The organism is Mycobacterium sp. JS623, assembly GCF_000328565.1.
Classification (GTDB): Bacteria; Actinomycetota; Actinomycetes; order Mycobacteriales; family Mycobacteriaceae; genus Mycobacterium.
The window spans coordinates 4,884,289-4,941,412 of the sequence record NC_019966.1 but is presented as its reverse complement, the minus strand read 5'-3'; the positions used below and the strand labels follow the sequence as shown (position 1 = coordinate 4,941,412).

The window sequence follows — 57,124 nt, the reverse complement described above, 5'->3', positions numbered from 1 at the left end:
CTGAACGACTTTGTCGCTACCGACGACTTTGTCGCCAAGAGCTGGGCATTTTCGTAACCACTCACCCCGGGACGGCGCAGGCCCTAGCCCATCACGTCGCGGACCTTGACGGTCTCGAGTCCATCCAGCATGAGGCCGCGGGCGACGTCGAGATGCTTACGCCAGTGCGCCTCCGCGGCCGCCCCGTCGCCTGCACGCAACAACTTCATCAGGCGTGCATACGAGCGCATCAACTTGTCGTAGTCGGCCTTGGATACCGGCCGATTCTCCTTGAAGACGAACGCGGTGTGGCGCACGGTGATCTCGTGCAACATGCCTGCCATGATGGCGAGCGTCGCATTGCCGGAAAGCTCCACCATCCGGCGATGGAAATCGCCGGTCGTCTCGGCCAGCCGGCCCGACTGCCAGCCCGACGGAATCTGCTCGGCCACCATCTTGTCCAGTTCGTCGAACGCCTCAGCATTCCCGGATTCCGCGAGCAGTCGCGCCGCCATCGGCTCGATACCCGCCTGGGCCACCATGACATCGGCGATGGTGGCACCCGTCAGTTCGAGCAGCAGGCCCGCAGGCCGCGCCACGATCTCAGGGCCGGGCACGCGGACGCGGGCGCCGGTACGCGACCCCCGTCGCACCTCGACCAGCCGCTCGGACTCCAGCACGCGGACCGCCTCGCGCAACGTCGGCCGGCTGACACCGAAGTGGGCCATCAGCTCAGCCTCGTTCGGCAGGAAGTCTCCGTCCTTGAGCTGACCATCCACGACCATGCGACGCAGCGTGCCCGCTACCAGCTCAGCCGTCTTCGGCGAGCGGACCGCAGCGCCCGTTCCGCCGACGCCGTCAGGGCCGATCATCGGCGCCAGCGGTGTGCTTCGCGTCACAACTTCTCCCAAACAGTGTTTCCCCGAGCTATGCAACTCAGTAAACCATGTCGGAGAGGCTCGGACCGGCATGAACGTCCGGCCACAGCCTACCAACCAGTAGGTTGACCTAGTAAACCTTGTTGTTCTACCTTCGGGGAAACACACATTCAAAGGAGCAGTGTCATGGCTGAAGCCGTCATCGTCGAGGCCGTGCGGTCGCCCGTCGGCAAGCGCAACGGCGGGTTGTCGGGTGTGCATCCCGGCGAGCTGTCCGCGCAGGTGCTCAACGGCTTGGCCGAGCGCACCGGCATCGATCCAGCGATCGTCGACGACGTCATCTGGGGCTGCGTCATGCAGGCGGGCGAGCAGGCCCTGGACATCGCCCGCACCGCGGTGCTCGCGGCGGGTTGGCCCGAGAGCGTGCCCGGCGTGACCGTCGACCGGCAGTGCGGCTCGAGCCAGCAGTCCATCCACTTCGCCGCGGCCGGTGTGGTGGCCGGGCACTACGACGTCGTGGTGGCCGGCGGTGTCGAGGTGATGTCGCGGGTACCGATGGGCTCATCGCTGGCCAACGGCGGCCACCCGTACCCCGAGGCATTCCGCAACCGTTACAGCCAGACCCCGAACCAGGGCATCGGCGCCGAGATGATCGCGGAGCAGTGGGGCTTCGACCGCACCATGGTCGATCAGTTTTCGCTTGGCTCACACGAGAAGGCCGCTGCCGCACAGGATTCCGGTGCGTTCGACGACCAGATCGTGGCAATCAAGGACCAGGACGGCAACCCGGTACTCAAGGATGAGGGCATCCGCCGCGGTACCACCATCGAGAAGATGGCCGGACTGAAGCCGGCGTTCAAAGAGGACGGCGTGATCCACGCGGGCAACTCATCGCAGATCTCCGACGGGTCGGCTGCGCTCCTGTTCATGTCCGCCGAAAAGGCGAAGTCGTTGGGCCTCAAGCCGATTGCGAAGGTGCACACCGCGGTGCTGGCCGGCGCCGACCCGGTGATCATGCTGACGGCGCCGATCCCCGCCACCCAGAAAGCGCTGAAGAAGTCAGGCCTGTCGGTCGACGACATCGGCGTGTTCGAGGTCAACGAGGCGTTCGCGCCCGTGCCGCTGGCGTGGTTGAAGGACATCGGCGCCGACGAGAAGAAGCTCAACCCCAACGGTGGCGCGATCGCTCTTGGCCATCCGCTCGGCGGTTCCGGCGCCCGCATCATGACCACGATGCTGTACCACATGCGCGACAAGGGAATTCAGTACGGCCTGCAGACCATGTGCGAGGGTGGCGGCCAGGCCAACGCCACCATCATCGAGCTGCTGTGACCTCAGACGTGCAAGCCCCCGCCGCTCTCACCGAGCGGCGGGGCAACGTCCTGATCATCACGATCAACCGGCCCGAGGCCCGCAACGCGGTCAACAGTGCTGTGAGTACCGCCGTGGGGGATGCGCTGCAGGCTGCGCAGGACGATCCGGAAGTACGCGCAGTCGTCATCACCGGTGCTGGTGAATCATTCTGCGCCGGAGCCGATCTCAAGGCGATCTCCCGTCGCGAGAATCTGTTCCATCCCGACCACGGCGAGTGGGGCTTCGCGGGATACGTGCACCACTACATCGACAAGCCGACCATCGCCGCAGTCAACGGAACCGCGCTCGGCGGCGGCTCAGAGTTGGCGCTCGCCAGCGACCTCGTCGTGGCCGAGGAACGCGCGAAATTCGGTCTGCCGGAAGTGAAGCGCGGCCTGATCGCCGCTGCGGGCGGAGTGTTCCGCATCGTCGATCATCTGCCACGCAAGGTGGCAATGGAGCTGATTTTCACCGGCGAGCCGATGTCCTCCGCCGACGCGCTCAAGTGGGGGCTGATCAATCAGGTCGTGCCCGACGGCACCGCGGTCGAGGCGGCGCTTGCACTCGCCGAACGGATCACGTGCAATGCGCCGCTGGCGGTGTGGGCGAGCAAGCGCGTCGCGATGGGCGTCGATGAGGGCGTGATCACCGGCGACGAGGCCGGCTGGGAAAGGACCATGCACGAAATCGGGACGCTGATTCGTTCCGAGGACGCGAAAGAAGGACCGCTGGCGTTTGCGGAGAAGCGCCAGCCCGTATGGAAAGCCAAATAGTGATGAAACGCCTGGTATTCGAACCCGAACACGAGCAGCTGCGGGAGACGGCGCGCCAATTCTTGGAGAAGGAGTGCGCACCCCACGTCGAGAAATGGGAGAGCGAACGCCTCGTAGACCGTGAATCCTACGTGGCCGCAGGCAAATACGGCCTGATCGGGTTCAACATGCCCGAGGAGTACGGCGGCGGGGGCGTCGACGACTTCCGGTTCAACGCCGTTATCGTCGAAGAGTTCTCGAAGTTCGGCGCCGCAGCGCCTGGCCTGAGCCTGCAGAACGACATCGTCGGCCCGTACTTCGCATCGCTGGCCACCGACGAACAGAAGGAACGGTGGCTGCCCGGCTACATCACCGGTGAGCTCATCGGCGCGATCGCGATGACCGAACCCGGGGCAGGCAGCGACCTGGCCGGCATCAAGACGTCGGCAGTGCGCGACGGTCACGACTGGATCCTCAACGGCTCCAAGACATTCATCTCGGCGGGCATCAACAGCGATCTCGTCATCGTCGTCGCCCGGACCGATCCCGAGGCGGGTCACAAGGGCTTCTCGCTGCTGGTCGTCGAGCGCGGCATGGAGGGCTTCGAGCGCGGACGCAAGCTCGACAAGATGGGCCTGCACTCCGCCGACACCGCCGAACTGCACTTCGATAACGTGCGGGTACCCGGCACCAACCTTCTCGGCGAGGAGGGCAAGGGGTTCTACCACCTGATGCACAACTTGCCGTCCGAGCGGTTGTCCATCGCGATCGCCGCGGTTGCCGGTGCGCGTGAAACCTGGCGCGAGACACTGCAATACGTCAAGGACCGCAAGGCGTTCGGTCAGCCGATCGGCAGCTTCCAGCACAACCGGTTCCTGATGGCCGAGATGGACACCGAGCTCGAGATCGCCGAGCAGTTCATCGACCGCTGCCTGCGCGCCGCCGTCGACAAGGAGCTGACCGCGGTCGAGGCGTCAAAGGCCAAGTGGTGGTGCACCGAGCTCAACAAGCGCGTCGTGGACAACTGCGTGCAGCTGCACGGCGGGTACGGCTACATGAACGAGTACAAGGTCGCCCGCGACTACGTCGACGTCCGGATCCAGACGATCTTCGGCGGCACGACCGAGATCATGAAGGAGATCATCGGCCGCGACCTCGGCCTTTAACCGGCCCGGCCGGCGTGGCCGTTAACCGGCCCGGCCGGCGTGGCCTCTAGCCCGCCGGCGGCGGCGCTGCCGCCGAGGTCGTGGTCGTCGTGGTCGTCGTGGCGCTGGTGCCGGTCGGGGTGACCGGCTCCGGGGCCTGCGCTGGATCCAGCACCTTGTCGATGATGTAGATCCGAGCGTTGTTGGCCTGGATGCCACCGCAGACGACCTTGGCCGAGTCGTTGACCTTGATGTCGCCGCCCTTGCCGGTCACCTTGATGTCCGCACCCTGCTGCGTGGGCCGCTGACCCTTCAGATCGTCAGGGCCGAGCAGGCCGAGGAAGGCGTGGTAGTAGTCGAGCTTGTACAGCGCCGCCGGGTCGGCCTTGAGGGCATCGAGCTGGCCGGGCTCCATCGCGGCGAATGCGTCGTTGCTGGGTGCGAACACCACGTACGGGCCGCCGTCGAGCACCGAGAGGATGTTGACCGAAGGATTGGCCTGGCCGGAGATCAACGAGTTGAACGTCGTGATTTCCGGGATGCTGGCCAGCACCCGGCTGACGGGCTGCTTGGCAAAATCCTTCCACGCCGGCAGCTCTGCCTTGAACGCATCACAGCCAGAGCCCTGGGGGTCGGGGATCGGCGCAACAGGCGTCGAGACGTCCGTCGGCGGCGGGTCGGCGTACGCATTGCCGGTGAACGGCGCGTTGAGCGCGAACGGCACCGATGCGGCGATCGCGGCAATCCCGGCCGCGGCTCCCAGGCCCTTGCTGGTGCGAGTCTTCAATGTCGGCTCCTTCGTCAGGTCGCATCGCATGTTAAGGGCAGCGAAGGCCCAATTCCAAAGTCGTTCCGACGACCCGATTACGTTACAGCGGAGCTGACCTGCGATTTCCGGACTTGGCCACACAGCAGCGCCGCGACGAAACACAGACCTGCGGCGACGTAGAACGCCATGTCGTAGTTGCCCTGCACATCCCGTAGCCGGCCGGCCCCTGCCGCGGCGATCGCCGCGCCGAGCTGATGCGAGGCGAACACCCAACCGAACACGACGGGGGAGCGCGTACCGAAGTAGTTGCGGCACAGCACGATCGTCGGCGGGACCGTCGCGACCCAGTCCAGGCCGTAGAAGATGACGAACACCCACGTGCTGGGCTCGGCCTGCGGCGAGAGCAGCGCCGGAAGCAGCAGCAGGGAGACGCCGCGGCCGGTGTAGTAGACGACCAGCAGCAACCGCGGGTCGACGCGGTCGGTCAGCCAGCCGGAGAACACGGTGCCTGCGACGTCGAGGATGCCGATGGTGGCCAGCAGCCCGGCCGCGACTGTGGTGGGCATGCCGTGGTCGTTGGCGGCGGGGATGAAGTGCGTGCCGATCAATCCGTTCGTCGTCATCCCGCAGATTGCGAAGCTGCCCGCCAGTAGCCAGAAGGCGGGCACCCGCGCGCCGACCCTCAAGCCGTCGAAGGCGGCATTGAAACTCGACGCGGGCACAACTGCTGGCGCACTTACGGTCGCTCCGTAGGCCGTTAAACCCTTGTCCTGTGGGTAGTTTCGCATGAACACGAGCACTAGCGGGACCACGCTGAGCGCCGCAGCGGCGACGATCAACGACGCCCACCGCCAGCCGTGCTGTGCGGTCACCTCGGCGACGATCGGCAGGAAGATCAACTGTCCCGTCGCGCTGGCCGCCGTCAGCACACCGGTGACGAGGCCGCGGCGCGCCTCGAACCAGCGCGTCGCGACGGTTGCGACGAAGCCCATCGAGATCGAGCCTGTGCCGACGCCGACCAGCACACCCCACAGCAGCACCAGCTGCCAGCTCGCCGTCATCGTCACGCTGAGCGCTGACCCGGTCGCGATCAGCAGCAGCGCCACCGACAGCACAGGCCGCACACCGAACCGGTCCATCAAGGCCGCTGCGAACGGCGCGGTCAGTCCGAACAGCGTCATGTTGACCGACATCGCCAGCCCGACCACCCCGTGCGACCAGCCGAACTCGTGGTGCAGCGGGTTCATCATCACGCCGGGCACCGAGCGGAAGCCCGCGGCGCCGAGGATCGCGATGAAGCTGACGGCGGCCACCACCCAAGCCCAATGAATCCGGGCCAACGGCGTGCGTTTCTGTGCGGCGGTGAGCGTCACCGGATCACTGTCGCGGATCCGCTGGGCCGCGACTAGTGGCATGAATGACACCAATCATCAAAAACATGCCAAAATGGCCGCATGCATCGCATCACTGTCCTGTTGTTGGCCCCCGTGGTGGGCTTCGATGCGGCGATCCCGCCCTTGCTGTTCTCGAACGCGATAGACCTCAACGGCAACGGGCTCTACGAGGTCGTCACGTGCGGGCTCACGCTGGGACCCGTGACGGCGACGACGGGCTTCGCGGTGCTGCCGGCCGCGGGCGCCGAGGCGCTGGAGACCGCCGACACGGTCGTCATCCCCGGCACGCGGTTCCCGCCTGCCCGGACCGAGGGAGTGCTGACGCGTGAGGTGGCCGATGCGTTGGCGCGGATTCGGCCGGGCACCCGGTTGGTGTCGATCTGCACCGGTGCGTTCATTCTTGCCGCGGCTGGATTGCTCGACGGACGCCGCGCGACGACGCACTGGAAGTTCGCCGGCGACATGCGACGACTGCATCCGCGGGTGCTTGTCGACGAGAACGTGTTGTTCGTCGACGACGGCGACGTGCTCACCTCGGCCGGCCTCGCTGCGGGAATCGACTTGTGCCTGCACATCATTCGATCCGATCACGGTGCACAGGTGGCCAACGCGGTGGCCAAGTACTGTGTCGTGCCGCCGTGGCGAGAAGGCGGGCAGGCGCAGTTCATTGATCGGCAAGTGCCTGCGCCGGACCACTTTTCGACGGCGCCGACGCGGGAGTGGGCGCTGCAACGCCTCGACGAAGAGCTCACGGTGCAGCGGCTGGCACGGCACGCGAAGATGAGCGCCCGCACGTTCAACCGTCGGTTCCGCGAGGAGACGGGACAGTCGCCGGGGGTGTGGATTCGCCAGCGTCGGATCGACCGTGCGCGCGAACTGTTGGAGTCGCGCGATCTACCCGTCGACGAGGTCGCGCGGCTGTCTGGTCTCGGAACGGGCGGCAACCTACGTCACCACTTGCGCCGCGGCGTGGGCATGTCGCCGTCAAGCTATCGCAAGGTGTACCAAGGCGCTTAGTCGTCGGGCAGCACGGCCGCTACCACACTCGCCAGGTCCTCCGCTGTTTGGCGGAACGTGTCCGTCCCGCAACTGGCGTGTACCAACGCTCCGATCAACCCGAACTCCAAAATCTCGGCGACCTCCGGCCAAGCCCCGGATCGCAGCGCGGTCCGCACCCGCCGCTGCAGCTCTCCGTGGATACGCTGCCTGCTCGTGCGCACGGAGGGTTCGTCGCTGATCAACGCACTGGAACAGGCTGCCGCGAGCCCCGGCTCGTCCGCCAGCAGCATGACAAGCTGTGAGAACTGTGTGGCGATCCGAGCCCGTGCGGGCTCGGATGCGTCGACGTTCAATGGCGCGGCACGCAACCTCGCGAGGTAGATCTCGGCGAGAATTGCGTCGGTCGACCGGAAGTGCGCGCGGATCTCTGCGTGAGAAACACTCGCCCGCCTGGCGATCGCCCGCATCGTGATCTTCGAATGCGGTGCGTCCCGCAGCAGCTCGACAGTCGCATCCCTAACTCGGCGTGCGGTTTCGTCGTCCGCACGTGTGCGGTCGTCGTATGCCCGCAGGTAAATGACGTCAGCCATTCGAGTCAGTCCTCAACAGATCGGCCAGCGCGACAGCGAGGTCGTGGAAGCCCGACTCGATCGAATACGTCTTGTCCACAGTCCAATTGACGATGCCGCCCGTCAGCGCGCCCGCAATGATGTCGGCAAGCGTCTGGGCATCGTGCCGGACGCTCACCTCACCGCGTGCCACGCCTTCCTTGACGAGCCCGAGAAAAGTCTCGTGCAGGGCGAAACCACGCTGAATGCCGTACCCCGCCGCGGCCAGCAGTTCGGCGATCAACTCGCGGTAGGTATCACCTGACTTGCCCAGAGTCGCCGCGATGTCGTCGAACAGGCCGATCACCCGATCGGGGATCGGCTCGTTCGCGCGGTCGAAGACGACGTCGCGCAGGTTGAGAAGGCGCACCTCGGCGAGCGCGCGCATCATGTCGTGCCGCGTGGAGAAGTGGTTGAAGAATGTTCGATTCGCGACGTCTGCGCGCTCGCAGATCTCCTCGATGGTGGTTGCCGACACGCCCTGATCGAGAAACAGGTCGAATGCCGCGCCGAGGATCCGGTCGCGCACCTCCTGCTTGCGGCGGTCCATCCTGTTCATGCGCAGAGCCTCTCCGACAAATTCCGCAGCTCGACCGCCCGCGCCTCGTCCACCGCGTACGGGGCGACATCGTCGCGAATCCCGCAGTCCGCCAGGTAGACCGACCCTGTTTCGGCAAGCTTCGGGCTGACTGCCGCCCACACTTGGGTGGCCGCACCATGCTCTGGCGTGGTGAAGTCGCGAAGGACGTCGACGCGCTTGGTGTCGGGCACCGCCGGCGTGAAGGTGGTCAAGCTGGCGAAGTCGTCACGCCTCATGTGGCGAGCCAGTGACGTCGCGACGACGCCGGGATGCACCGCGTAAGCCCGCACCCCGCGGCCACGCAGCCGCCGGTCCAGGTCGACCATGTGTAGGACATTCGCGGTCTTCGACGCGCCGTAGGCGGCGAACTTGTCATACTCACGCCGCTCCCAGTTGGGGTCATCGAGGTCGATGTCGCTCATCCTGTGCCCGTCTGACGACAGGATCACGATGCGGGCCCCCTCTGTAAGCAGCGGTGTCAGCAGCCGGGTCAGCGCGAAGTGCCCGAGATAGTTTGTACCGAGCTGGATTTCGAAGCCGTCGGAGGTTCGGCTGAATGGGGTGAACATCACCCCGGCGTTGTTCATCAGTACGTGAATCCGCGGAGCGAGGTCCCGTATCGCCGCCGCCGCGGTCCGCACACTGGGAAGGCTGGTGAGGTCCAATTCGACCGTCGATGTCACCGCGTCGGGGACCTCGGCGTGAATCCACGTCTGCGCGTCGCGCAGGGCGGCCGCATTGCGGGCGGCGAGGATGACGTGCGCGCCTGTCGTGGCGAGGGCGCGGGCGGACTCACGACCAAGGCCGGCCGAGGCGCCGGTGATGACGCACGCCTCGCCCGTCATGTCGACGCCGTCGACGATCTGAAGTGCTGTAGCTGTTGCCGTCACGCCTGTGCCGCCGCTTCGCCCAGCCGCCATAGTGGTGTCACCACGTCAGGATCGCACGCCTCCTCGACGATCCACTTGCACATCCGTCGCATCGGCTCGATGGCGTCCTGCGGCGCGGCGATCGGAACGCTGCACGCGTAGCCGAGAGTTGTCAGCCGCTGCGCTCCGAACAGCGGAAGCGTGTCGCGCAGTTGGTGTTTCAGGGATTCTGGATAGATCCCAATCGTTTGCGTGTACGCGGTCACCGCCTCGGTGACCTTGTCGATGCTGTCGACCGGCACGATGTTGGCGACCCGACCGGACAGCATGGCCGAGTAGTCCACGGGGGAGTCGAACTGCGACACGATGATCGCGCCTTCGCGATGGTCGCCGCCGATTACCCGATACCAGTCGTCGGTCAGCCGTGACGCCTCGACGTGGTCGTAGAGCTCCCGGCTCGGGTACAGCGGCGGCGTGCTGATGAACGACGGCAGGTGGGTCAGCTCCTCGTAGATCATCTCGCCGAGCTTGTTGGCGTTGGCGATGCCTGCGGCGTCAGTGCCGCTCATCACATAGATGACGCGAGCGTTGGCGCAGCCTTCCTGATTGGCCACGCCGATGTCGACGGCGGCGCAGCGCGCCACCTCGCGCATGGTTTCGTCATCGCTGAACGCCTGGTGCCCGATGATCGTCGCGCTGCGTTTGGGATCGAGGGCGATCATCTCCAGCCCTGGTTGAATGTAGCGCGTGACGTGCTTGACCGAGGCGAAACCACCCCAGGCGACGATCTTTTCGATGTGTTCCGGCCGATACAGCGGTTCCTCGACGGCGACATCGCCACCCTTCCAGTACCCAACCGCGAGGTGTTTGGTGATCGGGTGGTCCGGAGCCAAGTCGGCGAGCGTGCGCGCGATAGCGATCGCTGTCAGCGGGTCGTTGGACGGCGCCTTGATGATCGCATCGCAGCGGGTGATCACCGAGCGCAGGATCGTCACCGCCGACACCAGGCCACCGTTGCCCGCGGGGATGTGCAGCACCCGCGACCCGAAAGCGCGCACCCGCAATTGCCGTCCGTCGCTGAGGGTTTGGCCGACCCAGCTGTTGAGGTAGTCGAGCCCGACCTGGTTGTCGGCGATTTCGAGCACGTTCGCGCGTGAGAAGAGCGGCGGCAGGATCTGGTAGCTGTTCTTCAGCATCTCCGGCGGCAGAGCGTTCGCGACCAGAGCGGCCTCGTAGGCTTCGTGAAGATGCGTGTTGCTCTCGAAGTCGAGCGCCCTGCCCAAAGCCTCTAGGAAATCCAGGATTTCGTCGAAGGGCAGCTCGTTGAGATCGGACATCGCCAGCGGACTCGGTAGTGGCAGGCGGTGGACGTGCCGCGCCATATCGGGCGCCTCGAACTGGGTGCCGCCGCCGCGGGTGCCGAACGACACCAGGTCGTCGGTGATGACCTCACCGCGCAGGAAGAGCGGAACGGTGAATGAGCTGCTCATGATTCGAATGCCTTCATGAAGTTGACGGCCTCGTTGTGCACCTCGTGGGTGGCCGCACAGGTGATTCGGTCGTCGTCGACGCCCCGTTTCTCGCTGTATCGGATGATGTCGTGTTCGAACGCGATGCTGCTCTGGCCGCACGGGCACTTCAGATCCCAATCGATGGTCACCTCGTCGCCGGAGATCACTCCGCCCCAATGTGCCTTGAGCAGAAGGTCGTACACCGCGGCGCGGCCGGTCTGTCTGCCGGTGCGGGGCAGCGGTTCGCTGGTGTCGGGGTCCAGCACGAAGGGAATCACCCACGGCTGCACGTGGTAGCGACCCTCGCTGCAGCCCCAGTGGAATGCGCTCTGCTCGGAGAACCCGTAGCCTTCCTGGATCCGCTCGACGCCGAGAAACTCACCGATGACGTCCATGTAGTTGTCGGGAAGAACGAATCCCTTTGTCCCACCACCCGTCAGGATCGCCGAGTCCTTGGCGAACACGTCTTTGATGCAGCGCTCGAGGCCGGCCTTGGCCACGTCGTACATCAGGTTGTATGTCCCGATCATGAAAACCCGCTTGCCGCGCAGCTTCTCGGTGATGGTAGTGAAGAACCTGTCGAGATCCTCCGGCTGACGGGCCTGCATCGCGATGAACTCTTCCTTGCGGGCGGCCAGTGCCGGGTCGATCACCAGCCGGTCCAGTTCGCCACGCGAGGCGGCGGCGCGCATCTTCGACGCCAGGAACATCAGGTCGGTGTCGATGGCGTCCGGGTACAGCGCATGGAACTTGCTCTCGTCGCCACCGGTGAAGCCGTGCTTGATCATGTTGGCGATGCGCAGATGGCCGAGCTTGCCCTTGGCGTAATTGGGCCAGATGACGTCGACGGCCGGGTTGAGCTCGTCGTAGGTCGGTTCGTTGCCGAACGTCTGGAACAGGCAGATCTTCCACAACACCATGCCTTCGCGCGCTCCGTGCTTATCCTTCGGGATGATCGACAGGGTCCCGGTGGTGCCGCTGGACGTGATGACTTCCAGCGGCGTCTGCTCGTCGAGGCGATCGATCCACTCGTCGATGCTGTTGCAGCCGTCGGTGTCAACCGCGGACAAGTCATGGCTGGTCAGCTTGTCGAGCCATTTCGTCATCAGGTCGAAGCGCTTGTTGTCGATCAGCGCGGCCGGATAAGACTTGAACGCCGTATGCGAAAACATCAGCGGTACAACGTCGTTGAACGCACATACGTCTCTGACGCCCAACCGGTCGGCCAACTTGCGCACCATCTCGATGCTCTGGGCGTGCTGCTGGAATCGGATAGCCATCGCCTGACGTTGCAGGTCCTCCAACTCGTCACGAGCGATGCTGTGCATCTGGGTCAACGACTCGCCGAAAAACGTGATCGGGTCGTCCATGAAGTGTTCAACCGTGCGGGTGGACTGCGTTGTCGCCATGGTTGGGCACACTACGAGGGTTTGCAGTCAACTGCAATAGTGTATTAGACTGCAATATCAGCAATGAACATCGGGTGAATACGATGTCCGGCATGCCTCAGCCACTGATCCTGCCCATCCGCGGGCGCGCACCCCAGCTACACGACGAGTCGTGGGTTGCGCCGACCGCGAGTGTGATCGGCCAGGTCACGCTGGCCGCGGGGGCGAGCGTCTGGTACGGCGCGACCCTGCGGGCGGAGGCCGAACCAATCGAGATCGGCTTCGGCGCGAACGTCCAGGACGGCGCGACAATCCACGTCGACCCGGGGTTTCCGGCCCGGATCGGCGCCAATGTGAGCGTCGGGCACAACGCCGTTCTGCACGGCTGCGATATCGAGGATGGCTGCCTCATCGGGATGGGAGCGGTGATCCTCAACGGCGCCAAGATCGGCGCGGGGTCGCTGATCGCCGCGAGCGCATTGGTGCTGCAGGGGGTGGTGATCCCGCCACGATCGCTGGTGGCAGGTGTGCCGGGCAAGGTCCGTCGTGAACTGTCAGAGGCCGAGGTCGCGCACAACAGGAACAACGCGCAGGTCTACCAGGCAATGACCGAGCTGCACCGCGAGGCCATCGGCTAATTCCTCACTGGCGCAAGCCCTCTGGCGATGCTGTGAGTTCGCCGTCGAAAATTGGATTTCGATTCGGCGGCTGCGGGTACCTCCGTACGGTGACTTCCGTGCGAATTCTGGTTACCGGCGCGACCGGCTACGTCGGCTCACGGCTCGTCAGTGCCCTGCTCGACGAGGGCCATGACGTCATCGCCGCCACGCGAAACCCTGATCGGCTGTCGGACTTCGGCTGGCATGACCAGGTCACAGGCGTCGCACTCGATGCGCACGACGAGGCGTCGGCCAAGCAGGCGTTCGCCGACGCCGGCACCGTTGATGTCCTCTACTACCTGGTGCACGGCATCGGCCAGCCCGACTTCCGCGATGCCGACAACCGCGCCGCGGCTAACGTCGCCAACGCTGCCAAGGACGCCGGAGTGCGGCGCATCGTGTATCTGGGCGGCTTCGTCCCAGACGACGACGAACTCTCCGAACACCTGACCAGCCGTGCCGAGGTGGCGCACGCACTGGGCGTCGACGGTGGCCCCGACGTGGTGTGGCTCGGCGCCGCGATGATCATCGGGTCTGGATCGACGTCGTTCGAGATGCTGCGCTATGTCGGCGACCGGTTCGTGCTGATCCCGATGCCCGCGTGGTCGGCGAACCCGATGGACCCGATCTCGATTCGCGATGTCCTCTACTACCTCGTCGCTGCAGCCGACTCTGACCGGGTACCCGCCGGTGCGTATGACATCTTCGGCCCCGAGACGACGTCCTACAGTGAGCTGCTGCGGACCTATGCGCGGATTTCCGGTTTGTGGCGCGCGGAGTTGCCTGTGCCGATGGTCGATACCAGCGTGGTGTCGTGGATGACCGCCGCGGTGCTGCCGGTCCCTGGCGGGCTGGCCGCCGATCTCGTTGAGTCCCTTGACTATCCGATGATGGCTTCGGAGGCTCGGCTGCGCGACGTCGTGCCGGACCCGCCAGGCGGACTGTTGAGTATCGACGACGCGATAACCCGTGCGCTGTCGAGTGATCAGCCGCGGCCGGTCAACGAGCTTGCCGATCCGCATCATCTTGCCGACACCGACCCGACGTGGGCCGGCGGCGACACGGCGCGCATTCGGCAACTGGCCCAGGCGATTACGCCGTCGATCGTGTGGCCTGCGCTCGGGCTGCTCGGGCTTGTGCCGGGACCGGTCGCGGGCGCAGTGCGCACCGGGCTCGACACGGTGATCAACCTCGTGCCGAAGGCGGGTTGAGCATGACCCAATCCACCGCGACTCGGCCCGGTTGGCTCGCCGAGGCGAAGGAGATTGTGGGTGCCTGTCCTGTCCCGCACCACGAACCGCCTGCAGTCGTGCGGCAGCGCCGGATCGTCGTCGCGATCGTCCTCGTCATCGGTGCTGCGCTGCTTGGATATTCGCTCACACGGCGGCCGGGTGACGAGTCGTTCTACTGGTTGACGCTCGCCCTGGCGGCAGTTTGGGCGGTGGGCGCGCTACTTTCGGGACCCCTGCACCTCGGCTGTATCCGATTCCGCGGGCGCAACCAACGTCCGCTGGTCACCGGCACAGCGGTGGGCTTGCTGTTGGGCGGAGCTTTCCTTGTCGGCGGCCTGATCGCGCGTGAGATTCCGGGCGTACGCGAATACATCACGCAGGTACTGGAATTCGCCCGCTATGGCCCGCTGGCGTTGGTCGTGTTCATCACCGTGATCAACGGAATCACGGAAGAGATGTTCTTCCGTGGTGCCCTGTACACCGCGTTGGGCAAGGCCTATCCGGTGGTGATCTCGACGGTCATCTACGTGATCACGACGGCGACCACCAGTAATCCGATGCTCGGCTTCGCCGCTGTGATACTTGGTGCGGTGTGCGCATGCGCCCGCCGCATCACCGGCGGTGTACTCGCTCCCATGCTGATCCACTTCTTCTGGGGTCTGGTCATGGTGCTCGCACTGCCGCCGGTATTCGGCGTCTAGCGCAGTGGGTGGGCCAGCTCGTCGCGGCGCATGCGAGCTGCATACATGGCGACCGCCGCCAGCGCCACCGGCACGACCCCTGCAACCAGGAAAATCGTTTGCATGGAAACGACTTTCGACAGCGGACCGACGATCGCGAACGACACCGGCATGAACGCCAGCGACACGAAGAAGTCCAGGCTCGACACCCGGCCCAGCATCTCGGTCGGAACCCGTCGCTGCAGCAGCGTGCCCCAGATGACCATGCCTGCGCCGTCGGTGACGCCGATGACGAACGTCGCCGCGGCCATCAACGGGAACGAGGACGTGAACCCGACGATCACAAGCGGTATCGAGCCGACGCTCCACATCGTCATCATCACCGTGAGGTAGCGACGTGGCAGTCGTCCTGACGACACGGCCAGCGCGCCCGATGCGCTGCCGACGCCGAAGAACGCCAAGATGAAGCCGAACGTTTGTGCGCCGTCCTCGAATCGTTGCTTGGCGATGAACGGCAGCAGCACTTCGATGGGTCCGAGCAGCACGAGCACGAACATGCTCGCGAATAGCAGGGTCCACAACAGCCACGGTGTGCGGACCATGAACACGAAGCCTTCGCGAAGATCCCGCCGCAGCTGCGGTCGATCCATCTGGTGCACAGGCGTTTTCATCGCCGGTCGGCTGGTCACCAGCAGTGCCAGGCCGATCGCGAACAATGCTGCGACCACGACGGCGCCCAACGAGGGGAACGTCGCGCCGACGACAACACCCGCGATCGCGGGGCCGATGGCGCGCTGAAACACCGGTCGCACGACACCTTCGACACCGTTGGCGGCGAGCAACTGATCGGCGGGCAGTATCCTCGGCAGGATCGCGCTGTAGGCGGGAAAGAAGAACGCGGCCGCAATGCCGAGAGCGGCAGCCGCCACTGCCATGTGCCAGATCTTCAGCACACCGGTGAGTCCGAGGACCGCGATGGTAGACACCGCGATCACGTTGACAGTCTCGACGGCGATGATGATGGCGCGCTGGCTGATTCGGTCTGCGGCCAGCCCACCGACCAACACGAACGTGACCAGGCCGGCGCCGAGACAGGTGGCGACGAGCGACAGCGAGGTCGGGTCGTTGGAGAGCTCGATGACCTGAAGCGCCATCACGACGGCCCACATGCCTTCGGCGAAGATCGATAAGGAGACCGCGGCGATCAGCAGCCGGTACTCGCGGAATTTGAACGGTGCGAGCACACGCCAGCCGCCGGCGTCGACCACCGGCTGCTCAATCTCGAATTGCGTACTCACCATTAGATGGTGGCGGACGTCTTATGGTCGCGTCCAACGATTTTCCGCCCACACGTGAGTTTGGGCGGAAGGACGTGCAACGTTAGGAGTCGGTGAAGGTCGCCGGCCGGCGCTGTTGGAAAGCGCGCGTGCCCTCACGGAAGTCGGCCGACTCGAGCAGCACCAGCTGGCCCTGCTTCTCACGCTCCAGCGCCGCCTCCAACTCGACCAGCGTCGCTGCGTTGATCGCGTCCTTGGTCTTGCGCAGCGCCACCGCGGGTCCCGACACCAGCGTCGAGACCACCTTGGCGACCTCGGCGTCGAACTCGTCGGCCGGATACACCGCCGTCACCAGGCCCCAGTCGAACGCCTCCGCCGCTGAAATCCGCTCAGCCAGCAGCGCCATCCGCATCGCCCTGATGCGGCCGACAGCCGCGGCAATCAACGCTGACGCGCCACCGTCGGGCATCAGCCCGATCTTCGTGAACGCGAGCATAAAAAAGGCCTTCTCCGAAGCCAATACGACATCCGATGCCAACGCCAACGAGGCGCCGACCCCGGCACAAGGTCCCTGCACGACCGCGACGACCGGTTGCGGCGACGCAACGATCGACCGGACCGCACGGTTGGCCGCGTCGAGCACATCCGCAGGAGTGCCCGCAGCGCCCGGGTTCGCGTGGTCCTCTTCACTGATCCCGGCGCCGGAGGAGAAGCCACGGCCCGCACCGCCGAGCCGCACCACCTTGACCTGCGGATCGTCCGCGGCTTGCTCCAACGCATCGCCGATGCCCTTGAGCATCGCCGCGGTCAACGAGTTCAGGCTGTCCGGACGATTCAGCGTCACCGACAGCACCCCGTCGGCGAGTTCGACGAACAGGTCGTCGATGCTCGTGTACGCGGCCGGGCGGGAGTCCGTTGTCGTCATAGAAGGCACCCTAGGTCGGCCCACATGGTTATACAAGTAAGATATGTCGGCGGTCACCCTGAGCGCTTCAACGGAGAGGTCTGTTTGGACATGGCTGGACCACTGCACGGACTGCGAGTCGTCGAACTGGCCGGCATCGGCCCAGGCCCGCACGCCGCGATGCTGCTTGGCGACCTAGGCGCCGACGTCGTCCGCGTCGAACGTCCCGGCAAGGACCCCGGCCCTGCGACCGAACCCGGCCGCGATTACTTGCTGCGCAACCGTCGCTCGGTCACGGCCGACCTCAAGAGCGATGAGGGTCGCGAGTTCGTGCTGCAGCTGGTCGCTAAGGCCGACGTCCTCATCGAGGGCTTCCGGCCCGGCGTCACCGAGCGGCTCGGTCTCGGCCCGCAGGACTGCGCAAAGGTCAACGAGAAGTTGATCTACGGCCGCATGACCGGCTGGGGCCAGACCGGCCCGCGCAGTCAGCAGGCCGGCCATGACATCAACTACATCTCGCTCAACGGCGTGCTGCACGCGGTTGGCCGCGCCGGCGAACGTCCCGTCCCGCCACTGAACCTGGTCGGCGATTTCGGCGGTGGCTCAATGTTTCTCGTCGTCGGCATCCTGTCTGCGCTGTGGGAGCGCGAGCGCTCCGGGCACGGCCAGATCATCGACGCGGCGATGGTCGACGGCTCGAGCGTGCTCTCGACGATGATGTGGGCGTTCCGCGGGATGGGCATGTGGAGCGACGAGCGCGGCGTCAACATGCTCGACACCGGCGCGCCGTACTACGACACCTACACCTGCGCCGACGGCCGCTACGTCTCGGTCGGAAGCATCGAGCCGCAGTTCTTCGCCGAATTGCTCGACAAGCTGGGCTTGGACGCGAAAGACCTGCCCGACCAGAACGACGTCAGCCGCTGGCCCGAGCTGCGCGCCAAGCTGACGGAAATGTTCGCCTCGCAGGACCGCGACCACTGGGCCAAGGTGTTCGCCGACAGCGACGCCTGCGTCGCGCCGGTGTTGTCGTTCGCCGAAGTCGAGACCGAACCACACAACACCGAGCGCGACACGTTCTACCGCGAGAACGACTACCTGTATCCCTCACCGGCGCCGCGGTTTTCGCGCACGGTGCCGGGTAAACCGAAACCGCCGGGCGTGCCCGGCGCCGACACCGAAGCCGTCCTTGGCGACTGGGTTTAGAGAAAGGAACGCAATCAGTGGAGATCAAAGACGCCGTAGCAGTTGTCACGGGTGGTGCATCCGGACTGGGATTGGCGACAACGAAGCGGCTGCTTGACCGGGGCGCGTCCGTGGTGGTCGTCGACCTGCGGGGTGAGGACGCCGTCAAGGAACTTGGCGATCGCGCTCAGTTCGTGGAGACGAACGTGACCGACCCCGATGCCGTGACCGCAGCGCTCGACGCCGCCGAGAAGATCGGCCCGCTGCGCATCAACGTCAACTGTGCGGGTATCGGCAACGCGGCCAAGACGCTGTCCAAGGACGGGCCCTTCCCGCTCGACGCCTTCAAGAAGGTCGTCGAGGTCAACCTGATCGGCACCTTCAACGTGCTTCGGCTGTCCGCCGAGCGCATTGCCAAAAACGAACCGATCGACGGTGAGCGCGGCGTCATCATCAACACCGCCTCCGTCGCGGCGTTCGAGGGACAGATCGGCCAGGCCGCCTACTCCGCATCGAAGGGTGGCGTGGTCGGCATGACCCTGCCGATCGCCCGCGACCTGTCGCGTGAGTTGATCCGCGTCGTGACCATCGCGCCCGGCCTTTTCAAGACCCCGCTGCTGGGCTCGCTGCCCGAAGAGGCGCAGCAGTCGTTGGGCAAGCAGGTGCCGCATCCGGCCCGCCTTGGTGATCCCGACGAGTACGGCGCGCTGGCCGTGCACATCGTCGAGAACCCGATGCTCAACGGTGAGGTGATCCGCCTTGACGGTGCGATCCGGATGGCGCCGCGATGAGCGCTTGCGCGAAGAGTGGGGAGCACAAATGACGATCACCACGAAGTTCACCGAGACCTTCGGCATCGAGCACCCGATCGTCCAGGGTGGTATGCAGTGGGTCGGTCGCGCGGAACTTGTTGCCGCGGTGGCTAATTCGGGTGCGCTCGGGTTCATCACCGCGCTGACACAGCCGACGCCGGCGGATCTGGCCAAGGAGATCGCCAAGTGCCGCGACCTGACGGACAAGCCGTTCGGGGTGAACCTGACGATTCTGCCGACGATCAATCCACCGCCCTACGACGAATACCGGCAGGTGATCGTCGACGCCGGCATCAAGATCGTGGAGACCGCAGGCTCGAATCCCGCGCCGCATCTGCCGATGTTCCACGACAACGGGATCAAGGTGTTGCACAAGTGCACTTCGGTGCGGCACGCGGTCAAGGCGCAGAGCCTCGGCGTGGACGGCATCAGCATCGACGGATTCGAGTGTGCCGGGCATCCGGGCGAGGACGACATTCCGGGTCTGGTGTTGATCCCCGCGGCGTCGGCCAAGATCGACATACCGATGATCGCCTCCGGCGGCTTCGCCGACGCGCGCGGCTTGGTCGCCGCGCTGGCGCTGGGTGCCGACGGCATCAACATGGGCTCGCGGTTCATGTGCACCGTGGAGTCGGCGATTCATCAGAACGTCAAGGAAGCCATCGTGGCGGGCAGCGAGCTCGACACCGAGCTGATCTTCCGTCCGCTGCGGAACACGGCGCGGGTGGCGAGCAATACGGTGTCGCGTGAGGTCGTCGAGATCCTCAACGGCGGCGGGCAGTTCGAGGACGTCAAGGATCTGGTCGCAGGCAAGCGCGGCGTCAAGGTCTACGAGGTCGGCGACCTGGATGCCGGCATTTGGTCGGTGGGCACCTCGATGGGCCTGATCAACGACATCCCGACGTGCGGCGAGCTGGTGGCGCGGATTGTGGAGGAAGCCGAGGAGCTGATCACCGGCCGGCTGGCCGACATGGTCGAGCTCGAGGCGGAAGAGAACGTGGCTTAGCAGTCTCAGAAAACAGAAAATCGACGAAGCGCCCGTACTGGGCAAACTGTCATGGGTGAACGCGCGCCCTGCGGCGCGCGCTTACTCAGACTGCGGTGGGCAGGGTCTGCTCGTCGGCGAGCTGCTCCGAGGTGTCGCCCTCAACCAGGACATCGCCGTGGTAGAGAGCCTCGAAGTCAACCTTGATGACATCGGCACTGGTGTCGTCGATCCACATGTACTGAACAGTAACCATCACCATTAAGGAATCTTTGAGTCTCGATTCGGAAAATGGTGGCAATTCTTACCGCTGGGTAGGTTCCGGGGTCGCTAAGCCGTCGGCGGCGCGGTGAGGTGAATCGGGTTAGTCCCGTTCAGCAAAATCCAGGTCAGCAGCGAAACGCCAGCCGCCGGATTCCATGAAACTGACGGCGGAATTGAAGTCGAACGCCTTCCCTTAGGGCCGCCTGAAGCGTCGTCGCGCCGAGGCCGATTCGCAGGATCGCCAGGCCTACATCCTCTAATGACGTCGTGGCCGGGGTACTCAGCTCGGTAGTCGTCGTCGCCGTGTCGGGAGCCTCGGCGACTGTGACAACGCTGTGAGTTCTTGCGGGGTGAACACCAGACGGTCCCGCAACGTAGCTATTGAGAGAGACTTGTTGACCCCGATAAGTTACCACTGATAAGTTATCGGGGGCATCCAACGGGAAGGACGCTACGTGCTGCAACGAATCGCACTGCTGGCCATTGCCGCGCCGCGACGAATCATTGCGATTGCGCTCCTGGTGATGGTGGCCTGTGGCATCTTCGGCATCCCCGTCGCCAAGCACCTCTCCGCGGGTGGTTTCCAGGACCCGACGTCGGAGTCCGCTCAGGCGACGAAACTGCTCGTCGACAAATTCGGCCAGGGCGACATGGAGCTGTTGATCAGCGTGACGTCGGACGTAGGCGCGCAGGGCGCAGCGGCCCGCGCTGTCGGCACCAACATCGCCGACCAGCTGAAGGCCTCGCCCTTCGTCGCAAATGTGACCTCCGCTTGGACGGCCCCGACGTCCGCTGCGCCGGCCCTGATCAGCAGGGACGGCAAGAGCGGTTTGATCGTCGCAGGCATCACGGGCGGTGAGAGCGGCGCACAGCAGCATGCCAAGGAGCTGACCGAGCGCCTCGTCCATGACCGCGATGGCGTCACGGTGCGCGCGGGCGGCGAGGCGATGACCTACGTGCAGATCAACGCCCAGAGCGAAAAAGACCTGCTGACAATGGAATCGATCGCAATTCCGCTCAGCTTCATCGTGCTGGTCTGGGTGTTCGGCGGGCTGATCTCCGCGGCGCTGCCGCTGGCGGTCGGCGGGTTCGCGATCCTCGGGTCGATGGCGGTGCTGCGAGCCATCACGCTGATCACCGACGTGTCGATCTTCGCGCTGAACCTGACCGTTGCGATGGGCCTGGCGCTGGCCATCGACTACACGCTGCTGATCATCAGCAGATACCGCGATGAACTTGCCGACGGCGCCGACCGCGACCGCGCGCTGGTGCGCACCATGCTGACCGCGGGGCGCACGGTGCTGTTCTCGGCAATGACGGTCGCCTTGTCGATGGTCGCGATGGTGCTGTTCCCGATGTACTTCCTGAAGTCGTTTGCGTACGCGGGCATCGCGGTGGTGGTGTTCGCGGCCGTCGCGGCCGTGGTGGTGGCGCCGGCGGCTATCGCCCTGCTCGGCGACCGCTTGGATGCCCTTGACGCGCGCAGGCTGGCCCGCTGGGTGTTTCGTCGGCCCGATCCGGTGCGCAATCCGATCGAGCAGACCTTCTGGTATCGGTCGACGAAACGCGTTATCCGCCAGGCAGTTCCGATCGGCGTGGCGATCGTCGCGCTGCTGCTGGTGCTCGGCGCGCCGTTCCTCGGCATCAAGTGGGGTTTCCCGGACGAGCGTGTGCTGCCGCAGTCGCTGTCGGCCCGTCAGGTCGGCGACGACTTGCGCGCCAACTTCACAGTGGATTCGGCACGTAACGTCACCGTCGTCGTACCGAACACCACCGGCGTGACGCCTGCTGACATGGACAGCTACGCCTCGGCGCTGTCACAGGTGTCCGACGTCTCATCGGTGTCCGCGCCTGGCGGCACGTTCGCAGACGGTCGATCAGTCGGACCGCCCTCTGCCGCAACGGGTTTCAAGGACGGCAGGGCTTTCCTGACGGTGGGTAGCACCGCGCCGTTGTTCAGCGACGCGTCCGAAAACCAGCTCGACCAGTTGCGCGCGGTGCCGCCACCGGCAGGCCAGCACGTCGAGCTGACCGGCGTCGCGCAGGTCAACCGCGACAGCTCCGATGCGATCACGTCGCGGCTGCCGATGGTGCTCGGCATCATCGCGGTGATCACGTTCGTGCTGCTGTTCCTGCTCACCGGCAGCGTGATACTGCCGCTGAAGGCGTTGGTACTCAACGTCTTATCGCTGACCGCTGCGTTCGGCGCACTGGTGTGGATCTTCCAGGAAGGCCACCTCGGCGCGCTGGGCACCACACCGACCGGAACGCTCGTCGCCAACATGCCGGTGCTGTTGTTCTGCATCGCGTTCGGGCTGTCGATGGACTACGAAGTCTTCCTGGTGTCGCGGATCCGCGAATACTGGCTCAAGTCTGGGAAGACCCGGGCTGACAACGACGAAAGCGTGGCTTTGGGCTTGGCGCGGACGGGCCGCGTCGTCACCGCTGCTGCGATGTTGATGGCGATTTCGTTCGCCGCGCTGATCGCCGCTCAGGTGGCGTTCATGCGGATGTTCGGGGTGGGCCTGACGCTGGCAGTGATCGCCGATGCGACGCTGGTCCGGATGCTGCTGTTGCCTGCTTTCATGCACGTGCTCGGGCGGTGGAATTGGTGGGCGCCTAAGCCGTTGGCCAGGTTGCACGAGCGCATCGGGATCAGCGAGTCCCACGACGACGACGCGCCCGTTGAGAAACGCGACCGCATCGCGGCTGCCGTGGCGGACACTGGTTAACGTGGCGCTCCAACCGTTGCGTCGCCGCCGCGCCCCGCGCGGTTCCGGCGACCAGTTGCGTGACGAGATCCTTGACGCGGCCACCGAACTGCTGCTGGAAACCGGACACGCGAAGGCGGTATCCATTCGGTCGGTGGCTCAGCGGGTCGGCGTGACGCCGCCGTCGATCTATCTGCACTTCGCGGACAAGGACGCGCTGCTCGACGCCGTCTGCGCGAGGTACTTCGAGAAGCTCGACGAGGAGATGCAGCGGGTTGCGGCCGACCAGCAGTCGACCATCGACGTGCTGCGCGCGCAGGGCCTGGCGTATGTGCGCTTCGCGTTGAAAACTCCTGAGCTGTACCGGATCGCGACCATGGCCGAAAGCCGACCCGGCAGCGATGTTGATGTCGCGCTGAACAGTTCGGCCTTCGTCCACATGCGCGCGTCGGTGGAATCGTTGATGGCGGAGGGGATCTACCCGCCCGGCGATCCTGTCGACAAGGCGCTGGAGCTGTGGACCGCTGCACACGGGGTCGCGGCGCTGCTGATTTCGCGGCCGTACCTGCCGTGGGGCGATGCCGAAGAGTTCGCCGACCGAGTGTTGAAATCGGTGTGCGTCGGGCAGATCGTGTCTGGTGCGATCGATCCTGATCTGCCGCCCGCCGAGGCCATCGCCCAGCTGAAGGGAATGTTCGATGCGCACTAGCGAAGTGGATAACCCGTTCTTCGCCAGGGTGTGGCCATGGCTGGCGAGCCACGAGCCCGAGTCGGTGAAGCAGCTACGCCGCGAGAACCTCGCGGGCCTATCTGGACGGGTGCTCGAGGTCGGCGCTGGCACCGGGACGAACTTCGAGTTGTATCCCGACACCGTGACCGAGGTGGTCGCCGTCGAGCCCGAGCACCGGTTGGCGGTGCAGGCCCGGCAGGCGGCGGCCACGGCGTCGGTGCCCGTCACCGTCCGCACGGACACTGTGGAGCAGTTTGCGGATGCGGAGCCATTCGACGCGGTGGTGTGCTCGCTGGTGCTGTGTTCTGTCGACGACCCCGACCAGGTTGTGCGTCAACTGCTTTCGCTGCTGAAGCCCGGTGGTGAACTGCGCTACTTGGAGCACGTCGCGAGCAGTGGGTGGCGAAGTCGACTGCAGAAGGTCGCGGACGTGACGCTGTGGCCGCGGATGGCGGGCAACTGCCACGCGCACCGGCACACCGAGCGGACGATCGTCGACGCCGGCTTCAACGTGTCGGGCGCCCGCCGCGAGTGGGTGGTGCCGGCGTGGGTGCCGGTGCCAACGTCCGAAGTCGCGATCGGCCGCGCAGTCAAGCCGTGAGCTGCACACAACCCGCTAGGGAAGCAGGGCGGGCAGGCGCTGCAGCAAGCTGGGGAGCGCGGTGGCTGCAGACTCGCGAACCACGGCCGTCGCTGCGTCGGACAGCGGCGTGCGTTCCGGGTTCACCTCGATGACGACGGTCCCGTTGGCCAGCGCCAACTCGGGCAGACCTGCTGCGGGGTAGACGATCGACGAGGTGCCCACCACGATGACCAGGTCGGCCGTGGTCACCGCGTCCAGCGACCGCTGCCATGCTTCGTCGGGCAACGCTTCGCCGAACCAAACCACATTCGGACGGATCAATCCCCCGCATGCACATCGCGGCGGGTCGACCGATTCCACGGGCTCGGGCATCGTCGGCAATTCGTCGAGATACTCGCGGCCACAACGGTCGCAACGGAATTCGAACAAGCTGCCATGAAGGTGATAGACGCGCTTGCTGCCCGCCCGCTCATGGAGATTGTCGACGTTCTGGGTGACTACGTGCACGTCGGCGTAGTCCTGCCAGGCCGCGACCGCAAGGTGGCCGTCGTTCGGCTGCACCGAACCCATCATCTGGTGGCGCCACAGGTACCACGCCCACACCTTGTCGGGGTGGTCGTGCCAACCCTCGGCGCTGGAGATTTCGTAGGGGTCGACCTTCGCCCACAGCCCCGTCTCGGCATCGCGGAACGTCGGCACCCCGCTCTCGGCGGAAATGCCTGCTCCGCTGAGCACGGTCACCTGCACATCACCAAAGTAGCCCGTTTAAGCGATACTGAAGCACGTGGCCGAGTTGGGGGATTGGGTACGCGTCGATCAGCACGCCGCCAAGCCGCTTTTCGACCAGCTCAGGACGCAGATCATCGACGCGATCCGGGACGGCAGATTGACGCCAGGTACCCGGTTGCCGACTGTCCGAGAACTGGCGGGGCAGATGGGCCTGGCGGTCAACACGGTGGCGCGCGCATATCGGGAGCTGGAGTCGGCGGGTGTGCTCGAAACCCGTGGCCGCTTCGGCACTTTCGTCGCCAGGGTTGATCCGGCCGATACCGCGATGGCGACCGCAGCGAACACGTTTGTGGCGGCGGCGCGTGCGCTGGGGATCGAGAAGGACGAGGCGCTCAAATACGTCGAGGCCGCGTTCGGCTAGCCGAATTCCAGCAGCGTCAGCACTGGCCGGATCGGATCGAGCAGCGGAAGACGTTGCGCCGTCCACATCAACGCGTTGAGGACTTTGCCGCGGCCTGCTGGAAACGGCAGATCGTGCACGGCCCGGATGCCGGGGATGGTGTTGACCAGATTTGCGGCGTCCGAGACCGACAACGTGAACGGCATCGGCGGGACTCGGTAACGAAACGAAGTGCGCATGCCGTGGCGGTGCAACGCCGCCAAGCCGGCGGGCGGTAGATCGAACATCATCCGTCCACCGGGAAAGCGCGCGGCACACTCGGCGATGAGCCCTAGCGCCTCGTCGGGCTCGAGGTACATCAGCAGCCCTTCGGCGGTGATGAACACGCCATGCTCAGTGCCGACCTCGTCCATCCAACTGAAGTCGAGCGCGGATTGCGCGCACATCCGCACCCGATCCGAGGCGGGCAGAAGTTTGCGACGTAGATCGATCATTGGCGGAAGATCGACTGTGAGCCATCTGAATTGGTCACCAATGCCGGCAGCGTCGAGGCGGTAGAAGCTGGTCTGCAGACCTTCGGCCAGCGCGACCACAGTGGCCTTGGGATGGTCGCCGAGGTAGCGGCGGGTTTGCCTGTCGTAGGCCAGCGCCCGCAGCGCCATGTCCTGTCGGCGGGCGAAGCCGAACTTCGCGTAGTCGTAGTCGATGGCATCGGCGAGTTCGATCGCCAACGGGTCATCGATGAGTGAATCGGGCCTGCGTGCCTCGTTCGCGCGCACCCGCAAGGTCAGCAGTGCGGTCTCGGAGACGCCGGTCAACACCGTGCCGTCGGCCTTGGCAGTCGGAGCAGAGCTCATCGCAATACCTTTTCCACAGTGCGCAGATTGCGAGTGGTGGTTGACGACTTGTAGCGCTTGTTTCCCATCGTCTTCCCGATGGTCGCGCCCAGCGTGCCCTTTGGACACTGCCAGTAGATGACGCCCTTTCCGCGCTTGACCTTCTCGTCTGGCCCGGCATCATTGCCCAGCGCGGCCAGTTCGTCCAGCACGTCCTTGTCGGTGACGAACGTGACGTAGGAATGCTGACCCTCGACCTCACGCTCGAACGGAAAATTTTCGGACACCGTGCGCAGTGTCTCCACGTCGTAAGCCAAAACCCAGGCGTCGTAACCGAAGGCGTCGCGCAACGCCTTCTCGGCCTTCTTGCGCACCGCATCCACCCCGGAACGGCTTTCCAATAGGACGTTGCCACTGGCCAAAATCGTTCGCACGTTGGTGAATCCGGCTTCTTCGAGGGCCTTGGCGACCTCAGCCATCTTGAGGTTCACGCCGCCGACGTTGACACCGCGCAGGAAAGCAGCGTATCGGGTCATGCGGTCATCTTAGTTTGCTTGCCCAGTCACGCATCAGCGAACGGCTGCACCGGATTTCGCGTTTGCGCGCGCTCCGGGTGAAACAATCCATGGCGGGGGAGGCCTGCCATGGTCAAGCAAGCAGCATTCCGGGTCGGGGTGATCGAGAACATCGTCCACACCCGGTACGGGCCCGACCCGCTGTTGCGCGCCGGCCATCTGGCGGCCGTGACGGCAGGCGTCGACTCGCTCTGGGTACCCGATCACCTCAATTCACTGTTCCCGCGGTCGATCTGCACCGAGAAGTACATGGGCGCGGCCAAATTGGCTCCCTCACCCGATGCTTACCTCGAGCCGTGGACGATGCTCGGACATGTCGCCGCACATAACCGCCTCGGTCGGCTCCGGCTCGGCGTGTGCGTCACAGACACCGCACGCCGCAATCGCGCGGTCACGGCGCAGGCCGTGGCGACGCTGCATCTGCTGACCCGCGGACGCGCCATTCTGGGCATCGGCACGGGCTCGAGGAGATGTATCTGACCGGAACGCCCGACCAGGTGATCGACAAGGTCACCGAGTGGCGCGATCATGGCGTGCGGTACGTAGTCGTTGCGAATTCAAGCGGCGCACAGCGCAGCCTGCGCAAGGGCATGGCGTCGGCGATGCCTTTCGCAAAGATCCTGCGGGGACTGCGGAAGTTGTAGCCGCCGCCGGGCGGTCCAGACGTACGCTCGACGCATGGGACGCCACGTATTCGACGACAAGCTGTTGGCGCTGCTCTGCGGGAATTCGCTCGGCGTGCTGGCCACCATCAAGCGCGACGGTAGGCCGCAGTTGTCGAATGTGTCCTACTGGTTCGACAAGCCCAATGTGGCCATCCAGGCGTCGATCACCGAGGAGCGGGCCAAGACCCGCAATCTGCGGCGTGATCCGCGGGCATCGATCCACGTCAGCTCCGATGACGGCTGGGCGTATGCCGTCGCTGAGGGCGACGCGACCTTGACTCCGCCCGCCGCGGCGCCAGACGACGACACCGTCGAGGCGCTGATCGCCTTGTACCGCAATATCGCCGGTGAGCACCCCGACTGGGACGACTATCGAAGGGCCATGGTCGAGGACCGCAGGGTGGTGCTGACGCTGCCGATCTCGCACGTCTACGGGATGCCGCCGGGCAAGCGGTAATGGGCACGACGGCTCCGGCGGCTGAGGGTTAGGCTGCGACCTATGGCAGATGCACCGGAAGACGACACCAAGCGCAAGTTCCGGGAAGCGCTGGAGCGGAAGAAGGCCAAGGCGGCTGGGGGATCCGATCACAAGGACGGCGGAGCCAAGCAGCCGCGGGCGCATGGACCGCTGGAGAGTCGCAGGGAGTTCCGCCGCAAGAGCGGTTAACCCGTGACTCCAGAATTCCTGATCACCACGCTGATCGTGGTGGCGACGCCGGGTGCGGGCGTGCTGTACACGGTGGCCGCCGGCCTCTCGCGCGGCCCGCAGGCCAGCCTGGTGGCGGCGTTCGCGTGCACGCTGGGAATTGTGCCGCACATGATCGCGGCGGTGACGGGGTTGGCGGCCATCATGCACGCCAGCGCGGTGGCGTTTTCGATCATCAAGTTGTTGGGCGTTGTGTATCTTCTTTACTTGGCGTGGAAGACATTTCGCGATAAGTCGGTCTTCGAGGTGCAGGCCGATGACGCAAAGCCATCGCCGTGGCGGGTGATCGTGTCGGGCGTTCTGGTGAACACGCTGAACCCGAAGCTGACGATCTTCTTTTTCGCGTTCCTGCCGCAGTTCGTCGCGCCGGACCGCGACGGCGCGGTGCTGCACATGGTGTGGCTGAGCGCGATCTTCATGGCGGTCACGCTGGTGGTGTTCAGCGTCTATGGTGTGTTCGCCGCGGCGGTCAGGCGTGAAGTGATCTCGCGGCCGCGCATCGTCGCGTGGATGCGGCGCAGCTTCGCGGCGACCTACGTCATCCTCGCGGGCAGGCTCGCTGCGCAGACGCGCTGACACTCGCACCCTGCCGAACGTGGGTTACCCGCACGCTCGTCGGCCGGAATCCGTACACAAACTCCACACTCGGCGGTCGTGATCGCGAGCTAGAGCGCTGGCTCCAACGCCGCTTCGTACCGTTGGCGGGCGGCCGCGGTCAGGTCGGGTAGGAATTGGGTGGGCCAGTTGCCGGGCGCGGGCGAGTAATTGGCGAGTGCGCGGCGGGCGATGACATCCTGGTGCACCTCGCTCGGCCCGTCCATCAGCCCAAGCGTCGGCACTGCTTGCCACAGCCGCGCCAGCGGTGTCTCGTTGGACGCGCCCAGCGCGCCATGCAGATGGATCGCCCGTTCGACGACGTCGTGTCCGACGCGGGCCATTGCGACCTTGCACGCAGACACGTACGGCATGGCCGCGACGGCGCCGTGTGTGTCCATCTGCCACGCGGCGTGCAGCACCAGTAGCCGGAACTGCTCGATTTGCATCCACGATTCGGCGATCTGAGCCTTGACGACGGCGTTGTCGGCAAGCTTGCCGTTGAAAGTCTCACGGGACAGCGCTCTTTCGCAGTGCATGTCGAAGGCACGCTTGACCAACCCGATGGTGCGCATCGCGTGATGCAGCCGCCCGCCGGCGAGGCGGGCCTGCGCGATGTGGAAGGCCTTGCCGCGCTCACCGAGCAGCGCGTCGGGGCCGACGCGGACGTCCGTGTAGCGCATGTGTGGGTGGTTGCCGACGCCGAGCGGGTCGCCGATCATCCCTGTCTCGCGGACGCGTTCGATGCCCGGCGTTTCCACGGGCACCAGGAACATCGACATTCGCTCGCGGTGTCCGGCTTCGGGATCGGTCACCGCCATGATGATGAGGAACGAGGCGTTGCGGGCGTTCGAGGTGAAGTACTTCTCCCCGTTGATGATCCAGTCGTCGCCGTCCTGCACCGCACGGGTGCGGAACAGCCGCGGGTCGGCGCCGCCATGGGGTTCGGTCATCGAGAAGGCGGAGAAGATCTCCCCGTTGAGCAGTGGCTGCAGATAACGCTGCTTTTGCTCATCGGTGCCGAACATCGCGAGGATCTCGGCGTTACCGGTGTCGGGTGCCTGACACCCGAACACAATCGGACCCCAAGCGGTTCGGCCAAGGATCTCGTTGATGAGCGCGAGCTTCACCTGACCGTAGCCCTGGCCACCGAGCTCGGGCCCGAGATGGCATGCCCAGAGCCCTTGTTCGCGCACCCTGTCTTGAAGGGGACGCACGATGTTGGCGAGTTCGGGTGAGAGCGGCGCGTAGACGGTGTGCTCGTCGGCATGGGTGAGGTGGTCGAGCGGTTCGACTTCGTCGCGGACGAACGAGTCCATCCAGTCGAGTTTTGCCTGGAACTCGGGGTCGGTGCTGAAGTCCCACATGTTATCTCATTCCTCCATCAACTCGAAGTATGGAACCGGTGGTGTAGCTGCTCGCATCTGATGCGAAATACAGTGCGGCTGCGACGATTTCGTTGGGCTCGCCGATGCGTCCCAACGCGGTTTGAGCCCCGATGGCGTCAATGAACTCAGGCGACCACGCCTTGGAGATATCGGTGCTGAACGTGCCGCACATGATTGCGTTGACGCGGACCTTCGGCGCGAACGTCTGCGCAAAGCCTTCGGTCAACGAATTCAATCCGGCCTTGGCCGCCGCATAGGGCAGGATCGTCGCATTCGGCCGGATCGACGCGACAGACGAGATGTTGAGAATCGAGCCACCGTTGCCGGCGGCCATCCTGGTGCCGATCGTCGCGGACAACCGAAACGGCCCCTTGAGGTTGGTGGCGAAAACCTTGTCGTACAACGCTTCAGAGACCTGGTCGACGCTCGGGTACAGCGGTGACATGCCGGCGTTGTTGACCAGGATGTCGACCGTGCCGAACTCCTCGTAGGCGGCCTCGGTCAGTGCGTCGCACTGGTTCCAATCACCGACATTGGCCGCAACGGGCAAAGCGCGCCGGTTGAACCTTTCGCGCACTTCGTTGGCGAGCTTCTCGCAGTTGTCGAGTTTGCGGCTGGCGATGAACACGTCGGCGCCGTGAGCAGCGAACGCCAGCACCATTTCGCGGCCGAGGCCGCGGCTGCCGCCGGTGACCAGCGCTACCTTGCCGGACAGATCCACGTCAGAGTCCCTTCTCGATGAAAGCTGTTGCGTTGTCGAGCAAACCGATCGCCAAGGCGTGCAGCAGGTCGCCGGTCGCCTTGGGCGCCTTCCCTGCGTGCGCCCGCGCGTTGGTGCCTTCGAGCACAATGGCGAGCTTGAACGACGCCATCGCCGCGTACCAAGGTGCTTGGTCGACCGATCGGTGGGAGGACTTCGCATAGTGCGCGACGAGTTCGGTACGGGTCGGCAGGTCGCTCATCTCGCCGAAGGGGCCGATCGCGTTGTTCTGGGGCCAGGTGGTCAGCAGCCAGCCCAGGTCAAGCAGCGGGTCGCCGAGGGTGCACATCTCCCAGTCGACGATCGCCGCGACCTCTGGCCCGTCGTTACGGAACATCAAATTCGCAAGGTGGTAGTCGCCGTGCATGATGCCTGGCAGGAAGTTCGGCGGGCGGTGCTGCGTTAGCCAGCTTGCGATGTCGTCGACGTGCGGCAGTTGATGTCCCGGGTACCCGTCGAGAGCCGCGTACTTGTCGAGCGTGCTAAGCCATTGGGGCACTTGGCGGTCCAGGAATCCTTCGGGCTTGCCGAGGTCGCCGAGCCCGACGTGTTCGGCGTCGACGGCACCGAGTGCGAGCAGCGCGTCAACGGCCGCAAAACCCATGTCGCGGTGCCATTCTGAGTGTGATCGAGGCAGTCCGACGCTGGCATTGAAACCGTCGACGGGTTCCATCAGATAGAAGACCGATCCGAGGACCGACTCGTCGAGTTCGGCCGCCACCAGTCGCGGAATCGGCACACCGGTTCCATCGAGCGCGCTCAGCACCCGGGCCTCGCGGCGCAACGCGTCGTTGGTGTGCGGGCGTAAGTGCCTCGGGCCGCGGCGCAATACGAGGCGGACGTCGCCGCACTCGAACTTGAACATCAGATTCTGCGTGCCGCCGCCGATTGGTTCGATGTTGGTGACCTGACCGGCGGTCACGTTACGGGCGGCGAGCCAGGACTCGATCGCGGCCCAGTCGATGGACGAGTCCAGAAGTTCGGTCACGAAGGCGACGGTACAAGACACATGCATTGTATTGCAATACAGCTGCATTAAACCGTAGTATGAGCAGGTCATGAGTACACGCGAACGCCTGCTTGCCGCCGCCGAAGAGCTGTACGGCGGCCAGGGGATCGATGCGGTAAGCCTGCGTGAGATTCAGCGGGCGTCCGGGGTGAAGAACGTCAACGCGCTGCAGTACCACTTCGGCGACCGGAATGGGCTGCTGACTGCGCTGCTGGAGAAGCACAGCCACGACGTCGAATTGCGCAGGCATGCGCTGTTGGATCGTTACGAGGCCGCGGGTGAACAGGATCTGCGCGCGCTCGCCGAGGCGCTGGTGCAGCCGCTAGCCGCGAAGCTATCCGAGCCCGACGGCGGATCGGCGTACTTGTGCATCTATGCCGACTTGATGAATCGGCGCCAGCCGATCTTCCCGCCGGAAGAACTGGCGGATCGCGACGACAGCATCAACCGTTGGCGTCAACTCGTCGACCCATTCCTAGACCCGACCGCCGCGGAGGTGCACCGGCGACTCCTCGTCATCCGCTTCGTGGTCGGCGAATTGGCGCGCCGGGCCGCGACGGCGCCGCACACCGACGACCGGGTGTTCGTGAGCCAGCTCATCGACCTCGTCGTTGCGATGCTCACGGCCGAGGCGTCGGCCGAGACTCGCCGGTTGGTCAAGTCACGCCCGCGCGGCTAGGCAGCCCACTTCGAACTCGAACAGGTCGGGGACCACACCTGCCACCGCTGGGATGCCGAGCAGGCCGACGAGTATCTGCGCGATTTGCAGCGCGCTATCGAACTCGCTGCTGCGAACCCGCGGATCGGCGGGTCTGCGACGAGATCTGCCCCGGCTACCGCAAGCTCGCCGCCGGATCACACATCCTGTACTACAGGGTCATGCCCGACGGCGGCATTGATGTCGTGCGCGTACTGCACCAGCGCATGGACGTCGACCGCAACCTCTAGCGTTTCTCGTCGGCATCCTGTCCAGTGCTGTAGATCCGCTGGCTGCGAGGGCGACGGCAACAGGCTGCGCGCCGCCACCGCCATTTTCCGGTGGATGCCCGAATCAATCCCGAAGGCAGGCTCTCTCCTCACGAGAGTGTTTGGCACAACCGCACGGCTCTCGGATCCGAAACGAAGATGAGAAGAACGGCGGCGGAGCAGCCAAACCAATCTGGTCGCGTTCGAGGCGGGATGGATTGGCCCCGCGACTGGATTCACTTGTCGGTTGCAGTGAGCCGATCAAACCCGAGACCGCTCGAGCCCTCGCCGCGGCCGGTGCCCTTGCGCGCGCCGTACCACACCACAACGCTGCCGTCGGCCCGGCGGACGCGCTGGAAGCACTGCGTGACGTGCACGCCTGCCCGGGGCACCTCCTCCTCGTAAATGAAGTAAGTGTCAGGGAGGTTGTGGCGGAGCAGAGGTGTGCGCGGCTCGACTGGCCGTGGCGGCGGGGGTGCGTTGTCCAGGAAACGCGGCATCGCCGCCCGCTGCAACTGTGTCTCCCGCGTGCTGTTGGGGACATGGACGGGGATGAACGGGATCCACTGCTCCGGAACAGAAGTCATCGCGGTGTAGCGGATCGGGGCGGCGGGCGCTGGGGGCGGGGCGGCCGGTGGGCCGACCAGACCCTGGAGAAAGGTGTGGAGTTCGTGGCCGGCCTCAACTCCCGACCGCGGCCAGCCGGTGGGCAGCGGGATCTGCTGCTCGATCGCCCACACCATATTGGACATCTCGTCGCGCACCAGTGAGATCTCCTCCAGTGGGGGGCCTTCGAGCACCCTCGACGCGACGGGCAGGACCGACAGCTGTGCGGGGAACGTAGCGTGGCCGGTGCTGTCGCCTGTCAGGGAAAACATGCTCCACGACTCCCAGCCCGCGTCGGCGACACCTTGCGGAACCGGTTCGATCCAAAGCCGTTCGTCGAATACCGTTGTAACCGCGATGCCCTGCATCTCGGCCAGGGCACCGATCGGCAGCGTCCAGGGCACGACAAACCAGTCGTTGGCGAAGATCAGGGCGAACTCCATCAGGAGCAATTTCCCAATGTCGGTCGTGTCGGGCGTGACGTCGCCGAAGTTCGTCAGTCGATCCTCGAATGTCCACCATCGGGTGTCGGGCATCCCGTCGAAGACCACCTGCGTAGGAATGAATGTCTGAACGTCTCGGGTGGGTGCCAGCGGTGGCGCCGCATCACCAGGGTCGAGGCGGGTGGCATCGGTGTGCTCAAGGGCGTACCAGTCGAGGGTTCCGTGGTGGTATTCCGGTGCGCGGAGGACCATTTCGGTGCCGCCGTCGGCGTCGCCGTCACCCGAGGGGGCCGATATCCCAAACGCGTACTCGAGCCGCTCAGCCGACCATGCGTCGTCACCGGGCACCGGCTGATCGATGAGGCCCGAGAACCATTCGCGTAACCGGCCGAGCAACGAATCGAGTGCGCCGGCATGGGCAGGCGCAGCGAGGTTGATCCCGTCATCGACCGACCCACCGCTAGCTACGTGGTCGAGAAGCGCGACACCGTCGATTGCCCGCTCGGCCGCGCAGCCAATCTCCTGCCACGCGTCTACGTGAGCGCACACCAGCTGATCGCTCTGTGCGGTGGGGTCGGGCACCTTCACCGCGTACGCGGTCCGGTACTGGTCGGCGTAGTCGTTGGCGGGGAAGTCGCGCTCTAGCAGCCGAAGCCATCGCCTGCCGACGCTCATACGCAGATCGAGCGACAAGTACTGATCTCCCACCGACATCGGCACGGGTTTGCGCTCGACGCGCGGTTCGATCAGATCGTCGCGGTCGAACGGCAGCACCGCCCCTGCCGCGGCCTGGTAGCGGTCGACCAGCCGCATGTCCAAGCATGCCCGGGCCAGTACGGGCGAGCCAGCGTCGTCGCCGACGAATTCACCGAGCTGCCACTGTCGCGAAAGCATCCACATCGCGTCACGCACCTCGGCGCGCAGGGCCCTGTCGAAGTGATGGGTTCGCGGGCGGCCCTCCAGCCGGTTCCAGCGCGTGATCGCGGGGTGCAGCCGAGCCAGTAGCGCATCAGTCATGTTCGCGACTACGTGGATGTCGGTCATCCGTGCTCCCCGGCGAGTCGTTCGTAGATCTTCACGTTGCGTAGCAGATTGTTCGCGATCGAGATCTCGGGATAGGTCCACGCCGAGTGCGTCGCCGGCAGCAGCGCGCTGTAGGGCGTCGAGTCGAGATGCTCCGGCTCGATCGCTCGCAGCTTGGCCGAGTCGAGCGCGTCGTTCACGGCGCCGACGAGGTCATCCCACGACCACTCGTCGCCAACGCGAGCCGGCAGTGCGAGCAGCCACGCCTGCGGAGGCTCGGCGTTGGGACGGTCGTGGTGGAAGGCGACCCCGGTGGTCTGCGTACGAGCGGGGATCACCTCTGTCCATTCGTCGATCAGCAGACCGCACATCGGCGCGGTCGGATCGAAGCCCGGGCCGAGGGTGGCCGTGTAGAGCAGACGTTCGCCGGGCGGCTCGATCCCGGCAGGCAGTTCCATCGCGAGCCACGGCTGGCCCGCGGAGTGGGGCAGCTGCACCGGGGTGAGCGCCGGGGCGGTCGCGCCGGGTAGAGCATCACAGAGCAACAGCACATTCTCGAAGTGGTGCATGCGGCTGCGGACACGGGCCACTCCGTGCAACCAGTCATCCTCTGGGAAGTCGCGACCCGAGCCAGCCGGCGGCGCGTCGGTGAGGTGCTTGGTCAGCCCACCACTCGTTGAGTGGGCCAGCGCGGCGGTGAAGTCGGTTACGGCGGCGGCAGGCAGCGTGAACTGCGGGACACTGACGAAGTCGTCGCCGAAGACCGCGCGCAGCCCGTCGACGACGACATTCGCCTGCGCGCCAGGGGCGGCCGCCGCGTGGCGGGTGATCGCCGCGTCCGCGGCGTCGATGCGGCGCTGCACCTCGGCTGTCAGCTGGGTGGCGGCGGTGGCGAGCGACTCGCGGAAGCGCTCGATGCCGGCAAGCGTCGTAGCGAAGTCCATCGGATCGTGGTCGAACGCGGACGTGTCGGCATCGGCGAGCGCGTCGGTGACTAGCGCATCGAGCGTAGCCCGCGGCGCTGTGGCGATGTCCTGCAACAGGTTTCGTTTGGTGACGAGATCGTCGTGTTGGTCGGTGACGGCCTGCAGTTGCGCGTTGAGTGCCAGCCCGGACGACACGGTGGTGCCGACGAGCGACTCCGCTGTCCGAAGCAGTTGCAGCCGCGTCTCGGTCGTGGCGGCGGGTGACAGCGCGCCATAGTCGGTCATCACCGCGTCGTACGAACGCAATCTGGTGTCCCACTCGTCGATCCGAGCGGTCAGGACCGAGCAGATCGTCGCGTAAGCCTCAGCGCGCCATTGGAACGCGAAGCCGGTGCCTGCACCGGGCAGGCGGTATTCGGCCAGCGGCGACGCCGCGGCTTGGTAGAGCGTGATCGCCTCGTCGATAGTCTTCGTCGGGTCGACCACCTCGGAGGCCGCGGCGATGAGCGCGGGCAGCTGGACGTCGCGCAAGTCGTTGCGGGCGTCAGTAAGCCGCGACAGCGGGAGGGTGCTGGTGCCCTGCTGATCGCTGCGGGCGTCGCTCTGGCGGACGAGGTCCGCCGGGCTGAGCGACCGCGAGCCGACGACAATGCGGCGCAGGCTGCGCAGCAGGCCTTCGAGTTCGAAGAAGGTGATCGAGCCCGGTAAACGTGTTGTGTGCCGGATCGTGATGGGGCCGCCGATCGCCACGGGCGCGGTCGTGTGCAGGTGAGCGAGGATCCGGTCGTCGAGGTCGTTGAGCGCCTGACCGGTGCTCGCCTCGGCGCGGTACAGCAGGTCGGCCGGGTGAAAACCGAGCTCTGCCTGCGTGATCGCGACAGTGTCTGGCGCACCGGTGGCGTGGTCGATGTAGTCGACCAGCGCCGCGACGTCGCTGGGGTCGGGCAGCCGGTCGGCGAGCCACCGGTCGAGCGCAGGCTCGGCCGCGGCGAGTGGCGTCATCGGGATGGCAGGCAACGGGTTGCCGCCGGAGGCGGCCAGGTGGATCGCGGTGCGGAGGGTGAACGTCGTGCCGGACCGCGGCGTACGGATCACCTCCGGCTCGGGTGGCGTATTGCCCTTGGCGAATGCGTCGAGCGTGGCCGCGGAGCGGTCGTAGTTGCCGAGCACCGCCTGATGCACGCCTTCCGACACGACGAGGTCGGCGACGGCGTCGTTGATGTCGCGGATATAGCGCAGCGCGGCGGTGAGCGCATCCTCGTCGCCGGGAGACCGGGGCAGCCTGGTGTTCCCGTACGGGTACACGTCGATGCCGCTCTGCTCGACGTGCACCAGCAGCTTACGGCCATCGACGACGTTCATCGCCGCGATCGACTCCTTCGGCTCTACGTCGCTCGTCGAGGTCGACGCGATTTGGTTTGCGGCCAAGGGATATTCGCGGCGGAGCGGATACACCAGCGCGCGCACAGTGAGGGGGCCGTTGTCGTGCACGTACCGCTCGAACTGGTAGCCGAGCAGCGCGCCGAGCGACTGGCCGCCGCGCATGCCCTCCATGATCGCCAGTGCGGCGCGCACGCGCCGCGACGACAGATTCACCGAGATCTCACCTCCGTGCGCGACGTACGCGTTGCGCAGCACGGCCGCCGTCGCCGCGTGGTTGATCGACGGCGTGTGGATGAGCCCGAGGTTGGTCGGGTCGTGCATAAGCGGCTCGGTGTCGTGTGCGTTCACCACCGCGGCGACGTCGTCGGGAAGGGTGGCGGCCCGCAGGTCCTTGCCCTCGGGCCGCAGCCGCTCGACCCAGCCGAACGCGCCCAGGTAAATCCCCTTCGCACCCGTCGACGCGCCTCCGACCGCGGTGCCGAACGTCGTGCTGACTGTGGTTGTGCCCGCGCCGCCGTTGCTGCGGAACTGCCTCATGCCCAGATCGACGATCGCGGTTTTCCACGCGTCGAGGCGGTAGCTCACCGTGTCGATGTGTTCGGCGAACAGCCGCTCGAGTCGTGCGGTCGGCAGCGTCGCAAGGCGGTCAAGCGCCGCGAGGTGTTCGGGGAGCAGGCTCTGATGCATTGTGCGTGCATTGCGCGCGATGAAGTCACCGACCGTCAGCTGCGTCTGGGAGGTTACCCGCTTTTCGGTCTGGAACAGCACGGCATAGCGGCTCTCGCTCGCGAGGGCGGCGCCGTCGGCGACGTGGACGAAGGCCGGCTCGGTGCGTGCGACGGTCGCGGGGCCGAGTGCACCCGCCTCGAGCATCAGGTCGATCGCCGTTGTGCGGAAGCCCAGCTGCACTGCATGGCGCAGCAGCAGGTACAGCAGTGCCGCCGGGCGCTTGCCGCCGTCGAAGCCGCGCTCCGCCTGCACCGCCGTGACGCTGTCCTGCGCCGCGTCGACCAGCCATTGAATGTAGTTGCGACCGCCGGCATACCCGCGGATCGGTGCGGTTTCCGACAGCGGAACGTCGTCGATCAGCGGCCCGTCGAGCGGCTTGAGCCTGCGATGGTAGATCTTGGTGAGGATGTCGGGAACCTGGTCGCCGGTGTACCCGAGCCGGCGCAGTAACTCCTGCGGCTCATCGTTCGGGAACATGGCCAGCAGCCGGGCCACGAGATTACTTGAGAAAAAGGATAATTCGTAGCACTTGTGCTCGAGACTGTCGGCGCCGAGCGGGTAGTACTCGACCGACGTCGGATGCAGGCCGAGCACGTCGAGCAATGCCTGGTGGCTGTCGTCGTGATCCGCGCCGACCCGGCTGACGCGCGGCAGCAGGGCACGGTAGTCGTCTTCGACCGCGCGGATCAGGTCGATTACGTTCGAGAGGAATGCCGACTGCCCGTCGCGCTGCCCGCGGAACCATGCCAGCTGGCGGAACGCGACAGTCGGCTGAATACCGTAGGGCTGCATGCCGATTCGTAGCGCAGGCAGCGGGCCCCGGCCGCTGACGAAGCGGGTGAAGAATTGGCGCGTGGCCTTCACGGTGGCGTCGCTGAAAACCGGATCCATCAGCGCGTCCATGAAGTAGCCGATGGTTGCCGGCCACAGTGCGATCTGCATCGCGTGGGCCTCGGCGCGATCGGCGATGCCTGCGCCGGGGATGCGGGTGGTCAATGTGTCGGGCAGTCCGAGCGCGTCGGCCAGGTGCTGGCCGTCGGTCGCCCGCAGCGGATCGGCCACGCGGATGTACCCGGCGGTCTGCTTGAACAGCGGTCCGAAACTGGCATCGGGGTCGTCGCGGCGGGAGTGGCCGGAGCCGCCGCTCTCCGTGTCGTTCGTGGGCGTGCCCTGGGCGAGTAGCGCTAGGCCCTGGCGGCTGTAGAGATGGTGCTCGAGTAGACGCGCGAGCGAAGCTTCGCCGGTCTCGGGTGTGTCGGTGAGCCGGGTGCCGATCACCAAGAGGCGTTCGAATCCGGCCCTGGCTTGCGACGCCGTGAGGTCGAAGCGGAACGCCATACCAACCCGCAGCGCTTCCTCGAAGTTGAACATCCAGAGCAGGTCCTTCGGGACCTGCAGGGTGTCGGGATGGTCGGGGTCCGCGCCCGTCGGTGCCAGCTGTTCACCCGGGGCCGCGTTCGGGTCCGGCCCGGCGATGAGGGGTGTGAGCACCGGGTTGCCCGTCTCGACCCGCTCCGGTTCGGCGGTCGCGTCGCGATAGGCGAGCAGCACGAACCGGTCGGGCAGCAGTTCGACCCGAGGTGGGCTCGACCATGACGAGGTCCGCAGCGATAGCGCGGTGTCGTCGGGAACGCGTAGCACTGTCACCCGGGCGATGGGATTTTGGGCACCCGCAGGCGCCCGCTCATCGAGATTCACCGGCGGGTTGGCGATGGCGGTCGCCGCGCCGGCCGCGCCCAGCGCGCCTTCCAGGTCGGCGCGAGCCGCGGCGAGGGTGGGGCCGTCGCCGTTGGCCGACCACACCGCGCTCCAGTAGTCGAGCAAGGCAGGCGGCTGCGGATCGGTCGCGACAACGACCAGCCGGACGACGTCGGCTTCCGCGCCTGGCCGATCAGCGGGATTCACGGGCACGAGCTGTCGGACGATCCAACCGGCGCGGCCCGCGCCGCAACTCGCGACTAGTTCGCGCCACGCAGCCCGCTCGCGGCCCTCGTCTCCGCACGCCGCCCACACGGCCGCCCAAAACGCGCAGCCGGCGGAGAACTCGGTCTTGGTGAGCGACTCCTCGAACCCATCGACGAGGCACACGTCGGGGTACACGCGCACCCACAGCTGTGGCTGGCCGGCTTTCGAGTTCTTGAAACGGGTCTCGAGCCGTAGCGGGAACAGCAGGATCGGGACGCGCGCCGTCAGTTTCGCGATGCCCTTCACCGGATCGGTGAACGGCTGCAGCTCCTCGATGAGCGATGCACCGCGGCGGTCGAGGTCGGCGAGGCGCTGCCCGGCTTTCGCGGCGCGCTCTGCCGCGGTCCGACGCTCGCCGTCATCTGCCGTCGCACCGGCGCGCTCGAGCGCCCGTACCTCCTCCGCTGCGAGAAGCGCTGCGACACGAGCGTTTTCACGAGCCGAGCGATGTGCGGTGAGGACGTCGCGGAGTTGCTCGAAGTCGGCCATGACAATCAGTCGCCACCCTTCCCGAGCATCTCCGCGGCATGGACCGCCATCAACACGGGCAGCTGATACAAGATGTATGCGAGCTCCGACGCATCGGTGTCGGCCCGCCACCGGTACGGTATGTCGTCCTCGTGCTGGTCGTGTTGGATCGGGTCGACGCCGGTCGCCCGCACGGTGACCGTGTGTTGGCCGACCGGCAGCTGCTTTGCGCTGTCGTAGTTGTCGACGACATCGGTCCACGACAGCTCGTTCCAGGTGGCGACGGATGTCGCCGCGGCGCCCGCGTGCGGCACGTCGAGCCCGAATCGCGGCTCGCCCGGGCGCTCCTTGATGACGAAGAACCAGCCCGGGTCCTCCTCGCCGTCGATGATCTGTCCTCCGGCGGCGTCCTCGGCGGTCAGGTCGAACCCGAAGAAGTAGATGTCGGGTGCGACCTTCGCTTCGTAGAGCGGTGTCTTCACCAGTGTGGTGGGCGGGACGCCGGCGGGCAGGTCGGCGAGCGTGCGCGGTTTCGACTTGTCGATCGCTCCGTTGTGGCGCTGCCAGACGGCGCGGTGCGCGTACACGACGGCTGTCGGGTACTTCTTCAACAGCTCACCCCTGATCGCAAGAACGAGTTCGTCCTCCTTGTCGCCCTGTGCTTCGCGGTTGTCTTGGTCGCCGAGGCCGGTGTCTGTCGACCAGCGGTGGAGCTTGGGTATGTCGAAGAGCCGCTCCCGTAACGCCGACGAATCGGCGCCGGGTGTGGTGAGGAAGCTGGTGACGTCCCAGAACTGGCGGAAGTAGCTGCCGCGCTGGTCGGTCGGGTACTCCCGCCACAGCAGCTCACGGGCGAACTCGTGATTGAGACCGACGAGATACGCCTCGATGAATTTCTGGTTGGTCTCCAGCAGCGTGATCGAATTCATCGGCAGCAGTTGAATATTCGGCAGAAAGTACTCGCTCGACAGGTCCATCAACGGGGAGTACATCGGGTCATCGATCTCCGGGTACACCATGACCTCGCCGAAGTCCTCGACCAGTAGGTCGGCGATGCGGTTCGGGATCTCGATGCCCGCGCGGATGTGGCGAGGGACGGTGGTGACCGGGTCGAGACCGGCGTACGTCGCCGCCTTGATTGCTGTCAAGTCGAGGGGTGACCGCTTGATCACGGGGATCGCCCGCTCTGCGACGTCGACCGTGTAGGCGTTGCGCAGCGCTTCCTTGAATCGATGCGCAGTCGTTGAGTCTGCTGCCGGGGCTGGGCCGGGGGGCGGAAGCGATCCGGACGTCGGTGGCGGGATGTCAAAGGCGCTACTGGACGGCAGCTCGTCGACGGCATCCGGTGTGCGCGTCTCGTCGTCGACGACGCTCGCCGGCCCGGCCTGCGGTTGTTTCGCCAGCTGCAGACGGAGCCAGAAGAACAGCGCCACCGCGGCGATCAGCACGATGATCGCGAGCACCCATCCGACTGCGGGAATGATCAGGCACGCCGCAGCGGCGACGAGTGCAATGAGAAAGAACCACACCGGCCAGCTGGACCCACGGTGCACCAGATTGCGTAGCCAACTCGGCAGCGGCGAGCCGGCGCTGCCGTCGAGCGCGTCCGCAATGGCGGAGCCGGTCGGCAAGTTCGGTGGCACGGTCTTCGGTGGCGCCGCCGACACTTCGCCCGCGTTCACCCGCTCGACGAGCTCGTTCGGCGGCTGCGAGGCCGTGAAGCCGCCCAACTTGGTGACCCGGGCGCGCGGTCGCACGGCCTTGCGCATCGTGGTGCCGACCAGCGTCGGCGGCACGATGCTCTGCCGCATCGTGAACCCGATCGCCTTTCCGTCGGCGAGCAACCGCCGATGCACCGGCGCGGTGACAGTGAGCAGGCGGTCGTCGGGCGCGGTCGCCAGCTTGCCCAACCGGCGTCGGTGCAGGACGAGTGAAGCCTGAAGTGCCATCTGGCCGAACCTGATTCGCGAGTTCGCCTCGAGCACCTTGCCGACCTGCTGCCAGGCCGACTCCATGTACGACTCCTGGTTCTTCTGCACGACGCCCGTGCCCAACCCCGCGGCCACCCGATGACGAGGGTCGAGGTTGAGCTCGTCGACCCAGTGCCGCAGATCGGGGTCGGCGCGGCCGGGATCGAGCCGCGATACCTGCGCGTGCCAGCGCCCGTAAAGCGGCGGCACAATCAGCGGGTCGCGGTCGGTTGCGATCGCGGGGATGCCCGACGCGGTGTTGGCGTCGGCGGGCTCCTGCTCGGTGTATTCGCGACTGAGGTTGACCAGTCCGGCCATGCCGGTTTGGAACGGATGAGGCCCGGGTCTTGCCCAGTTCTCGAACTGTTCGTACTCGGCGAGGTCGTCGTCGCTCAGCGTGAGCAGCGGTGCCCGCAGCGCGCCACCGAGCCGTAGGATGCCGCCGAGTTCGGGGATCGGGGGCAGGTTGGCCCCGGGCTCGAGGACGTCGATTGGCCGGTGCCCGACCTGCGGGTCGACGGTCTGCGGCACGAGCAGGCGGACGAGGTACTCGAAGTCACCGACCGCGCCGGTGCGGAACGACCATCGGTGGTAGATGGGATGCAGATTCGGTTCGGCATCGGCGCGCCCTGCAACCCATGCGCCCTGCGTCGGAAAGGCGGCGCCGTTCGGGTCCTTCTCCAACCCCGCCAGTCGGCCCGACTCGAACGACGGGACGACGAACGCGTGGTAGCCCGTGTTGGGCCGCAGGATCCGGGGACTGAGCAGCCGTGAATATGCCTGATCACGGTTATCGGCGACAACGTCGCCGAGCCGGATCGCATTGGACTGGTGATCGGCCGGGTTGCCGCCGAGTGCGGTGTTGACGTGGACATGCGCCCACGCCCATAGTGTGTCGAAGGCGGGAAACACTGCTGTGTCGGGGACCTCGATCACGGGAAGTCTTCCGCCGGAAGGCATTCCGCGATCGACGAACTCATCGTCGGTGACCACGAGCAAGGTGAGCCATGGCCGCAACCGGCGGTCGGCGGCGAAGGTGGCGGACGGCGTGTAACGCCACGGGAAGTCCTCGTCGTAGAACTCGACGAACGGCAAGTAGTTGGTCTCGAAATTGGTCACGCCCGGCCGTGGCTCGGTGCGCACGATCGCGGCGCCGTCGGTGCCGATGATGTCGCCCGGCCCATAGAGCTGGATGGTGCGCGGCACTGGCTGCGACGTCGACGTGCCGTCGAGCAGATCGGCATTGATGGTGAGCGTCAATGGGATTGACGCTCGGATCCCGGGGACCGCCGCCTGGTCGGCTTCTTGCACGCGGCCGCCGAGGCCCTGCCGGGCGAACGGCAGGAAGGTGTACGCGGCGATCGGAGGCTGCGTCATGCGGCGTTCACTTCCGCGGTCGGGATCACGTGAATCGACTCGGCCAGTGACGGATCGGCCGCGAGCGTGGCGTTCAGATACGCCGACGCTTCGGCGTGGCTGGCGAACGACGACCCGCCGAACGCGGTGTTGTCGGCCTGGTTGGCGACGACGAAGCCTGCGGTGGCGACGGCGACCTTCGAGTCGAACGGCTGGCGCTTGGTCTCCGTCGCGAGCGAGAGCGCCGACCTGCAGACCGAGGCGCCGAGGGCGAAGTGCTCGAAAAGGTCAGGCCAGAACCGGAAGTACGGCGACGTGAACCGCTCGTGTGCAGTGTCGACGAGGATCGTCTCGTACCGGACGGTGCGGGTGGACGCCGGACCGGTAGCCCAGGGCGCGCCGTCGGCGGCGAGCTCGACCCCGCTTTCCAACATCTCGAACGCAGGCGCGGACAGCTTGGCGGCGTCGTCCATGCTGCGGAACTGGGCGGGCGCGAATCGTTCGCGCATCGGGCCACGGACGGCGAGACCACCCGCCGCGACCGCCACGGTCGCCTTCTTGATGTCAGCCGGCTTCTGGTTGCCGACCTTGTCGAGCGGCAGACCGAGCGGAATGTATCGCTGGCTGATCTGCAGCGTGCCGATCGGGTGCAGCACCAACAAGGCGGCATCGCCTAGATCGCGCAGGCTGACCAGCAGACGACCTGACGCGGGAACCGTCGCCCGCCAGCTGTCCAGCTTTTCCAGCTCGGCCTTAAGCGCCGGGAGCACCGGCAGCGGTGGCAGTACCTCGGCGCGGCGTTCGCCGAAGGTCTCGTCGATGTCCACGTCGATGTCGAAGAACAGCAGGGAGATCGTCGCCGAACCACTGATGTGCCACGGCGTCGGGCCTTCGAGCGAGCCGCGCAGATGGATGCCCCACACGCCGAGACCGAAGACCTTGACGCAGAAGCCGCATGAGATCTCGACGATCAGGTACAGCGGTGAGAACCGGATCAGCGCGTCGAAACCGAAGGTGCCCTGCACGCTCAGCGCGGAGAAGCCGAAGAAGGCCTCGGCGTGAGCTCCGAGCTGGACGGTGTTCGTGGTGACGGCCAGATAGGTGTCGATGCGGATGCGGGCGAAGCTCTCGTCGATGATCGACAGCGTCAGCCGGTTGGGCGTGGGGAACGGCAGCGGAGGCGGTTTGAAGCGGGGATGGAAGCCGCCCACGCTGAGAACGAAGTCGGGGTTGTCGCTGAAGTCCATCAGCAGCCCCATGTCGCCGTCGAGCGGCATGAACAAGATCCGCGACTCGAAAAGCGATGCGAAGAACCAAATCCGGCGCTTGTCGAACTCGAGGGCCCCGATGAAGGTGACTTGCAGGACGATCAACGCCGCGTCTTCGGTGGGCAGTGCCAGCTTCAGCCGGCCGAGGATTACGACGTTGCCGGGGATCTCGATGATCACGCCGAGTGAGACCGAGACGAGCGTCGGGGTGCCCCAACCGATCTTGGCCATCGGCCCGATCAGGAATGTGCCTTCCTTCGGCGGGAAGATCGTGCGCAGATCGCTGATGATCCGGGGCGCGTTCTCGATCACGTTGGTGGGGAACAGGATTCCGTTGACCGCTCCGGTTCGAACGCCTGCGGCCAACGGTTCGAGCATCATGGCGCGGTTGAGGCCGAGCAGGCCGCCGACGCCGATCAGCGAAAAGCCGTACCCGAGCTGGAAGCCGGGGTTGAACTCGGCGGTGATGATCACCAGCATCGAGAAGCCGGGCTGCCCGCCGGGCAGCTTGGTGGTGATCAAACCGATCGCCTTCAGGGACAGGAAGTCGGCGAAGGTCAACTCGAGCGCGCCGGCGTACTCGCCCTTGTCGAAATCTAGGTAGAGGTAGCCGCCGCCCTTGACCACGCCGGCGTCGATGCTGAGACCGACGCCGTTGGGTGGCTTGAACCCGAGCGCCACGTCGGCTGGGCCGAGGTTACCCTTGTGATCGGGCGGGAACGTGAGAGTGGCTGTCAGTCCTACGTTTTCGACGATCGCGGTGAGCACCGACAGGTCGCCCTTGATGGTGGTTGCGAAGTCGATCGGGATGGCGCCGTCGCGGACGTGCACTGCGATCATTGCGCCCATGATCTCGACCGGGCCGAGTGAGATGTGGGCGGGCAGGATGATTTCCAGACCGCCGCTGCCGCCGAAGTACAACCCCTGGGTAGTAGAAAAACCGATGGTCAGGTCGGTGCCGATGGTCAACCCGTCGCCGGGAAGCAGTTTGGCGAGGAACGCGTCGCTGTCGTCGGGTCCAGGCTTGATGACGAGCTTGGCGCCCTCGACGGCCACCTCGACGAAGATCTCGTACTCGCCGCCGGCGTGGAAACGGGCACCGCCGAGGGCGGAGATGCCGGTGGTCTCGAAGCGGCTGGCGTCTGCGGAGCCGACAAGGACGGTGGGATCGCCCTGCCCGCCGAAGCGCAGGCCGATGCCGACCGTGCCCGACGCTGCCGATGGATTGCCCGCTCCGCCGAAGCCGGTGAGCAGCTCGATGTCCGTGTCGGGACGGACGAGCGCGCCGACGCCGCCATCGAGCGCGACGGACCCGTCGAACACGAGGCGAACCGTGTCGCTGAGGTCGACACCCTCCTCCAATCCTGCGGTTCCGTACGGCAGCACCGCGAAACCCGGCTTGGCGGAAGCGGTTTCGGGCAGTACAAGCAGCCCGACACCGGCGGCCGTCGCCACCGTCGACTCACTTTGTAGCAGCACCAACCGCACGACCATGTCGAGCGCCGCGGTGGGCGCGACCGCGCCGGCCGTCAGCTGGGCCGCGACGCCGGGATCGAGCAGCGTCTGACGCACGCGGCCGCCCCACGCGTCGGCGAGACCCGCCAGTGCGAGCTGGAAGTCGAGGCCGCGGAAGTCCGACGCGCCCCACCGATAGCTGTTGCGGTAGAAGGTGAGTGGGTCCGACAGCAGATCGCCGAAGTCCTCCCAGGCCACGACCTCACGCACGAACGCGGGACGGGGCGGCGCAGCCACCTCCGGGATGAAGCGAACGATGCCAAGAGCCAACAGCAGGTAGCCCCACCGCGGCTGCTGGTTGAGCAGGTACTCGCACACCAAGTAGTCGACGAGCTGGCGGGGGAACTCGTTCGCGAAACCCGGCGGCAGGCCGGCGCCGCCTGACGAGATGTCGGAGATGGCGGTGAACGCAGCGCGTACTCCGCCGATGACCGCCACCGGATCGAGGTCGTCGGCACCTTCAATCAGGTTGAAGAACTGACTAGCGGGCGCCTGCAGCGCGGTGACGACCGCAGGTGCGGGAACGATGTCCCAACCGAGTCGCCGCAGGAACGTGTTCGTTGCGCTGTCCGACGAAGTGCCGTCAACAAGCGGCTGCAGCGCCAGGCCCAGTTGTGCCGCCAATTCGGTGAGTGCATCGTCGGCCATCGGTCAAGCCCGACCGAAGAAGGTGTTGTTGGACTCGATGAGGCCGTTGAGCACCGCTGGGTCGGTGCTTCCGACACCGGGATAGAAGTTGTAGATCAGTGGACGGGTCGACGCCGGCGTGACGGTGCGATCGACGATCGGCAGCACGACCGTGTAGTCGAACCGGCGGCCGCGGGCCACCAGTTCATGTGTTTCCTTGTTTTCCGAGAACGACCAATGGTGACCATTCATGTAGTCGTCGAAGTTGTTGAAGCCGCGACGCTCCCACATCGGCCATGCGTGGTTGTCTGCGAAGCGCGCGTCGGCGCGGATGCTCGCGCGGATCATGTCGAGTCGGTCGGCGTCCTCCTTCGGGATGGCACCGGGAGGGCGGTGTGACCAGTCAACTGGCTCGGTGTCAACCCGGAACTGCCTGTCGACAGTCACCGACGTCAGGTTCTCGATCGTCCGCCCGAGGGGAAGGGTCGTCTTGATCGCCCGGTTGTCCTTCGTGATGTCTTGCGGCACCAACGCGGCCCAGTCGGCATCCGGAATCGGGGTGCCGTCGTGGTAGGAGAAGTGCGCGTTCTTGTATGCGGCGATGAGGTCCGCACGCTTGGCGAACCCGCGGAAACCCTTCCCCGATGGCACCGCCTTCGTGCGCACCATGAGTTCCTGCGCCATGTACTCGTACATGCCGTTGTGATTTGTTTCTGGGAGCAGGCCGTGGAAGTGTCTCGGGGCGGTGACGTTGACGTGGTCCCCGAACACCTGCTTCATGCGCACGAGGAAGGGATTCATCGGTTGTTGCCCGCTGCGAAAGCGGTTCCTGCCGATGTTGCAACCCTTGATGTGCACACTGTGCGTCAGCGGGGGCGGTGGCGTCGCGGGCTGAAATCCGATCAGCGAGTCGGGAATCTTGGCCGGCATCGACGGTCCCAACGCCTGATCGAGGACCTCGAAGTCCGTCACATCAGTCGGGTCGCCAAACACATCGACCGAGCCGCGGAACAGCTGGACGAACAGGAAGCCATCGCCGTCGGCATGGGTGGCGATGTAGATATCGCCGATAGGCCTGGTGACGCTCGCCTGGTTGAACAACCCGTTGAAGATGAAGTCCGCGATGTGACTGGGAACGCCGTGGACGCTGATCGCCGGTGTGTCGCGCTCGAACCGAATCTGCATGTTGTCGAAGTAGGGCCCGAACTTTGCCAACATCCCGTGGTCCATGTCGAACCCCCCACCGAGCCCGCGGCAATCAACACAGCGGACGGTGCCGCCGCCGACAAGTGTAGAGTTCGCGGCCGCGTGGCGGGCGTACTTCTACTTCTCCCCGCATTGCGCCTCAGCTCAATTGCGGTCGCAGCGCGCAACCGGAAGCATCCCGCGGGTGATGTCATACAAAATGTCCCCGAACTAGGCGCCATGATGCAGTCGCGCTAGTGGCGAGTCGTCATTCACCCTACGACCCCGCCGGCGGACCGGGCTACTAGCTCAGTCCACGCGTGTTGGCGCGTCAGATACCTTTACGAGCTGCACCTCCGGGCGGGCCGGCACTTCGTCGGCGAGGAACCACCTGAACGCGAGATTCCCGCGCGGATAGTCCAATGTGGTCAGCGAATTCGGGTGCTCCGTCAGTCCGCGCGAGACAACAACGGTGACTGACCCATCGGCATTGGGCACCGCGCTGTGGCCGTTGACCGAGCTGCGCGCGTCGTTGACGTTGTGGGTGGCCATGAACTGGTTCCACACCACCAGGTTCCAGAACCGGCACTTCGGCGGCCGATGGGTGATGACCAATGCCTCGTCGTCCTCGAGGACGAAGCTGCCGTAGGCGTAGCACGCGTCGCGGGCCGACCAGCCGAAGTTGGCGTCGGGCACCTGATACGGGTCGGCGAATTCGTTTGCCACTTGGGATATTTCATGACCGAGCTGGTGTGAGTCGTCGACGCGTACACCGACCGCGAGCGGGACAATCGCGAACATTGTGCGCAGCCACGCGGCACTGGCCCGAAGAGCTGCCGCGGTTTCGGCGTCGCCATGCCGCACCGGCTCGGGCTCGTCGAGTGCCTCAATATGCCAGCTGACCGGTCGGCCAGTGAGCGGATCAGCCTGGTAGTCACGGGTCATCAGCACCGCCGCGTCGGGCGTCGGGCCCAGCTCGAAGGAGAAGTTGCCCCCGTCATCGATGTCGAGGTCGTCGTCACGCATGATGGCCACGATCCGATCGGACCACTGGCCGGGCGACGGTTCGTTGTATGCCGTCACCGAAAAGTACACGCTGTCACCCTTGTTGCCGCTGATGCGATAACGGCGCTTCGGATCCACCGGACACATGTGGTAGTACGCGTCGGTGTTGTCGCCGCCCCACCGTCGGTCGCGGCGGAACGGCGTGTTGACTTCGACGAACTGAGGCCGGCTCGGCTCGGAGAACAGGTAGGTGTCCAACGCGACGCCGAGCGTCGTCGCGAGCATGCGGTAGCCGTCGGCGATGTGCCGGTCGTCGGTAACGGCACGATCACCTTCGAGGAATGAGCGATCAAGCCCGGCAAGGGTTTCCAGTAGTTCGTGCCATGCGGCCGTCGACTCGTGCGTCATACGCTGATTCCTCTCAATATTAGGTTGGCGGTTCGCTCGACCCATGCAGCGTCAAGGACCCCGCGGGTGAGTAGTGCCAGGAAGGTGATTCCGGCAAGGGCCTCCGTAACCTCTGCCGCGGTCACGTCGGGCCGAACCTCGTTGCGCGCCAATGCTTTATTCAGCCGGTCGGTCATGCCCTGCGACAGAATGCCGCCGAACCGCTCGAGCAGCGCCGCGTGCAGCGTCAAGTCTGCGGCCATTTCGCCGACGAGACCCGGCAGTGCCGCCCTGGCCGCCGGCGTGGTCAGCACTGCCGCGGTGCGTCGCACCATCTCCCGCACGTCGTCGGTCAACGACCCGGTGTCGGGGAGCTCCGTGCCGCTGTGGATCGGGAACACCGCCTCGTGCACGAGGTGCGCCTTGCTGGGCCAGCGTCGGTAGATCGCGGGCTTGCTGGTGCCCGCCCGGCGCGCGATGGCATCGACCGAGAGTTCTGCGTACCCCGTCTCGCCGAGCAGCTCGACCGTCGACTGGAGGACGGCGCTGTCGATGCGCGGATCTCGAGGCCGGCCAAGGTCTGTTGTCATTACGAAACTCAGAGTAACATAAGTCCGCGTGACCCACGCCACACCCGAATTCGTCCAGCCAGACGACCTACACGAGCCCCGGTTCAGCCCCGAGGCCCAGCAAATCCGCGACATGATGGCCGGCCTCGCGGCCGATTGCCCCTTGGATGCGGAGGCGTTGCACGCCAGGGCGATCGCCGACACAAGCCTCGACGACTTCGGTCCCGACGATTACCGCGAGCGGCTCGACGTCTACCTCGCGGCGCTGCATGACATCGACGGCATGCACGGCCCGGGCGTCGTGAATTTCTTCGGTCAGCTGTCGCAATGGCTGAAGAACCGACTATTGCTGACCGACCTGCTCAAGCGTCACCCCGAAATCCACGACATCGAACTGCTGCCACCCGTGGTGATCGCGGGCTTGCCGCGCACCGGCACCACGCATCTGCACAACCTGCTGGCTGCGGCGCCGACGTTCCGCACGCTGCCGTACTGGGAGAGCTTCGAGCCGTTTCCGCTCCCCTCCGAGGAAGGCATCGAGCCCGACCCGCGGGCGGCGCGGATGGATGTCGCCGTGACGGTGATGAACACGCTCATGCCGCACTTCGCGCTCATGCACGAGATGACCACCGAGCATGTGCACGAGGAAATCCAGCTGCTCGCAAACGATTTCTCGACGATGTTCATGGAGACGCTTGCACACGTGCCGCGGTGGACCGAGTATTACCTGGCCCACGACCAGACGTCGACCTACGAATACCTGGCCACCCAGCTCAAGGCGCTGCAGTTTCTCCGCGGCGGCAGACGCTGGCTGCTGAAATCGCCCCAGCACCTCGAGCAACTTCCGGTGTTGGACAAGGTTTTTCCGGGCGTCGCCGTCGTGTGCACCCATCGCGACCCTGTGCCTGTGGCGATTTCGATGGTGGCGATGCTGACCTACTCCGCGCGCATGCATCGGTCACCGGTGCCGGTCGAGGAGATCGCCGCCGGTTGGATCGACCGCCTCGAGTTGATGCTCAACGCGCTGGTGCGCGATCGCGGTGCCCTTGCACCGGAGCGTTCGATCGATGTGACCTTCGACGAGTTCATGGCCGACGAACTCGGTGTGGCCGAACGCGTTTACGGCCTCGTCGGTGAACGGGTGACCGAGGACGCTCGGGCTGCGATCGTCGACTATCTCGGGGGCCACCAGCGGGGTAGGCTCGGCAAGGTCGTCACAACGTGTGAGATGTTCGGGCTCAACGAGAACGAGATGCGCGACCGCTTTGCGGAGTACGTCAACCGATTCCTGTCGTAACAAGACTGCGGGCCTGGCGCGCCTCCAGCACAAGGATGCCGACCAGGCAGATGGCCGACAGGACCGCCACGGCGACCGCGAAAGTCACGCCAGCCGTTTGCAATCCCCAATGCTGGGCCGCTACGCCCTCACCCACCACGGGCAGGGAGATCGCCACGTAAGCGACGACGAAGTAGGTGGAGCTGACCTCGGCGCGCCGGTCGGCGGGGGTGCGTTCAGCAACCGCCGCCAGACCGCGGCTGAAGCTGATGCCCTGGCCAACACCCGCCACCACGGCGGCCGCAACCAGGCCTATCAGCGACGAAAGTTGCAGCGCCACAGCAAGAATCACCATGCCCACCACCAGGATTCCGCATCCAATAGCGACAGCGCGTTGTGGATTGAGGTTGCGGCCGGCAATCTGCGCTGCCGCCGAGGCGAAGAAGATCGAGCTGGCAATGAGTCCGGCGATCGCATGGTTGTCGATGCCGACGACGCCGGAGACGAACGACGGCGCCACGGCAGCGAACAGCCCCGTCACCGCGAAGCCCGCGAATGCCGCGAGCGAGGCGACGACGAAAACGGCGCGCACCTCGGCAGGCACTGACAGTCGTTGCACGCCGATCTTTCCGGTGCTCGCGGACGTTTCCGGGACGATCAGCACCGCGGCGCCGGCCAGCAGCGCCAGCACGATGTGCACGATGAAGCTGAGGTGCAGTGGCGCAGGAGCGTATTCGACGAGCACACCGGCAAGCAGCGGTCCGATACCGAGCCCGCCCATATTCGCGACGGTGGCCACCGCGGCGGCCCTGGCGCGCCACTTTTCCGGTGCGGCCTCGATCACGGCCGCGGTCGCGGTGCCGGTGAAAATGCCTGCCGAAAGCCCCGACAAGACGCGTCCCACCAACAACAGCGAGACGGAGTCGGCGACCAGGAACACGGCGGCACTGGCCAGCGCGGCCACCACGCCGGCCAGCAGCACGGGGCGTCTGCCGATCGCGTCGGACCACCGGCCGAACACCAGGAGCGCGAAAAGCACGCCGGCCGCGTAGGTCGCGTAGATCACGGTCGTGGTCAGCACCGCAAAGTGCATCTGCTGGCCGTACAGCGCATACATCGGTGTCGGCAACGTGGTGCCGACCATGATGGCCGCGAAGGCGTACGCCAGCAGTCCGAAGGCGAATCGTCGAGCGGTCACGCGTGAAGATAACCCACCCGACCGCCCGAGTAATCCCCCGAGGATGTGATTTCGGCGCGCCCACGCCCGCTCAGAGTCCGTGAGCGCGCCGAAATCGCTCCTAGTGGCCCACCGCCTTCTCTGCGCCCACACCGGTCAGCGTCCGCACCTCGAACTCGGCGTTGAGCTCAGCGTCACCGCGATCAGACGACGTCAGCGCGCCGATGATGCCGAGGATGAACGCCAGCGGAATCGAGACGATGCCGGGATTGGCCAGCGGGAACCAGGCGAAGTCCACGCTTGGCAGCATCGCGGTCTTCGCCCCCGACACGGCGGGGGAGAAGACGATCAACACGATGGTCGAGATCAGCCCGCCGTACATGCTCCACAGTGCGCCGCGGGTGTTGAACCGCGACCAGTACAGCGAATACAGGATCGTCGGCAGGTTGGCCGCCGCGGCCACCGCGAAGGCGAGCGCGACGAGGAACGCGATGTTCTGCCCGTTGGCCAGGATGCCAAGCCCGATGGCGACAATGCCGATCACCACAACGGTGATGCGTGACACGCGCACCTGCTCGCTCTCGCTGACCTGATGGCTCTTCAACACACTCGCATAGATGTCGTGCGCGAAAGACGTTGCCGCCGTGATGGTTAGGCCCGCCACCACTGCGAGGATCGTCGCGAACGCGACGGCCGAGATGATGCCCAGCAGGACCACACCGCCAAGCTTGAACGCCAGCAACGGCGCGGCCGAATTCTGCGCGCCGGGTGCCGCCAGGATGGCGTCGGGCCCGACGAGCGCCGCGGCGCCGTAGCCCAGCGCGAGTGTGAACAGGTAGAACGCGCCGATCAGCCAGATCGCCCACACGACCGAGCGGCGGGCTTCCTTCGCGGTCGGCACCGTGTAGAAGCGCATCAGCACGTGCGGCAGGCCCGGATGGCCGTGATCACGAACGTCGACACGAACTGGCCAAGGCCGACGAGAAGGCCGCCGTTGATATTGCCCCAGACCTTGATGGCCATGAAGTCGTGAGCGAACGCGCCGAGCAGCACGTAGGCGAAATACCAGATCAGGAAGAGGGCGCTCATTGGAAAAACAAAGCGGCGCAGCCTATTTCGTAGTTCTTGGAATTCCGGGCTGGCCTGCACAGCCAAATATCGCTCACCGCTGAGGGCGGTTTCGTGGGGCGGATGTTGGGTCTCGGGCGCAGTGACTCCTGACCTCGATGTGTAGTTGTGCGCGCGGCAGCCTCATGAGACCTGCGTCACAATAAGCTAGTTCCCAGGCAACTCCAAGCTGAAACCCGCGTTCTAGACTGGGAGCGTGGCGAAACTGCAGCTAGTTCAAGATCCGGCGGCCGACGCGCTGCTGGAGTCCAATCCCTTCGCGCTGCTGGTGGGAATGCTGCTGGATCAGCAGTATCCGATGGAAGCCGCGTTCGCTGGGCCAAAGAAAATCGCCGACCGCATCGGCGGGGTGGACGCCCGCGAAATCGCTGACTACAACCCGGAGGAGTTCGCGGCGCTGTGCTCGAAAACGCCTGCGATACATCGTTTTCCGGGCTCGATGGCCAAGCGGATCCAGACGCTCGCGCAGATCGTCGTCGACCAATACGGCGGTGAGGCGTCGGCGCTGTGGACGGCAGGAGATCCCGATGGCGCAGAAGTGCTGCGTCGACTCAAGTCGTTGCCGGGCTTCGGCGAGCAGAAGGCGAAGATTTTCCTAGCGCTGCTGGGCAAGCAGTACGGCGTGACGCCGAAGGGGTGGCGCGAAGCGGCGGGGGATTACGGCAAGGCCGGGTCGTTCATGTCGGTGGCCGATGTGAAGGACGCGGGGTCGCTCGAGAAGGTGCGGTCATACAAGAAGCAAATGAAAGCAGCAGCGAAGGCCGCGAAGGCCTAGCTTCCGTGGTGCTCGTGCTCCATGTCGAGCTGAGCCAAGGACGTCAGGATGTGGGCGACGACGCGGCCGGTTGCGGTACCGGTGTCGAGTCCCTCTTTCAGTGTGCGCAGCCGGATTCCGCGGTCGGTGAGATCGGCGATGGTGCGCGTCACCTCAGCGGCGGAGCGGCCGAGCCGGTCGATTGCGACGACGATGACTGTGTCACCCGAACGCGCGTAGCTCAGCATCGCGTGCAGGCCGGCCCGCACGCGCTCGGCGGAGTCGGACAACTTGTCGGTGAACACGCGCCGCGGGTCGACGCCTGCAGCGTTCAGTTCCGCGAGCTGTCCCTCAAGGTTGTGCTCGACGGTGCTGGCGGTGGCGTAGCCCAGCGTGCAGGTCACGAACCCAACGTCTCATGTGACTGCGATCAGCGGAAGAGACAACGTCGCTTCGTGGTCGCATTGAGTCTGCATTGAGCCTGGGTAACGCCGAACTGTTATCCATTGGCGACATGCTGGCCTAGCTGCGCGAGATCAGCGGGTTGTCGCTCAGAGGCGGGCAAAAAGCTGGATCTCGGAAGGACTGCGCGCTACTGGAATTCAGCGGCCTCCTAAGCGATGAAAGGCTCGCCGTCGAACCGTTCGCGGGTGGCGATCTCCGCTACCGGCTTGCGTTTGAGCTTGGTGACTTGGTGGACCGGCTTGCCGAGTGGGAGCAGTGCGGCAACCGCATAGTCGTTGGGAATCCCGAGAAGTTGCTTGAGCCGTGGCTCCTCGGCGACCGCTGCAGTAGTGAGCACGCCGCCGTAGCCCTCGTTGCGGGCGGCCAGCAGGACGCTCCAGACAAACGGGTACACCGATGCGCCGGGGACGACGCCGATCCGGTCGAGGTCTTGGTCAAATGCCGCGACGACCGCGAGGTCGACGCAGACCACCAACACGACAGGCGCGTCGCGCAGTGGTGACCCGGAGGGCACCTCTACGGCCGCAATCGTCTCTGCGTCAACTCCGCACGGCTGCAAGGGATTCCACGGGCCTTCGCCGTTGCGAATCTGGGCGATGTAGCGGCGGGCGCCGGGGATGGCGAGCTCGGCTAGCTGATCACGGGTCTGTTGGTCGCGGACGACGATCGCGTGCGTGCCCTGTCGGTTGCCGCCAGTTGGCGCGAACCGGGCGTTGTCGAGGATGCGGCCCAGCACTTGGTCGGGCAGCGGGTCGTCGGTGAACTGGCGGGTGGCGCCCGTTGTGCGAATGACGTCGGAGAAGTCCATGACCGCCATCTTGGCCGATATGCGATCGTGAACATATGAAGACTCATTTGAACTGCCCCTGCGGTGAGGCGATCACCGGCAAGGACGAGGACGACCTGGTCGAGAAGGCCCAGGCGCACCTGTCCGAGGCGCATCCCGGCCGCGAGTACGACCGGGACGCGATCCTCTTCATGGCGTACTGACTTATGACCTACTGATCTCCCCCGACGAGCGACCGCGTTTGTACGCGACTCCACGGTGTGTCGACGTACAAACGCGGTCGCTCGCGGAAGAGGGGTGAGGGGACGACGGAAGAAGGGTTAGGGGACGACCGTCGAACCGATCGTCGGCATGAACTGGCACTGCTTCTCGAGTGTGGTGACCTGGCCGAAGATCGTCGAGATGATGCTGCCCGAACCGGTGTCAACGATCGCCGACAGCGTCGTGGGTCCATTCGGGTTGATGTCAGGCCGCGGTTTGAGCGTCGCGCTGCCCGACCTGCCCGTCGTCAGGTTCACCCAGGTAACGTTCAACGGCAGCCTCTGCTCAGCAGCAGGCGCTGGCGTCCCGATCGCGGTGAACACATACGCCGTCTGACCCGCCGCCGGCCCGGGCGCCGGAATCGTCGCCGGACCCGCAACCGAGATCGCAGTCGCCAACACGTTGCCGCCGTCGGCTAAGCACCCATTGCTGATCGACGGGTACATGAAGTCCTGCGTCGGTGGCGTGTCGGGACCGAACGCGGGTGCAGCGGCCGGCACCGCAGCCGCCGGATCGGGAGCTGGAGCAGGAACCGGAGCCGGTGCGGGCGCCGGCACAGCGGCTGGCGCTGGCGCGGCTTCCGGAATCGGCGCAACGACCGGGGCAGCCTGCGGCACGGGGCCGACGGCATGCGCCGGGTCGACGCCCGCGGGCAGATGTGCCTCGGTACCCGGCACCGCGCCGGGCGCGGGAACGTGGGCGACGAACTGGTTTACCGCAGTCGCAACGTTCCTCGAATCCGACGGCATCGCCGAATTGCCCGCAAATGCCGCCGCGGCCGCCATCAACTCGGACGCGGCGTTGGTCGGATCGGCGGCAGCCCGCTGGATCACCGGGCCGATGCCTTGCACCGCCGACAGGCCCGGCGCTTGCACCGCATCGATCGGCAGCGGCGGCGCCGGGTCGGCGTTGGCCGTCGGTGCAATTCCACCCAGTAGTAGTGCTACCGACGAGCCGACGACTCCGCTGACGCCGG

Annotated in this window: 50 protein-coding genes and 4 pseudogenes (1 of these 54 cut by a window edge); 24 read left to right on the top strand and 30 right to left on the bottom strand. The window is 65.8% G+C overall.

The window, feature by feature from the left end; translation table 11 throughout:
• Positions 1-83: 83 nt before the first annotated feature.
• A complete protein-coding gene (locus tag MYCSM_RS24070) occupies positions 84-878 on the bottom strand; it encodes a FadR/GntR family transcriptional regulator (RefSeq protein ID WP_015308778.1) in 795 nt (264 codons plus the stop codon).
• Between the two features lie 165 nt (positions 879-1,043).
• Here MYCSM_RS24070 and MYCSM_RS24065 point away from each other — a divergent pair, with 165 nt between their 5' ends.
• The 3 genes from MYCSM_RS24065 to MYCSM_RS24055 are packed head-to-tail and all read left to right on the top strand — an operon-like array spanning position 1,044 to position 4,128.
• Complete coding sequence (locus tag MYCSM_RS24065; RefSeq protein ID WP_015308777.1) at positions 1,044-2,189, top strand: thiolase family protein; 1,146 nt, start codon at positions 1,044-1,046, stop codon at positions 2,187-2,189.
• Positions 2,186-2,983, top strand: a complete 798-nt coding sequence (locus tag MYCSM_RS24060) for a crotonase/enoyl-CoA hydratase family protein (RefSeq protein WP_015308776.1) — start codon at positions 2,186-2,188, stop codon at positions 2,981-2,983. Before MYCSM_RS24065 ends, MYCSM_RS24060 begins: the two co-directional genes overlap by 4 nt.
• A 2-nt stretch (positions 2,984-2,985) precedes the next feature.
• Complete coding sequence (locus MYCSM_RS24055) at positions 2,986-4,128, top strand: acyl-CoA dehydrogenase family protein (RefSeq protein WP_015308775.1); 1,143 nt, start codon at positions 2,986-2,988, stop codon at positions 4,126-4,128.
• Between the two features lie 46 nt (positions 4,129-4,174).
• Here the strand turns inward: MYCSM_RS24055 and MYCSM_RS24050 are convergent, their stop codons facing one another.
• Together MYCSM_RS24050 and MYCSM_RS24045 are read right to left on the bottom strand one after the other, a co-directional pair.
• Positions 4,175-4,894 carry a fasciclin domain-containing protein gene (locus MYCSM_RS24050; RefSeq protein ID WP_051073938.1) on the bottom strand — a complete coding sequence of 240 codons (720 nt, stop codon included), beginning with the start codon at positions 4,892-4,894 and terminating at the stop codon, positions 4,175-4,177.
• A 77-nt stretch (positions 4,895-4,971) separates the two neighbouring features.
• On the bottom strand, positions 4,972-6,291 hold the full coding sequence (locus MYCSM_RS24045) for an MFS transporter (RefSeq protein ID WP_015308773.1): 1,320 nt from the start codon (positions 6,289-6,291) through the stop codon (positions 4,972-4,974).
• 39 nt (positions 6,292-6,330) lie between these two features.
• On the opposite strand from MYCSM_RS24045, the gene MYCSM_RS24040 reads away from it, so the two are divergent.
• Positions 6,331-7,287 (top strand): GlxA family transcriptional regulator, encoded by a 957-nt coding sequence (locus tag MYCSM_RS24040; protein ID WP_015308772.1) that lies wholly within the window; start codon positions 6,331-6,333, stop codon positions 7,285-7,287.
• Here the strand turns inward: MYCSM_RS24040 and MYCSM_RS24035 are convergent.
• The 5 genes from MYCSM_RS24035 to MYCSM_RS24015 are packed head-to-tail and all read right to left on the bottom strand — an operon-like array spanning position 7,284 to position 12,246.
• A complete protein-coding gene (locus MYCSM_RS24035) occupies positions 7,284-7,859 on the bottom strand; it encodes a TetR/AcrR family transcriptional regulator (protein ID WP_015308771.1) in 576 nt (191 codons plus the stop codon). The genes MYCSM_RS24040 and MYCSM_RS24035 overlap by 4 nt on opposite strands.
• Positions 7,852-8,436 (bottom strand): TetR/AcrR family transcriptional regulator, encoded by a 585-nt coding sequence (locus MYCSM_RS24030; protein ID WP_015308770.1) that lies wholly within the window; start codon positions 8,434-8,436, stop codon positions 7,852-7,854. Before MYCSM_RS24030 ends, MYCSM_RS24035 begins: the two co-directional genes overlap by 8 nt.
• On the bottom strand, positions 8,433-9,347 hold the full coding sequence (locus MYCSM_RS24025) for an SDR family NAD(P)-dependent oxidoreductase (protein WP_015308769.1): 915 nt from the start codon (positions 9,345-9,347) through the stop codon (positions 8,433-8,435). The genes MYCSM_RS24030 and MYCSM_RS24025 overlap by 4 nt, the downstream gene beginning before the upstream one ends.
• On the bottom strand, positions 9,344-10,816 hold the full coding sequence (locus MYCSM_RS24020) for an acyl-CoA reductase (protein WP_015308768.1): 1,473 nt from the start codon (positions 10,814-10,816) through the stop codon (positions 9,344-9,346). The genes MYCSM_RS24025 and MYCSM_RS24020 overlap by 4 nt, the downstream gene beginning before the upstream one ends.
• On the bottom strand, positions 10,813-12,246 hold the full coding sequence (locus MYCSM_RS24015) for a hypothetical protein (protein ID WP_015308767.1): 1,434 nt from the start codon (positions 12,244-12,246) through the stop codon (positions 10,813-10,815). Before MYCSM_RS24015 ends, MYCSM_RS24020 begins: the two co-directional genes overlap by 4 nt.
• Before the next feature lie 83 nt (positions 12,247-12,329).
• On the opposite strand from MYCSM_RS24015, the gene MYCSM_RS24010 reads away from it, so the two are divergent.
• The 3 genes from MYCSM_RS24010 (at position 12,330) to MYCSM_RS24000 (ending at position 14,817) form a co-directional block, all read left to right on the top strand.
• Positions 12,330-12,863, top strand: a complete 534-nt coding sequence (locus MYCSM_RS24010) for a gamma carbonic anhydrase family protein (RefSeq protein WP_015308766.1) — start codon at positions 12,330-12,332, stop codon at positions 12,861-12,863.
• An 89-nt stretch (positions 12,864-12,952) separates the two neighbouring features.
• Positions 12,953-14,095, top strand: a complete 1,143-nt coding sequence (locus MYCSM_RS24005; RefSeq protein ID WP_015308765.1) for an NAD(P)H-binding protein — start codon at positions 12,953-12,955, stop codon at positions 14,093-14,095.
• A 2-nt stretch (positions 14,096-14,097) separates the two neighbouring features.
• Positions 14,098-14,817, top strand: coding sequence for a CPBP family intramembrane glutamic endopeptidase (locus MYCSM_RS24000; protein WP_015308764.1), 720 nt, complete (start codon positions 14,098-14,100; stop codon positions 14,815-14,817).
• Here MYCSM_RS24000 and tet(V) read toward each other — a convergent pair.
• Positions 14,814-16,097, bottom strand: a complete 1,284-nt coding sequence (gene tet(V), locus MYCSM_RS23995; protein WP_015308763.1) for a tetracycline efflux MFS transporter Tet(V) — start codon at positions 16,095-16,097, stop codon at positions 14,814-14,816. The genes MYCSM_RS24000 and tet(V) overlap by 4 nt on opposite strands.
• 79 nt (positions 16,098-16,176) lie before the next feature.
• Positions 16,177-16,998, bottom strand: a complete 822-nt coding sequence (locus MYCSM_RS23990; protein ID WP_015308762.1) for an enoyl-CoA hydratase — start codon at positions 16,996-16,998, stop codon at positions 16,177-16,179.
• A 90-nt stretch (positions 16,999-17,088) separates the two neighbouring features.
• Here MYCSM_RS23990 and MYCSM_RS23985 point away from each other — a divergent pair, with 90 nt between their 5' ends.
• From MYCSM_RS23985 to MYCSM_RS23975, 3 genes are read left to right on the top strand one after another with little or no spacing between them, the layout of a single operon-like run.
• Positions 17,089-18,183: a CaiB/BaiF CoA transferase family protein gene (locus MYCSM_RS23985; RefSeq protein ID WP_015308761.1), complete on the top strand. Its 1,095-nt coding sequence runs from the start codon at positions 17,089-17,091 to the stop codon at positions 18,181-18,183.
• Between the two features lie 17 nt (positions 18,184-18,200).
• Entirely contained in the window at positions 18,201-18,953 is a 753-nt protein-coding gene (locus MYCSM_RS23980) for a 3-hydroxyacyl-CoA dehydrogenase (RefSeq protein ID WP_015308760.1), read from the top strand.
• Between the two features lie 28 nt (positions 18,954-18,981).
• Positions 18,982-19,980: an NAD(P)H-dependent flavin oxidoreductase gene (locus tag MYCSM_RS23975; protein WP_015308759.1), complete on the top strand. Its 999-nt coding sequence runs from the start codon at positions 18,982-18,984 to the stop codon at positions 19,978-19,980.
• Positions 19,981-20,065: 85 nt separating this feature from the next.
• Here MYCSM_RS23975 and MYCSM_RS38750 read toward each other — a convergent pair whose 3' ends face one another.
• Entirely contained in the window at positions 20,066-20,197 is a 132-nt protein-coding gene (locus MYCSM_RS38750) for a hypothetical protein (protein WP_085976635.1), read from the bottom strand.
• A gap of 481 nt (positions 20,198-20,678) precedes the next feature.
• Between MYCSM_RS38750 and MYCSM_RS23970 the strand changes: the two genes are divergently transcribed.
• The 3 genes from MYCSM_RS23970 to MYCSM_RS23960 are packed head-to-tail and all read left to right on the top strand — an operon-like array spanning position 20,679 to position 24,265.
• On the top strand, positions 20,679-22,955 hold the full coding sequence (locus MYCSM_RS23970; protein ID WP_015308757.1) for an MMPL family transporter: 2,277 nt from the start codon (positions 20,679-20,681) through the stop codon (positions 22,953-22,955).
• A gap of 1 nt (position 22,956) precedes the next feature.
• On the top strand, positions 22,957-23,643 hold the full coding sequence (locus MYCSM_RS23965) for a TetR/AcrR family transcriptional regulator (protein ID WP_015308756.1): 687 nt from the start codon (positions 22,957-22,959) through the stop codon (positions 23,641-23,643).
• Positions 23,633-24,265: a class I SAM-dependent methyltransferase gene (locus MYCSM_RS23960; RefSeq protein WP_015308755.1), complete on the top strand. Its 633-nt coding sequence runs from the start codon at positions 23,633-23,635 to the stop codon at positions 24,263-24,265. The genes MYCSM_RS23965 and MYCSM_RS23960 overlap by 11 nt, the downstream gene beginning before the upstream one ends.
• Positions 24,266-24,280: 15 nt before the next feature.
• Here MYCSM_RS23960 and MYCSM_RS23955 read toward each other — a convergent pair whose 3' ends face one another.
• Positions 24,281-24,994 carry an NAD-dependent deacylase gene (locus MYCSM_RS23955; RefSeq protein ID WP_041312608.1) on the bottom strand — a complete coding sequence of 238 codons (714 nt, stop codon included), beginning with the start codon at positions 24,992-24,994 and terminating at the stop codon, positions 24,281-24,283.
• A 37-nt stretch (positions 24,995-25,031) separates the two neighbouring features.
• Between MYCSM_RS23955 and MYCSM_RS23950 the strand changes: the two genes are divergently transcribed.
• Positions 25,032-25,397 carry a GntR family transcriptional regulator gene (locus tag MYCSM_RS23950; protein WP_015308753.1) on the top strand — a complete coding sequence of 122 codons (366 nt, stop codon included), beginning with the start codon at positions 25,032-25,034 and terminating at the stop codon, positions 25,395-25,397.
• Here the strand turns inward: MYCSM_RS23950 and MYCSM_RS23945 are convergent.
• Positions 25,394-26,233: a class I SAM-dependent methyltransferase gene (locus MYCSM_RS23945; RefSeq protein ID WP_015308752.1), complete on the bottom strand. Its 840-nt coding sequence runs from the start codon at positions 26,231-26,233 to the stop codon at positions 25,394-25,396. The two genes, MYCSM_RS23950 and MYCSM_RS23945, sit on opposite strands and share 4 nt — an antisense overlap.
• Positions 26,230-26,748: a DUF1697 domain-containing protein gene (locus MYCSM_RS23940; RefSeq protein ID WP_015308751.1), complete on the bottom strand. Its 519-nt coding sequence runs from the start codon at positions 26,746-26,748 to the stop codon at positions 26,230-26,232. The genes MYCSM_RS23945 and MYCSM_RS23940 overlap by 4 nt, the downstream gene beginning before the upstream one ends.
• Before the next feature lie 108 nt (positions 26,749-26,856).
• Between MYCSM_RS23940 and MYCSM_RS23935 the strand changes: the two are divergent.
• From MYCSM_RS23935 to MYCSM_RS23925, 5 genes and pseudogenes are all read left to right on the top strand, one after another.
• Positions 26,857-27,255: pseudogene (locus MYCSM_RS23935) on the top strand (LLM class flavin-dependent oxidoreductase); the annotation flags it as partial.
• Positions 27,256-27,257: 2 nt separating this feature from the next.
• Positions 27,258-27,431 (top strand): hypothetical protein, encoded by a 174-nt coding sequence (locus MYCSM_RS37340; RefSeq protein ID WP_157681387.1) that lies wholly within the window; start codon positions 27,258-27,260, stop codon positions 27,429-27,431.
• A gap of 34 nt (positions 27,432-27,465) precedes the next feature.
• Positions 27,466-27,909 (top strand): PPOX class F420-dependent oxidoreductase, encoded by a 444-nt coding sequence (locus MYCSM_RS23930; RefSeq protein WP_015308750.1) that lies wholly within the window; start codon positions 27,466-27,468, stop codon positions 27,907-27,909.
• A 42-nt stretch (positions 27,910-27,951) separates the two neighbouring features.
• Positions 27,952-28,119, top strand: coding sequence for a DUF5302 domain-containing protein (locus MYCSM_RS36755; protein WP_015308749.1), 168 nt, complete (start codon positions 27,952-27,954; stop codon positions 28,117-28,119).
• Between the two features lie 3 nt (positions 28,120-28,122).
• Positions 28,123-28,734 carry a LysE family translocator gene (locus tag MYCSM_RS23925; RefSeq protein ID WP_015308748.1) on the top strand — a complete coding sequence of 204 codons (612 nt, stop codon included), beginning with the start codon at positions 28,123-28,125 and terminating at the stop codon, positions 28,732-28,734.
• 89 nt (positions 28,735-28,823) lie between these two features.
• Here the strand turns inward: MYCSM_RS23925 and MYCSM_RS23920 are convergent, their stop codons facing one another.
• The 3 genes from MYCSM_RS23920 to MYCSM_RS23910 are packed head-to-tail and all read right to left on the bottom strand — an operon-like array spanning position 28,824 to position 31,915.
• Positions 28,824-30,119, bottom strand: coding sequence for an acyl-CoA dehydrogenase family protein (locus MYCSM_RS23920; protein ID WP_015308747.1), 1,296 nt, complete (start codon positions 30,117-30,119; stop codon positions 28,824-28,826).
• 1 nt (position 30,120) lies between these two features.
• Positions 30,121-30,861, bottom strand: a complete 741-nt coding sequence (locus MYCSM_RS23915) for an SDR family NAD(P)-dependent oxidoreductase (RefSeq protein WP_015308746.1) — start codon at positions 30,859-30,861, stop codon at positions 30,121-30,123.
• 1 nt (position 30,862) lies between these two features.
• Positions 30,863-31,915 (bottom strand): phosphotransferase family protein, encoded by a 1,053-nt coding sequence (locus MYCSM_RS23910; protein ID WP_051073806.1) that lies wholly within the window; start codon positions 31,913-31,915, stop codon positions 30,863-30,865.
• Between the two features lie 43 nt (positions 31,916-31,958).
• Here MYCSM_RS23910 and MYCSM_RS23905 point away from each other — a divergent pair, with 43 nt between their 5' ends.
• Together MYCSM_RS23905 and MYCSM_RS36195 are read left to right on the top strand one after the other, a co-directional pair.
• Positions 31,959-32,588 (top strand): TetR/AcrR family transcriptional regulator, encoded by a 630-nt coding sequence (locus tag MYCSM_RS23905; RefSeq protein ID WP_041312606.1) that lies wholly within the window; start codon positions 31,959-31,961, stop codon positions 32,586-32,588.
• A pseudogene (locus tag MYCSM_RS36195) lies at positions 32,589-32,857 on the top strand (type II toxin-antitoxin system RelE/ParE family toxin); the annotation flags it as partial.
• 254 nt (positions 32,858-33,111) lie between these two features.
• Here the strand turns inward: MYCSM_RS36195 and MYCSM_RS23895 are convergent.
• The 7 genes from MYCSM_RS23895 to MYCSM_RS23865 form a co-directional block, all read right to left on the bottom strand.
• Positions 33,112-34,968 carry a hypothetical protein gene (locus tag MYCSM_RS23895; protein WP_015308744.1) on the bottom strand — a complete coding sequence of 619 codons (1,857 nt, stop codon included), beginning with the start codon at positions 34,966-34,968 and terminating at the stop codon, positions 33,112-33,114.
• Positions 34,965-40,439 carry a hypothetical protein gene (locus tag MYCSM_RS23890; RefSeq protein WP_015308743.1) on the bottom strand — a complete coding sequence of 1,825 codons (5,475 nt, stop codon included), beginning with the start codon at positions 40,437-40,439 and terminating at the stop codon, positions 34,965-34,967. Before MYCSM_RS23890 ends, MYCSM_RS23895 begins: the two co-directional genes overlap by 4 nt.
• Positions 40,440-40,444: 5 nt before the next feature.
• Positions 40,445-43,765, bottom strand: coding sequence for a hypothetical protein (locus MYCSM_RS23885; RefSeq protein WP_015308742.1), 3,321 nt, complete (start codon positions 43,763-43,765; stop codon positions 40,445-40,447).
• Complete coding sequence (locus tag MYCSM_RS23880; RefSeq protein WP_015308741.1) at positions 43,762-47,175, bottom strand: DUF6603 domain-containing protein; 3,414 nt, start codon at positions 47,173-47,175, stop codon at positions 43,762-43,764. The genes MYCSM_RS23885 and MYCSM_RS23880 overlap by 4 nt, the downstream gene beginning before the upstream one ends.
• A 3-nt stretch (positions 47,176-47,178) precedes the next feature.
• Positions 47,179-48,372: a hypothetical protein gene (locus tag MYCSM_RS23875; RefSeq protein WP_015308740.1), complete on the bottom strand. Its 1,194-nt coding sequence runs from the start codon at positions 48,370-48,372 to the stop codon at positions 47,179-47,181.
• 276 nt (positions 48,373-48,648) lie between these two features.
• The gene (locus MYCSM_RS23870; protein ID WP_015308739.1) at positions 48,649-49,752 is read right to left on the bottom strand and encodes a DUF1214 domain-containing protein; all 1,104 of its coding nucleotides are present in this window, start codon (positions 49,750-49,752) and stop codon (positions 48,649-48,651) included.
• Positions 49,749-50,321 (bottom strand): TetR/AcrR family transcriptional regulator, encoded by a 573-nt coding sequence (locus MYCSM_RS23865; protein ID WP_015308738.1) that lies wholly within the window; start codon positions 50,319-50,321, stop codon positions 49,749-49,751. The genes MYCSM_RS23870 and MYCSM_RS23865 overlap by 4 nt, the downstream gene beginning before the upstream one ends.
• A 112-nt stretch (positions 50,322-50,433) precedes the next feature.
• Here MYCSM_RS23865 and MYCSM_RS23860 point away from each other — a divergent pair, with 112 nt between their 5' ends.
• Positions 50,434-51,597: a sulfotransferase family protein gene (locus tag MYCSM_RS23860; protein ID WP_083906425.1), complete on the top strand. Its 1,164-nt coding sequence runs from the start codon at positions 50,434-50,436 to the stop codon at positions 51,595-51,597.
• On the opposite strand, the gene MYCSM_RS23855 is transcribed toward MYCSM_RS23860, so the two are convergent.
• The 3 genes and pseudogenes from MYCSM_RS23855 to MYCSM_RS23845 all read right to left on the bottom strand — a co-directional run.
• Positions 51,578-52,774 carry an MFS transporter gene (locus MYCSM_RS23855; RefSeq protein ID WP_041312601.1) on the bottom strand — a complete coding sequence of 399 codons (1,197 nt, stop codon included), beginning with the start codon at positions 52,772-52,774 and terminating at the stop codon, positions 51,578-51,580. The two genes, MYCSM_RS23860 and MYCSM_RS23855, sit on opposite strands and share 20 nt — an antisense overlap.
• A 100-nt stretch (positions 52,775-52,874) precedes the next feature.
• A pseudogene (locus tag MYCSM_RS23850) lies at positions 52,875-53,696 on the bottom strand (solute symporter family protein); the annotation flags it as partial.
• A pseudogene (locus tag MYCSM_RS23845) lies at positions 53,690-53,908 on the bottom strand (DUF485 domain-containing protein); the annotation flags it as partial. The pseudogenes MYCSM_RS23845 and MYCSM_RS23850, both read right to left, overlap by 7 nt.
• A 169-nt stretch (positions 53,909-54,077) precedes the next feature.
• Between MYCSM_RS23845 and MYCSM_RS23840 the strand changes: the two are divergent.
• Complete coding sequence (locus MYCSM_RS23840; RefSeq protein WP_015308735.1) at positions 54,078-54,656, top strand: HhH-GPD-type base excision DNA repair protein; 579 nt, start codon at positions 54,078-54,080, stop codon at positions 54,654-54,656.
• On the opposite strand, the gene MYCSM_RS23835 is transcribed toward MYCSM_RS23840, so the two are convergent.
• Positions 54,653-55,039, bottom strand: coding sequence for a recombinase family protein (locus MYCSM_RS23835; protein WP_015308734.1), 387 nt, complete (start codon positions 55,037-55,039; stop codon positions 54,653-54,655). The two genes, MYCSM_RS23840 and MYCSM_RS23835, sit on opposite strands and share 4 nt — an antisense overlap.
• Before the next feature lie 209 nt (positions 55,040-55,248).
• Complete coding sequence (locus MYCSM_RS23830) at positions 55,249-55,908, bottom strand: nitroreductase family protein (protein ID WP_041314799.1); 660 nt, start codon at positions 55,906-55,908, stop codon at positions 55,249-55,251.
• Positions 55,909-55,943: 35 nt separating this feature from the next.
• Here MYCSM_RS23830 and MYCSM_RS36190 point away from each other — a divergent pair, with 35 nt between their 5' ends.
• A complete protein-coding gene (locus tag MYCSM_RS36190; RefSeq protein ID WP_015308732.1) occupies positions 55,944-56,090 on the top strand; it encodes a DUF1059 domain-containing protein in 147 nt (48 codons plus the stop codon).
• 117 nt (positions 56,091-56,207) lie between these two features.
• Here MYCSM_RS36190 and MYCSM_RS23825 read toward each other — a convergent pair whose 3' ends face one another.
• A protein-coding gene (locus MYCSM_RS23825; RefSeq protein ID WP_015308731.1) for an Rv1157c family protein crosses the window boundary here: on the bottom strand, positions 56,208-57,124 show its 3' portion. Its footprint extends 25 nt past the window's final position; the window shows 917 of its 942 coding nt (coding positions 26-942); the start codon falls outside the window, past its right edge; it ends in the stop codon at positions 56,208-56,210.

Bases quoted from the DNA above. Each gene is read 5' to 3' on its own strand.
- MYCSM_RS23930 (WP_015308750.1), top strand. From the start codon at position 27,466: ATGGGACGCCACGTATTCGACGACAAGCTGTTGGCGCTGCTCTGCGGG.
- MYCSM_RS24030 (WP_015308770.1), bottom strand. From the start codon at position 8,436: ATGAACAGGATGGACCGCCGCAAGCAGGAGGTGCGCGACCGGATCCTC.
- MYCSM_RS24035 (WP_015308771.1), bottom strand. From the start codon at position 7,859: ATGGCTGACGTCATTTACCTGCGGGCATACGACGACCGCACACGTGCG.
- MYCSM_RS24045 (WP_015308773.1), bottom strand. From the start codon at position 6,291: ATGCCACTAGTCGCGGCCCAGCGGATCCGCGACAGTGATCCGGTGACG.
- MYCSM_RS23920 (WP_015308747.1), bottom strand. From the start codon at position 30,119: ATGTGGGACTTCAGCACCGACCCCGAGTTCCAGGCAAAACTCGACTGG.
- MYCSM_RS24015 (WP_015308767.1), bottom strand. From the start codon at position 12,246: ATGGCGACAACGCAGTCCACCCGCACGGTTGAACACTTCATGGACGAC.
- MYCSM_RS24055 (WP_015308775.1), top strand. From the start codon at position 2,986: ATGAAACGCCTGGTATTCGAACCCGAACACGAGCAGCTGCGGGAGACG.
- MYCSM_RS23885 (WP_015308742.1), bottom strand. From the start codon at position 43,765: ATGACGCAGCCTCCGATCGCCGCGTACACCTTCCTGCCGTTCGCCCGG.
- MYCSM_RS23905 (WP_041312606.1), top strand. From the start codon at position 31,959: ATGAGTACACGCGAACGCCTGCTTGCCGCCGCCGAAGAGCTGTACGGC.
- MYCSM_RS23895 (WP_015308744.1), bottom strand. From the start codon at position 34,968: ATGACCGACATCCACGTAGTCGCGAACATGACTGATGCGCTACTGGCT.
- MYCSM_RS38750 (WP_085976635.1), bottom strand. From the start codon at position 20,197: ATGTGGATCGACGACACCAGTGCCGATGTCATCAAGGTTGACTTCGAG.
- MYCSM_RS24000 (WP_015308764.1), top strand. From the start codon at position 14,098: ATGACCCAATCCACCGCGACTCGGCCCGGTTGGCTCGCCGAGGCGAAG.
- MYCSM_RS23860 (WP_083906425.1), top strand. From the start codon at position 50,434: ATGATGGCCGGCCTCGCGGCCGATTGCCCCTTGGATGCGGAGGCGTTG.
- MYCSM_RS23870 (WP_015308739.1), bottom strand. From the start codon at position 49,752: ATGACGCACGAGTCGACGGCCGCATGGCACGAACTACTGGAAACCCTT.
- MYCSM_RS36755 (WP_015308749.1), top strand. From the start codon at position 27,952: ATGGCAGATGCACCGGAAGACGACACCAAGCGCAAGTTCCGGGAAGCG.
- MYCSM_RS23890 (WP_015308743.1), bottom strand. From the start codon at position 40,439: ATGGCCGACTTCGAGCAACTCCGCGACGTCCTCACCGCACATCGCTCG.
- MYCSM_RS23875 (WP_015308740.1), bottom strand. From the start codon at position 48,372: ATGTTGGCAAAGTTCGGGCCCTACTTCGACAACATGCAGATTCGGTTC.
- MYCSM_RS23830 (WP_041314799.1), bottom strand. From the start codon at position 55,908: ATGGACTTCTCCGACGTCATTCGCACAACGGGCGCCACCCGCCAGTTC.
- MYCSM_RS37340 (WP_157681387.1), top strand. From the start codon at position 27,258: ATGTATCTGACCGGAACGCCCGACCAGGTGATCGACAAGGTCACCGAG.
- MYCSM_RS24010 (WP_015308766.1), top strand. From the start codon at position 12,330: ATGTCCGGCATGCCTCAGCCACTGATCCTGCCCATCCGCGGGCGCGCA.
- MYCSM_RS23975 (WP_015308759.1), top strand. From the start codon at position 18,982: ATGACGATCACCACGAAGTTCACCGAGACCTTCGGCATCGAGCACCCG.
- MYCSM_RS23985 (WP_015308761.1), top strand. From the start codon at position 17,089: ATGGCTGGACCACTGCACGGACTGCGAGTCGTCGAACTGGCCGGCATC.
- MYCSM_RS23990 (WP_015308762.1), bottom strand. From the start codon at position 16,998: ATGACGACAACGGACTCCCGCCCGGCCGCGTACACGAGCATCGACGAC.
- MYCSM_RS23940 (WP_015308751.1), bottom strand. From the start codon at position 26,748: ATGACCCGATACGCTGCTTTCCTGCGCGGTGTCAACGTCGGCGGCGTG.
- MYCSM_RS24020 (WP_015308768.1), bottom strand. From the start codon at position 10,816: ATGAGCAGCTCATTCACCGTTCCGCTCTTCCTGCGCGGTGAGGTCATC.
- MYCSM_RS36190 (WP_015308732.1), top strand. From the start codon at position 55,944: ATGAAGACTCATTTGAACTGCCCCTGCGGTGAGGCGATCACCGGCAAG.
- MYCSM_RS23960 (WP_015308755.1), top strand. From the start codon at position 23,633: ATGCGCACTAGCGAAGTGGATAACCCGTTCTTCGCCAGGGTGTGGCCA.
- MYCSM_RS23880 (WP_015308741.1), bottom strand. From the start codon at position 47,175: ATGGCCGACGATGCACTCACCGAATTGGCGGCACAACTGGGCCTGGCG.
- MYCSM_RS24065 (WP_015308777.1), top strand. From the start codon at position 1,044: ATGGCTGAAGCCGTCATCGTCGAGGCCGTGCGGTCGCCCGTCGGCAAG.
- MYCSM_RS23865 (WP_015308738.1), bottom strand. From the start codon at position 50,321: ATGACAACAGACCTTGGCCGGCCTCGAGATCCGCGCATCGACAGCGCC.
- MYCSM_RS24040 (WP_015308772.1), top strand. From the start codon at position 6,331: ATGCATCGCATCACTGTCCTGTTGTTGGCCCCCGTGGTGGGCTTCGAT.
- MYCSM_RS23945 (WP_015308752.1), bottom strand. From the start codon at position 26,233: ATGAGCTCTGCTCCGACTGCCAAGGCCGACGGCACGGTGTTGACCGGC.
- MYCSM_RS23910 (WP_051073806.1), bottom strand. From the start codon at position 31,915: ATGCATGTGTCTTGTACCGTCGCCTTCGTGACCGAACTTCTGGACTCG.